Source organism: Sabulicella flocculans (genome assembly GCF_045449635.1).
Taxonomy (GTDB): domain Bacteria; phylum Pseudomonadota; class Alphaproteobacteria; order Acetobacterales; family Acetobacteraceae; genus Roseococcus.
The window spans coordinates 53,390-108,397 of the sequence record NZ_JBJJBR010000007.1 but is presented as its reverse complement, the minus strand read 5'-3'; the positions used below and the strand labels follow the sequence as shown (position 1 = coordinate 108,397).

The window sequence follows — 55,008 nt, the reverse complement described above, 5'->3', positions numbered from 1 at the left end:
ATCCACGACGCCGGCCGGGGTATTCAGCAGCCAGGGATCGCGGTCCCAGACCTCGGCGGTGGTGGCGTGGCGGCGATCGGCGCGGGCCAGGCGCTCGACGGCCGCGACCGTCGATGCCTGCGACAGCTTCGTCCTGACCTTGTTGCTGTTCGCGCGGTTGGCCGCGGCGCGACAGACGCGGCGGGCCAGATCGAAAGCGCGCAGGGTGCCCTCGCGCTCCCACCGGCAGCCTGTCCAGTTGAGCCAGGCACCCCAGACCGCGACGTGCCGCCAGTCCTCGCCGTGCTGCTCGCTGAACTCGGCCGCGAGCGCGTCCTCGGTGAATCCGATCGGCAGCGCGCCATCATCGCCGGTGCCGTCGCCACCAACCTCGTCATGGTCGGGGTCGGCGGCGCCCGCACCGGCATGGCTGGCTTCTGCCCTGCGCCACAGCCGCTCGGCCTCGTGACGCAGCCGGTCCTCGGGCCAGGGCGGGCTGATCCGCGCGGTGTTGTAGTCGCAGATCTCCTGCCAGGCCTGGGCCGCGGTGACGAAGCCGTCCTGGCAGCGGCGGATCCAGTAGCCGATGATGCGGGACAGCGCCTCGAAGCGGGTGACCCCGTCGGCGCCGCCTTCCCGAATCTGCCGGCCGAACAGTTCCGTGACATCGCCGCGGGCTGAGCCCGCGCCGTTGAAGTCGAGGGGATCGCCGCCCGTGTCCATGGCTACTGCGGCGCCGATGCCGGCCAGCGGCGGCATGGCCAGCACCGCCTCGGCCAGTTCGGTCAGGTCGCGGTCCCGACCGGTGCTCTCGCGGATGGCGACCAGCCGCTGGTGGCCGCCCTTCGCGTGCACCGAGCCAGCGACGCGGATCGGCTGGTGCGCCGACCGGAAGGCCGGGTCGCCCCCAACCTTCACCGCGATCGCGTGCCGGAGGCGGCAGATGGTTGCGAGGTCCTCGCCGGTGGCGGGCTCAGTCAGCCGCCAGTAGAGGTGGAGCTTCTCCTGGCCCTCCGGCGTGATGCCACCCGAGGCGACCTCGAGGGTGGGCGAGCCAAGGTGCTGGAGGAGGTACGCCCGCTTGGCTGCGATATCGCCGCCGTCGAGATCGACCAGCACCACCTGCATCTGCGCGATGTGCTCAGCGCTGGCCTGGCCGGGCTCGGTGACCGTGCCGGGGATGACGTAGAGCGCCATGCCCGTCTCGGCAGCCCACTGCGCCTGGACGGCGAGCTTCGCCGGCAGTTCGGCATCGGCGGGCAGGAAGGGGGTGTGCGGTGCGCGGTCGGGCCCACCCTTCTCGGCGAGGGCGCGGACCGCGACCCAGCCCTCGCACCAGCCGAAGACCATGTCGGCATAGGCCGCGACCATAGCGGCATCGGGGGCGACCGGCATGGGCGGGATCACCTCGGCGGCGCTCATGACCAGCACCGCGTGCGCCAGGGGCAGCGGGTGCACTCGATGTGCTCGGGCTCGGCCGCGACGCGGGGCAGCCACTCGCCGGCGTCGCAGGCCTGCAGGACGCGCACCGCCTTATCGCTGGTGGCCTGGGCGAGCGCGCCGTCGAAGGGCACGAGCTCGTGGTGGAGCTCGGCGGTGTCCTTGTTCACCGCGGTGAACAGGGCAGGCACCTCGGTCAGGCCCATGTAGGCCTGGTAGAGCGCGATCTGCGCCGCGTAGATTGGCTTCGCCGCGGCCACGCCGCGCCGGACCATCTCCTTCCAGTTCCGGGCGTTGGCCGACTTGCACTCCCACAGCGCCGGCACGGCGACGACGGCCTGCGCCGGCGTGGGCGCCGCGACGACCACGCCGTCGATGTGGCCCTGCACGCGCCCGCCCGCGACCGAGAAGCCGAACTGCTCGCCGGCACGGTTGCGGGTGCGCACGTCGAAACCGGCGCGCCGGAGCCAACCGATCGCCAGATCCTCGAAGACGTGCCCCACCGCGAAGATGCGGAGCGTCTGACCCGAGAAGCTGGTGTCGGGGTCGCGCGGGACGTCGAGGAACTCGTACTGCAGGCGCCGCGCGCAGGGATCGCCCAGCCGCGAGCCGCCAAGATACTCGCGGCGCGCTCGCGTGCCGTTCTCCGCCACCAGCGCTGCATCGATCAGGTCGTTGATCGCCTCTGCCGCGGTCGGCGGCTTCGGGCGGTGATTGAAGTCGAGGCTGGCGTCCGTCATCAGAACGGGACCTCCGGCGTCGAGGGGGAGGCAGAGGCCCGCATGGCGTCCTGGAAGGCGCCGACGGCCACCTCCGCGAGCGTCAACACCTGCTGCTCCGACAACGCATTGAGCGGAGTGGTCCAGCCGATCTCCGCCATCACCTCGGCCATCGCGCGCATCGCGGCGCGCATGGCGGCCCGTTCCTGTTCAGTGAGATCAACCATGGCGGTGGATCGCCGCGCCAAGCGCACCCACCAGCCCTGGCAGGTGATGGAGCAGAAGGAGACCGAGGGCCGCGGCGGCTTCGCCGAGGTCGGGTCGAACCAGCCAAAGCCGCGCGCGGGCCGCCTGCACACGGCGCAGAGCGAGCGAGGCGCGGGCGCGAGGGACATCGTCGTGCTCCCGGCTCATGCCGCCCTCCCCAGGCCGCCGGGGAACACCGCGGCCAGGATCTGCGGCCGGTGCCAGAGGAAGTTCAGCCGGCAGTTCGCCGCGTATTTCGACAGGCCGAAGTCCAGCGCCGGATCGGCGTCCCCGGCCTTCACCAGCAGCTCGCGCTGGCGCGGGCTGGCGGGGTGGTTCAGCCAGAGGCGGCTCTTGGTGGCGGCGGCCCCGGTCTCAGCCTGGCGCAGGAAGTCGTCGGCCCCGGCCAGGACCTGGGCGCGCTCGCCGACGCCGAGATGCCGGAGGCGCCCCTGGCGCAGCTTGCCGACCGCGTGCCAGTGCTCCCCGTCGAAGAACACGCCGGCCCAGGCGTCGAAGCCGGAGGCGATCATCGCGTGGCCGTCGCCGTGCATGTCCCACCAGCGGAAGGGCGAGCGGTCCAGCAGGTCGATCTCGGTCAGCCCGAAGCACTGCAGGGGGCGCTTTTCGCGGAGCATTCGCTCCCAAACATGGCCGCAGAAGGGGCAGGCGATGGTTCCGAGCGGAACTTCCGCCTCGCAGTCCGGGCAGGTCTTGTACGGCGCCTGGCCCGGCCCCTCGTCCTTCTCCTCGGCGAGCATACCATCGTGCTCGATCGAGCCATGCCGGTGCGCGGCACCGGCGAAGTCGAGGACGACGCAGTCGGTCTTCACCACGCCGGGGAAGCGCTCCGGATCGACCTTCCGCAGCCCGCGACCGATCGCCTGAATGAAGGTGCCGCGGTGGAGCATCGGGCGGAGCACGACGATGCAGGCGACCGGCTGGCTGTCGAAGCCCTCGGTCAGCACCATGCAGTTGGTGATGACCTGCACCTCCCCGCGGTCGAAGCGGGCGAGCAGCGCGGCGCGCTCTTTCGCCGGCATCTCGCCGGTGACCGTCTCGGCGGTGATCCCCGCAGCACGGAAGGCCGCGGCGACCGCCTCGGCATGGGCGACGGTGGCGCAGAAGGCGATGGTGCGGCGGTCGCCGGCACGCTCGTGCCAGTGCTCGACCACCGCCTCGTTGACCACTGCCCGGTTCAGCACCTTGGCGGCGGCGTCCATGTCGAAGTCGCCGGCCGTCGCGCCGACCTGATCCAGGTCGTCGGAGACGCCAACGTCGATGGTGAAGGTGCGCGGCGGCACCAGGATGCCCTGGGCGATCAGCGCGGAGATCGGCAGGTGGTAGGCGATGTTCGAGAAGGTTTTGCGAAGGCTGCGCCCGTCGCCGCGCTCCGGCGTGGCCGAGAGGCCGAGCAGCTTGAGCTTCGGGTTGGCGGCGCGGGCGTCGGCGATGATGGCCTGGTAGCTGTCCGCGGCCGCGCGGTGGGCCTCGTCGATGACGAGGTGCGAGACCTGCCCCATGCGGGCGCGCCGCGCGGAGCGCGCCAGCGTCTGCACGCTCCCGAAGACGATCTGGCCGGACCAGTCGTCGCGTTCGGCCTTCACCACCGAGGCGGGGAGGCCGGCGACCCGGCCGATCGTGGCCCGGTTCTGCTCGATCAACTCGTCCGTGTGCTGCAGCACCAGGAAGCGGGAGCCGGGCTTTGCTGCCGCCTCCTCACCGATGAAGAAGCCGGCGACGGCGGTCTTGCCGGCGCCGACCGGCAGCGCGACCAGCGTGTTGCCGTGCGCCGCCGTCTTGGCGCGGGCGGCGTCCACCGCCGCCCGCTGGTAGTCGCGCGGGATCATGGTGGGCCTCCCGCTCAGCGCGCCCAGAAGGGCGCGTTGCCCGCCGCCGCGGGCGGCTGGGCAGGCTGGGCGGCGGCCCAGGGGGGCGCGGTGCCGCCGATCGCCGGCGTCGTCGGGCCGGGCAGCATGGGCTGCGTCGCCGCCGGTGCCGCACCCATCAGGCGGGCGTAGTCCGCGTGCTCCGGGCCGATCGCCGCGGCGATGACGTTGCGCCCCTCGTCACGCGGGTCGGTCTTGTCCTTCTCGACGCCGACACGGGCGAGGAACTCCATCCCGTTCAGGTCGCCGTAGCCGCGGATAGTGCGCGCGGCACGGGCGCGATCGGAGGCATCCTTAGAGGCGATGCCGCGGGCGCTCTCCAGGATGCCGCGGATTAGCGAGCGGCCGCGGTTCCCGTAGGCGTCGTCCGCCCCCTGCGCACCCTTCCCGCGCAGGCCGATGCGCGTGCAGATCCGGCGCTTGGTGTGCGGTCCCTCCAGGATCACCGCCTCGGTGTTGAGGTACTGCGCGTCGCTGGTGCGGCTCTGCGTGACCCAGCCCTCCGGGCCAACGCCACCGGGCCGGATGGTGAGGCGGACCTTCACCAGCGTGCCGGCGGGGATCACCTCGAAGGCGTTCTGCTGCGCCTCGGCGCCGTTGAAGTCGTGCGTGAAGCTGCCGGACATGGCTCAGCCCTCCTGCGGCGTCGAGTTGGTGGGGATCGCGGGCTCCGCCGCGGGCAGGGTGATCTGGAACTGCGCCGTCGGCGGCGTCGTCAGCGGCCGGCGGATCTTCTCCATCAGCCGGCCGAGATGCGGCTCCTCCAGGGTGGCGAGGCGACCGCTGCGATCCTTCGCCGGGTAGCCGAAGGCGTTCAGCGTGGTGCAGACGAAGGCGCGGATCGGCGCCTCCTTCTCGCGCGGAAGCTCGGCGAGGGTGATGACCTCATCGACGATGCCGGGCAGCTCGAGGCCGGTCTTGCTGCCCTCGACCTGCAGCGAGAAGTACGGGCGGTTGAAGTCGTCGAGCTGCTTGTTGAGCAGGCCGACCAGCCAGACATTCTTGTTCGGCGTGTGCTGCAGGTGGGTCAGCCAGCCGATCATCTCCTGGCCCAGCAGCCCGTAGGCGCCGCGCAGGTCGGGCTTGCCGCTGCGATCCGACACCGCCTGCGGCTGGCCCTTGCACCACTGCAGGCAGAGGCGCGAGGCGACGGTGATGCTGTCGACGAAGATGGTATCATACTTCGCCAGCTGCTCCGGGCTGCCGAAGGCGGCGCAGACGCGCTCATAGTGGGTCGTGTCGTAGGGCTGGTCGGGCCGCATGGCCGCGTTCGGGCCGCCGATCCAGCACGCCAGGTCGCGCGCCATCTCCCAGCTGCGCACGCGGACTTCATCGCCGGGCCAGCCCTGCACGGCGAGCTCCCCGGCCTCGAGGTTCACGAACAGCGTCCGGGCCGCATCCAACGTCCAGAGCTGCGACGTCTTGCCGATGCCCGAGATGCCAGTGAGCACGCCCTTGATGCCCCGCTGTTCGGCCATCCGCTCGTCGGCGGTGATGATGCGGAAGCCACCCGGCTGCGTCTGGTTGAAGGGCGTGCTCACTGGCCGCCCTCCTGGACCCGCATGGCGCTCTCGATCGCGAGGTGCGCACCCAGACCACCGGCGCGGCGGGTGCGATCATGCAGCTGGCGCAGCGCGTCGAGCCGCCTGAAGAGCGCGGTGCTCTCGGTGCTCAGCGACTGGATGGCGAAGGCGATGTCGTCGATCGTGGACTGGCCGATCGGCTTGCTGATCGCGTGGCCGTACTCGCCGACGGCATCGGTCTTGATGCAGTCCGGCAGCGACGCCATCCCGTAGGACTGACGCAGCTGGTCGAGCGGCGGTGGCTTGGGCTTGAACATGGAAGCGTGACTCCTTCGTCGTCGCGCTCCGGTTCCGTCGGTGAAGGTGCTGCCGGGCCCCGACGCGGCGGAGCTGACCGTCCTGGTATTTCCGCCTTGCGGCGGTGTTGCATTCCCAGGAGGACCCGGCAGCAAGGCCGGGTGCGATCAGGCGGCAGGGCGATGCTCGCCGGTGCTGCCGCTGATGGTGCGGATCTGCGCCGCCTCGAACGCCTCGATGTCCTCGAGGCGATAGGCGACGCGGCCGCCGATCTTCAGGAAGCGCGGCCCCTGGCCGAGCCAGCGCCAGCGCTCCAGCGTGCGCGGGCTGACATTCCAGCGGCGGGCCAGATCGGCCTGGTGCAGGTGCCTGACGGACATGGCGACTTCCCTCGAAGAACTGCGGGGAAGGTCGCGTCACGGCAGGGAGAAGAACGAGCCGGCAGTCGGGAGAAGAACAGGGAGAAAACGGCCTATAGGTCGAAGCCCCACAGGCCATTCACCGTGGTGATGTGGCGCTTGAGCACGGCCCATCTCTTGGCGCCGAACAGACGAGCGGGGCTGCCGAGGTCGGTGAGCTCGCGGATCGGCAGCCTCTCGCCGCGATAGTAGGCATCCACCAGCTTGCGGATGGCGGCGATGTGGGCGTCCGACGTGAAGGCGATCGGGGGTTGGGTGCCGATGCGCAGCTGCCGGCCATCGGACGACAGGACGAGAGGCCGGCCGTCCTGCTCAGCTGGCACGCCGCGCAGCCGGGCATCGAGGATATCGGGGCTGATGGCGAGGTTGTCCGGTGCGGCCAATACGTCGCGCAGCGCCACCACCGCGGCACCGGGAATCTCGATTTCAGCCACGCGGGAAGGCCGCGCGCTGGTGAGGATCACGCGCAGCCGATTGTGCGGCCGAGCGCGCGCGGCGCCGACAACCTGCTGCACCACCGCAGGGTTGACGAGGCGCCGGGCAAACCAGAGCGGCACGCGCGCGGGGCGCCGACCGAGGCGCACCTCGCCGATCTCCCAAAGCACCCCATCGATGAGGGGAAAGGCCGCCTGGTTGCTCGGGCGATCCAGTCGCGCGGCCAAGGCATCGAGCATGGCCGCGGCATCGACCCGATACCGAACCTGCCGCTCCGGGGGAACGGGCGCCAAGCCGACCGCGGGACTGAAGTAGGCGAATCCCCCATGCGCCTCGGACCAGATCAGTGAAACAGGCGTATCGTCGTGATCGGCCTGGGATGCGCTGACGTCCTCATGACCATGCGGCACGAGCAGGCCGGCCGCCGCCAGCACCGCCGCCGGCCGGGGCGAAAGCTCGGCGGCAGCGCCGGACAGGACCGGCTCCCTGAGCTCCAGCACCTGGAGCAGCAGGTCCACCGCCTCGGCGTCGAGCTGCGGCGGGCGATCAGACATCCCGCAGGAGGCCCCAGCGGCGGAGGTATTTCTCCCCGATGATGCGCTCCCGCTCGGTGCGGTCCTTGAGATCGCAGCCTTTGGGCATGGTGATGGTCACCGGCAGGGTGCGGCCGCCACGGGTCCCGGGCGCCGCGCGGAACTTGATGGTCAGCCGCACGGCGGTGATCGCGTAGCCTTCGATCCCCTGCTCCTGGCCGTTCAGGCGGTCCGCCGCCAGCTGCCAGATCGTGCTCTCGGCGCCGCGCATGCATTCGAGGGTGATGCGCTCGCGCTGCGTTTCGAGGGGCATCAGCCTCATCATCGTGATGCGCACCGAGTCGATGCCGTCGGCCATGTCGGTCGGGAAGTCGAACGTCTGCCGCAGCCGATCGAGGCGGAACTGGCGGATGGGGAGCCGCTCGCCCTGGAAGGCCGTGCCCAGGAGGTGCTCCGCAAACAGGCGGACCAGCGCCTCACGCGTTTCCCGCGCTGCCGCCACCACCTCGATCGCACCTGTCGCCGGCTCATAGGTCAGGGCCGCCTCGACCACCGGCCTGTGGGGGCGGCGGGAGAGCCGGCCATTGACGAACTCCAGCACGTCGCCCGCCCGGCCCTCGCGATAGACCGCGGCCTGCACGAGCGCTGCATCGGGCCCGTCCAGCATCGGCCGGGAGCGGTCGCAGATCTCGACCTCGACATTGGCACTGCCGAAGCGCTCCGCGACGGCCTGCCTGAAGCGGCCGATCGCAGCGGTGTCGCGCGCGACGGGGAGCGCACGCTGGCTCAGGAAGCCGTCCCACATCCGACCGAACCGCTTGTCGTCGGCGAAGCGCACCTCCTCGGCGTGACGGAAGGTGGTGGAGTCGTTCAGGAACACCCAGAGCGCGCGGGCATGCCCGTTTTCCATGGCGTCGAGGCGCGCATGATCGTCACAGACCGCGTAGAGGGCTGCCTGCCCGGGCTCGTCGGCCATGGCGCCGACCCGCTCGGCATCGTTCACGACGCGCAGGCGATCGGCATCGGCCATGTCGTCGACGGCACGCAGCAGGGGCGCGATGACGTCGTTGGCGGGTCCGTCCCAGGCGATATCCTGGGGCAACTCGGCGCCGATGGCGGTGAAGTAAGTGCGGAGGGACGCCGGCGGCGTCCTCCGGATGAAGTCGGGAACGGTGGGCACGGGGGAGGGCTTTCGATCAGGTCAGCACCGGACGATCCGGCGCTCCGCTAATCGGCGTATCAAAAGCGCATGATCGCAAGCAAGCGAAAAGATACGCTGATGCGCGTAGAAGCCCTGTCTCAGCCGAAGAGAGACGGCGGACCCGCCTGATTCGTGAGGAACCCGAGCTTCAGCAGGCGGACGCGCGCAGCATCCGCTGAGACCTGGAAGCCCTCCATGACCGCCTGCTGCATTTCCCGCGAATCGGGCGAATCGACGGGGATGGCCGTATGGAGCCCCCGGCTGGAGCAGAAGGCGGACAGGTGCCGCCGCAGGGCGGAGGCGGGCATCAGGAAGGCGCCGCTGGCATAGCCAGCCTGCCACTCCATCCAGTCCACCTCCTTGGCGCCCAACATGTTGTCCCGCTTGCACACCATCTTGGCTTCGGAGGGTCGGCGGGAGAACAAGGCGCCGGGTGCGAAGAGCTCGGCGAAGAGAAGCCGGTGAAAGTGGGCGTGGCCGAGCTCGTGCGAGAGCGTCGTCCGCAGGCGGTTTTCGCGCCGCTCGTCCGCCGCGATTCGCTCCGAGATGTAGATCTTGGGTGCGATGTCGGGGAAGAACTCGGTCATCCCCTCCACGTCGGCTCCTTCGGCAGAGAGGTCGGCGTACTGGTCCACGTCGGAGCAGAAGCTCTCGACAAGGATGGTGAGATCATTGGTGGTCAGGGGATACTCGACCTTGCCGTACTTCTCGCGGAGGAAGCGCCCGACGATCGCCTCGCATTCACGGTCGAGCTCCTGCTGGGTGTAGTGCGGACGCTTGGGGAAGCGACCAGAGCGATCCGGGACCCAGGCAACCATCAAGGCGGCTCCGCTATTTCGTCAGGGTTCTGCGGAAGGCCCGGAATGCCTCGGAAACCTTCGCAGGATCGCGCGCCTTGCGGCGCATCTCGTCGGGGATCTTGCCTGCCAGCACGAAGAGGTATCCCTCCTCGATCCCGAGCACCTTCTCGAACTGTCGGATCAGATGGTCAGAGGTCGGGCTGCGGCGGTCGTGCTCTATGTCGTTCAGGTACTGGGGAGAGATCGCGCCCGAATCGTCATCCTTCATGATGGCGGCGGCGAGGTCCTTCTGGCTGAGCCCCTTCGCCTTTCTGGCCGCCACGATCGCCTGCCCGAGGGAGGCCGTTCGCGTAGTCATGGCTCTTGCATTCTGAGTTGTCCGTTCCCATGCGGCTTCGCGGATTGCCGTAGTCATGCGCCCCCCTGGGGGTCAAGGGCAATTTCGCAGTGCGGCTGTTCGGCGGAGCGGATCAGGTTTCCCGATTCGTGCACGCCGGGCAGGTCTCGCAGCTCCCTGGCGCCGGCATCCGCCACCGGCACGCTCTGCGCATCGCTTCCTTTGTTTTCGCGTGCGTTCGCCAAGCGATTGATTGCACTTCGATTTGCAGCGGTCTGGTCCGATGTTCGGTTCGAACCATGCTCTCGCCCCCACCGAACCCCCAACTGCCGCCCCACCTCCGCGAGGTCTGCGACCTGCTTGCCCGCGGCCTGCTGCGGCTGCGCAGCCGCGCTGGCGAGGAAGCCGCGCCTGATTCCGCGGACCGCGGAGAGCGGTTGCTACACTTCCCGGCCGCCCAGCGCCTGCATGCGAACCGGACCACCCGGAGAGACGCATGACGCGCACCACGAAGCCCAAGCCCACCCCCCGGCCGGCGTTCACCGCCCCCGCCATCCCGCCCGCCGACGTGCTCGGCCGACTCGCCGCCCTGAAGACCGCCGCCACGCCTGCGCTGAAGCAGCAGTGGCGGGAACTCTTCGGCGCCGAGCCGCCGCCCTACAATCGGCGCTTCCTGGAAAGCCGGCTCGCCTACAGGATTCAAGAGCTTGCCTATGGCGGCCTGAAGCCGGAGACGCTGGCCCGCCTCGAGGCGCTCGGCGAGCAGCTCGACGGCGGGAAGGTCACCGTCCGCCGCATGCGCGGCGACGACAAGCCGATCGCCGGCACGCAGCTGATCCGGGAATACCAGGGCGTCGAGCACGTGGTGACCGTCACGCGCGCCGGCTACGAGTACCAAGGCCAGCCCTACCAGTCCCTCTCCGCCATCGCCCGCGCCATCACGGGCACCCGCTGGAACGGGCGCGTGTTCTTCGGGCTGCGCCCGAGCCGGAGCGCAGTATGAAGCGTGACGCGAAGCCGGCCGGTGCGATGCCGGCGACCGTGCGGAAGCTCCGCTGCGCGGTCTATACTCGGAAGTCGAGCGAGGAAGGGCTCGACATGGAGTTCAACTCCCTCGACGCGCAGCGCGAGGCCTGTGAGGCGTTCATCGCGTCGCAGCGCGCCGAGGGATGGGTCCTCGTCCGGGAGCGCTACGACGACGGCGGCATCTCTGGCGGGACGTTGGAACGCCCCGCCTTGAAGCGCCTCGTCGCTGACATCCAGGAGGGGCTGGTGGATGTGGTGGTGGTCTACAAGATCGACCGCCTGAGCCGCTCCCTGGTCGATTTCACCAAGCTGGTCGAGGTGTTCGATGCGAACAACGTCACCTTTGTTTCTGTGACGCAGAGCTTCAATACCACCACCAGCATGGGGCGGCTGACACTGAACATCCTGCTCAGCTTCGCCCAGTTCGAGCGAGAGGTCATCGGCGAGCGGATCCGCGACAAGGTCGCGGCCTCGCGCAAGCGCGGCATGTGGATGGGTGGGTACGTGCCGCTCGGCTACGACGTGCGCGAGCGGAAGCTGGTGGTGAACGAGGCCGAGGCCGCGCTGGTGCGGAGGATCTTTCAGGGCTTCGTCGAGACGGAGTCCTGCACCAAGCTGGTGCAGGCCCTGCGAGCCGAGGGCGCCACCACGAAGCGGGGCCGCCCGCTGACGAAGAGTGACGTCTACCGCATCCTCAGCAACCGCGTGTACCTCGGCGAGGCGGTTCACAAGGGAACGGCCTATCCCGGCGAGCACGACGCCATCGTCACCCAGCAGCAGTGGGACGCGGTGCACGCCATCCTGCAGGTCAGCCCGCGCGTGCGGGTTAATCGGACGCGGAACACGACGGCGCCGCTGCTGCGCGGGCTGATCTTTGACAGCGACGGCCGCGCCATGTCGCCGAGCCACAGCCGCGGGCGGGGCGGGCAGATGTACCGCTACTATGTCAGCCAGGCGGTGCTGAAGGGCGGCGGGACCGAGCGGCCGGCGATCCCGCGGCTGCCAGCCGGGGAGATCGAGTCGGCGGTGGTCGCACAGGTCCGCGCACTGCTGCGGCAGCCGGAGATGGTGGTCGGCACCTGGCGGGCGGCCCGCGCGACGGCACCGGAGGTCACTGAGCAGGAGGTGCTGCTGGCGTTGGAGCGCATAGAGCCGCTCTGGGACGAGCTCTTCCCGGCCGAGCGGGCGCGCATCGTGCGGCTGCTGGTGGATCGGGTCGACGTCCGGGCGGAGGGCGCCGCGGTGCGGCTGCGGCTCGACGGGCTCGGCAGTCTGGTGCGGGACCTCGCTGCCCGGGGAGCCGAGGCCGGGAGGGCGGCAGTATGAGCGACACCGCGCAGACCCTCATCGTGGTCATCCCGCTTCGGGTGAAGCCCCGGGGAGGGCGGAAGGCGATGGTCACACCCGGCGTACTGGCGCTGGAGCGCCGGCAGGACCTCACGCTCATCAAGGCTGTGGCGCGAGCCTTCCGGTGGCGGCGAATGCTGGAGACCGGGCGCTTCGCCACTATCAACGAGCTGGCCGCGGCAGAGAAGATCAACTCGTCCTATGTCTCGCGCGTGCTGCGGCTGACGCTGCTGGCGCCGGACATGGTCGAGGCGATCCTGGACGGGCGGCAGCCGGAGGGGATGACGCTGCCGCGGTTGCTGGTGCCTTTTCCGGCAACCTGGGGTGAACAAAGCGCATCCCGTGGCTAGCCGCCCATAGGCCGCGTGCAGCGATGGAATTTCTTCGTTGGAATGAGTATCATGACGCAGACCATCGTGGTCCCGCGCGCCGATCCGCACGCGGGTTGCCCCTGGTCGCTATTAAGGTCGCCAGCGCAAGCAAAGGCGCCGCTTTGTGTTGGCAAGGGGGAATAGTGGCTTATGCTTGGACTGACGCTGCGGCCTGAATTCCGGGGAAAGCTACTCCAGGGCACACAGATTGATCTGACAAATACCAAGAAGACGGGCGCAACTCAGCTTCCCGCCGCTGATTTCCTTTCGATCACCTACCCCACGTCCGATCTTGTCGGCATGCTGCGCGCAGCGGGCCCGGGCCTCAGCCGCCCAATCGCGCTAATGGGTGAGCGTGGCCTCGGTAAGTCCCACCTCCTTGGAGCGCTCTACCACACCCTGACCGATGGCCCAGCAGCGGCAGCATGGCTGACGCATTGGGCCGGGGTACTCAATGATCCATCGTTAGCCACGATTCCGCTGCGCTCTGGCCTGGAGGTAGTGACCGCGAGCCTTCACCAGCAGCGCTTTCCGTTCCTATGGGATGTCCTCTTCGACCAGCATCCCGAGGGCAAGGTGTACAGGGGGATCTGGGAGCACGGCTCAGCCCACAAGACGCCAGTTCCTTCGATGGAGCTGCTGCTCAAGATGTTTGAGCAGAGGCCGACCGCCCTGATCCTGGATGAGTTCCAGACCTGGTTCGACGGCCTCGTCGATGCGCCGAACAAGCCCCACAAGACCTGGGCCTTCAACTTCATCCAAATTCTCTCAGAGATCGGGGACCAACGCCCGGATCTCTTCCTCCTGGTCGTCTCCATCCGCAACGGTACGACCGACGCATTCAAGCAGGTGCAGCGCATCAATCCCGTACTCCAGAACTTCAGCGGCGCGCACGCGAAGCGAGATCGGCGTCATCTGTTGCTGCATCGGCTGTTCGAGAACCGGCTACAGGTCGCCGACGCCGACATCGAAGCACTCACCGCGGTCCACGTGGCCGAATGCTTAAGGCTTGGGGAGGTGCCGGCCGCACAGCACGCCAGCGTCCGCCAGGATTTCACTGAAGCATGGCCGTTCTCGCCACAGCTGCTTCAGCTCCTGGAGGACCAAATCCTGGTCGCGACCTCTGCTCAGGAAAACCGCGACCTCATCAAGATTCTCGCCGGACTCTACAAGAGCCGAGGCAACGCATCACCGGTCCTGACTGCCGCGGACTTCTACATTGATGACGAGGATAGCGGGATCGGACCGCTCCTGGACTCGGTCAACAATCCGGAGCACCGCGCCCTGCGCGACAAGGCGCGTCGAAACCGGGAGGCGGTAGCCGAGGCGGTCGACAATGCGGCGAAGGATGTGCCCCACCTCGAGGACGTCATTGCGTCGCTCTGGCTACGCTCGATCGCTGTTGAGAAGACGGTTGGGGCTACGCGAGCGCAGCTTCAGATGGACTGCACGCGCAGTGTGGCCCTCGATGCAAATGCTTTTCCGGCTGAACTCGACACCATCCTCGACAATAGCTTCAACCTACACGAGGTGGCTGATCGACTGATCTTCCGCGAAGAGGAAAACGCTGAGGCAAAGCTCAAGGCGGCGGCTCGCAACGCGAAGCTGTTCGCGAGCGGTGCCGACATCGCGCATCTCGCGCTGGAGATTCGCTATGTGATCTACGGCGATCCCGGCGTGACTCTGCCGTTCCGAGTCATCCCCCTGCCGAAGGCTTGGCTGACGGACCCTTGGTCCGGCCTGGCAGAAGAAGACCAGCCGGCGATGTGGAGCAACCGCATCCCGATTCTTGTCTTGCCGGAGACACCTGATCGCCTCAGCGAGCGCCTCGCGCAGTGGCTCAAGGATCACCTGCCGCAGAGGCGGAACACTCCGCGCTTCCTGCTGCCGCGGACGCAGACTGCAGACGGCAAGCCGGCACAGCCCGTCTTCGACGATCCGACACTGCTGTTCTATGCACGAGCCGTCGTCAAAGCGACGGAATGGCAGGGCGCCGAGTATGCGAAGCTCAAGACGAAGTACCAGAAGCTCCTCCGTGACGCGCTGAAGGACCGATACGACCGCTTTGCCATCCTCGCAGCCTGGGACAACCAGACGCCCGCAAAGTCTCGCTTCACCGAGGAGAAGCTCAAGGTTCGCGGCAGCGAGATCCCGAATGCGATGGACACCACCATCGCCAACGATCTCTTCGAGCCAGAAGCCTTTGCGGATTACGCGGTGGAAGCCGCCAAGAGCGCGGCGTCGGTCAGGAAGGTGCTCGACGAGCTCCGCGAGCCGCGCCCCGCGCCCGCCGACACCATTCCATGGCTCGGCGACGTCGCGATGAAGGAGAAGCTGATCTCCGTTTGCGCGCAGGGCAAGATCACCATCGACGTCCAGGGCCGCGAGCGACTGGAACGTCGCCCGGGCGAGGACATCAAAGACGCCTTCACGCGCCTCCGCGGCAAGCTTCCTGATGGAAAGCAGCTTGAGGAGGTGATCCTCAGTTTGCCTGGCGTCGGTGTAGCCGCGCACGGGCCCGCCCCACAGACAGGTGCCACGAACGCAGGCGCGCCCACACCCGGTGCGCCTATCCCACCGGGAGTGACGCCCGGCGTCACAGGCGCCTCTTTAGGCTCGTCGCCATCATCCTCTGGCGGCTTTCCGGGCGCCCCACCGACCACGCCGCCGGCGGGCGGAAGCGCGGGCACGCCCGGTTTCGGCGAGGGGCCTGCTGGTGGCCTCTTCGGCGGCGGAGCCGGCATCTTTGGCGGGAGCGGAAACGCACCGCCCAAGCGGACGCGCCTCCAGTCTCCCAAGCCGAATTCAGGATTGAACCTCGCCGGTCAGCTGGAAATGTGGGAGATCGGCGCAGCGACACCGCTTCAATCCGTGACGATCACGATTGATTCGGCCACCGGGGCGCAGATCAAGAAGCTGCTGGAGAAGCTGCCTGACGGGCTGATTTACGGGTTGTCGCTCGATCGCGAGGATCCGCCCACGTGATGGCATCCTTGCCCCTACCGTTGCTGCGCCAGCTCCAGGAAGCCGATCCGGCGGCAGCATGGGCCGCACTCGCGCAGCATGCGCTCGACGTGTGCGACAGTGTCGGGCAGGGCAAGGCGTCTGATACGGCGGCCCGCCTCCGGGACGAAGCCTTGCAGGCGGTTGATGCATGGCTGGCGGGTGCCGGTTGGGATCTGTGGGCTGCTTTCGGTGATGCCATGCCCCGAACCGCCGACCGTCTGGTCGATTGGTGGAACGCAGTCCCGCATGGCGCTGGTGCTGCGGTCCTTATCCTGGATGGCCTATCGCTCCGGGAACTGCCACTGCTAACCCAGGGTGCACTGGGGCATGGCTTCGCTGTCGTGAGGGCTGAAGCCACGGCCGCTGAGCTGCCCGGCGACACGAACTCCTTCGCCCAAGCGCTCGGTGTCCCGGCTCGCAACACCCTTGCCAACAACCACCCTCCTGCTGGCTTTCGTCTGCTCGGAGCCACGACAGAGGTTGCCGACCTCCCTTGGGCCGACTGCGCCGCCCTGGTGAAGGCGGAGCCCCGATGGCTGTTTTGGCACGAATGGCCCGACGCGCGCTTTCACGCCGGGAGCAGCTTCCAGGCGTTGGCGCGCAACGTCGCCGACACATTCTCCGACGCCGCCTTCTGGGGCTTCTTGCGGCGCCTCGCCACAGGGCGGCGACTGCTGGTCACGTCCGACCACGGCTATGCCCACATCGGTGGCTTCCACGATACCTACGAAGATCAGAAGGCGTGGCTTCGAGGCGTCTTCGCTGGCGGGCGTACTGCAGCAGATGGCGAGACGGGCGGGTGGTCCCCGCCACTGGCGCTGTCGCTCCAGGGCCGCCAGGAGCGTGTGCGTCTGCCGCTGGGCCGCCGGAAATGGTCGGTGCCGGGCGGCAATGCCAATCTCGGCCATGGCGGGCTAACGCTGCTCGAAGCGCTCTCCCCTTTCATCGAACTCCGACTCCAGGATTCCCCGAATGCCCCGTGATGGCGCCACCGTATCGGCCAAGGACAAGCTCGCTCAGGACATCGCCAAGGCAGTCGGTGCCGGCCGCCCGATGGCCGTGGAGACGGTGGACTTCTCGGATCCCAATCGCCCGAAGACCTGCATCGAGGTCGACTTTCCGATCCTGGCGATCAATCAGATTGCGCAGATCGAAGGCAACGCCGGCAAGCCGATTTACCAGATGTCGAAGTGGTGGGCGCGTCGCCGATCGTCCGTGTTCCGCGCCATGCTGCTGGCCAGCGCTATGAAGGCGCCGGACGACCCGGCCCAGGCCGCGAAGGCAGTGTGGGAGGCCTACTACGCCAACCACCAGAAGAAAGGCGCTTTAAAGCACCTGAAGGTCGCTGACATCTTCATGGGCGGTGGCACCACACTGGTGGAGGGTTCGCGCCTGGGCATGCAGATGTCTGGTGTGGACCTGAATCCGGTGGCCTGGTTCGTCGTGAAGCAGGAATTCGCCAAGCCCGACCTCGACGCGGTGAAGCGGCTGCTGGCCGACGTCGAGGCCGAGGTGAAGCCGCAGATCATGCCCTTTTATGCTTGCGAGGGCCCCGCTGGGGAAAAGGGCGTCTGGACTCGTCTCTCTGACAAGATCGCTATGGGAGATGATTTCGACCCACTCGCGCTGAAGCCAGAAGAACGCAAGGGCTATGCGTATAGCGGCCCAGAGATGGTCTACACCTTCTGGATCAAGCACGGACACTGCCAGGTAACTGGTTGTGGCCACCGCACCCCGATCGTCAACACGAATATAGTCGCGGTGAAGTCAATATCGATCCGGTTCTGGGCACACCGATGCGTGGCGTGCCAATCCACATTTGACATAGAGGAAAAGCCGGCGCGCATGGCGCCAGACGTTCCGCTCGTCGTGGCCGACAGTGAGGGCCCCTACGCCGTATTGGACGCTCGGAAAGGCGTGGTCTGCCCGCACTGCCGGCACACAGATCTGCCGCGGCTAGGCAAGGCGTCTCGCAAGAAGGTCGACTTGTCCTTGCTAATCCATCCGTCTTGGCTGACAGGATGCGCCAGCGTCGATGACGACGGCTTCCCTCTCGGCGGCACACCGCAGGACGACGCTGAAAGCAACGTGCGATGGAACGTCAAGCGCGGGGCGGCGCTGGAATTGCTCGAGGTGCGTGGTCGCGTTCCCGCAGAAATCATCTGTCCGACGACCGGGGAGACACTGAAGACCGGCGCCGCAACTGGCACCGTGCCGAAGAAGGCCCACTTCGAATGTGCTCGGTGCGGTACGGTGCAGGACGTTCTCGATAGCACATCCAGAACGGGCAAGGGCGCGCCATACGTTCCCGCACTCATTCAGGGAATGTCCTATACCCGCGACGCGAGTGGCGCGGCTTATGGGGGACGGTTCTTTTCCCCCCTTAACAACCAAGCTGCAATCACGGCGGCCGAGCGCGAATGGCAAGAGAGGAAAAACACCGATCTGGCGAAATACTGGCCGCGACAGGAGCTGCCTTACGGACTTGAGGCAGATTTCTGGTCAGTTCGTCGTCACGGCTATACGCATTGGTATACGATGTTTAATCCGAGACAGCTCCTCTGTCTGTCCATTCTTGCCAAGGGAATCGATGAACAGCGCGGACGATATTCAGACGAATGCGTCGACATTGTTATCGCGGCATTTCAACAATATATCCGCAACCAGTGCATGATGACGATATGGAATTTGCAGCGAGACTCTTTGGAGCCGCAATTTGCAAAGAACAATTTTCGGCCGAAGATTATGCCTGTCGAAAATTCGTTCTTTTGTGCTGAAGGTCGCGGCAACTGGACTTCTTGTATCGAAGGTATATTTGAAACCCTCGAGTGGTCATCTGATCCTTGGGAAATTTTGGTAAATGAAAACTCGACGCGCGATGCTGGAGCAGCAAAGAGCACGAAGATCTATCCGCGCGATCCTCTGCTCCCAGTCGAGAGCTTGATTTGTGGATCGGCGACGAACCTTACCGATATCGAAGATGGAAGCCTCGATCTCTGTGTAACGGATCCGCCCTTTGGAAACCTGATGCAGTATGCGGAGTGGGCTGACTTTTTTTACAGCTGGATGCGGCCTCTCTTGCGAGAGCAGCACGCGTGCTTCAGGCCCGAGGCTACCCCGAAGACCCTTGAGGTAGTCTCCAACAAGGCACGGCAGGGTGATGAAGCGGACGCCTTCTACCGGCGCCTCCTGACACAATCGTGGCACGAGGTACATCGCAAGCTCAAAGCTGGAGGTTTGCTCGCATTCACGTTTCACCATGATCAGGACGAACCCTGGATCGACGTGCTTGCAAGCCTTTTTGATGCGGGCTTCGTGCTGGAGGCTACCTACCCGATCCGGGGCGATGAGACGAAGGGCGACGGCGAATACGGGTCGCAGCGCGTCGAGTACGACATCATTCACGTATGCCGAAAGCGCACCGAGGATCCAAAGCCAGTTTCTTGGGCGCGCATGAGGCGTGAGGTGCTGGAAGACGTGAAGCAGCTTCAGGGCGTGCTGGAGGCGCATGCGAAGGAGGGTCTGCCCGCGGCAGATCTTGCGGTCATCAAGCGAGGCAAGGCGCTCGAGTACTTCTCCCGCCACTACGGTCAGGTCTTTAAGGCTGAGGGCGAAACCATCTCGGTCAAGGAAGCCATCATCGGCATCAACCAGATCCTCGACGAGGGATCGACGGCCGCAGAGATTCCGCCTGTCGACGCAGAACCATACACGCGGCAGTTCCTTCGCATCTTTGCCGACGGCGCCGAGCAGAAGCGCGACCAAATGCAGAAGTTCCTCCGAGGGACAGGGAGCAGCCCGGATGAATTTGAGGAGCGCGGCTGGTGCTCGGAGAAGGCCAAGGTCTACCATCTGACCTCGCCGCTTGAGATCGCGCAGTCGTGGCACAAGCGCCAAAAGCGAAAGCTCGACAGCGACTACGACCAGGCCATGGTGCTGATCGGGGCCTGTCATCCCGGCAGCGGCCTCGACGCCAATGACACGCTTCGCAACCCGAACTTCAAGCCGCATCCGGCTCTGCGGCCGCTGCTGGAATGGTTCGAGCGGCGGGGCCACACCACCGTCATTCGCGACGCGGCAAAGGTTGCCAAGATGCGGTTCGATGCGTGGCAGAAGGCCCAGCCTGCCAAGCCGACGAGCGCACAGATGTCGCTGTTCGGGGACAGCTAGCTGATGCCGCTCGCCGATGCCTGGGCACGCCGCGGCCTCACGCTGCTCTGGGGGGCTGACGCATTCCGCGAGTTAGCCAGCCCTGACCAGGTGATGCCGCTGCGTGCGCTCTTCGGCGAGCGGCTCAACTGGCCCGTCGACCTCGTCAGCAATGGAGGGCGCGCGCTGGTCGCGACAGGTCTCGAAGCGTCCTTGGACTGCTTGGCACCGGCGGATGCAGAAACCTGGATCGCTACGGACCTTCGCGACCTCGTCCGCGAGTTTCAGGACGCATACCAAGGTGAGCGCGCCCTGGTGCTGTGGCTGCCCAGCGGCGCGCAGCGTGTCACCTACGATGCGCCAAACGACGCGTGGCTGTGGGCGACAGCGGATAACGGTCGCCTGCCGCTCGGCCGCTTGCTCTTCTCGGGTGCTGAGCGCGATGTCGAGCGAGTCTCGCCAGCCGGCTGGCGAGGGCCAGCGGAGGGGCCGGGACTAATCGGCTTGCGCCAGGCGCGGCTATCCTGATGAGCGAAGCGCTGGAGCTGACACCCGGCGTGCGGGTGTCGCATGCGGAGCTGGGCGAAGGGGTGGTGCTGGAGGCGTCGCGGGACGGCTACGTCCGCGCCTTCTTCGGCGCCGGCGAGCGTCGGGTGCCGCTGGCAGCGTTGCGTCCTGCGCTCTCCCGGGCCGATCGCATCCTGGCCAATGTCGCCGGCACGCCGGAGCGATTGCGTGCCATCCGCCTGACCTTGCAGGCGCACATGCTGCCTCTGATGGAGGACGCGGCCGCGCTGACCTCGGCGCGGATCGACCTGCTCCCGCATCAGGTCGTGCTGACCCATCGCGTGGCCACCGCGAGCCCCCGCCGCTTTCTGATTGCCGACGAGGTCGGCCTGGGCAAGACCGTCGAGACGGCGCTGATCCTGCGCGAGCTGGCGAGCCGTGGGGAGCTCGAGCGCGCCCTGATGGTGGTTCCCGCGGGCCTGGTGAACAACTGGCACCGCGAGCTGAATGAGGTGTTCGGTCTCGACTTTGAGGTCTTCGGTAGCGAAGGCGATGTGACCGACCGCAAAACCAACGCGTTCGCCAAGCACCACCGTCTGATCGCAAGCATCGACACGCTGAAACGGCCCGCGCGCGTAAAGCGTCTGCTGGAGGCCCCGCGCTGGGATCTCGTGGTTTTCGATGAAGCGCATCACCTGACGGCGGTCCAGGAAGGGAAGCGTGTCCGCCGGACGGAAAACTACAAGCTGGCAGAGGCGCTGAAGGACCACGCACGAGACCTGCTGCTGCTCTCTGCCACGCCGCATCAGGGGCACCATTTCCCCTTCTGGATGCTGATCCAGCTGTTGAACCCGACCCTGTTCCGCAGCGTGGACGAGATGGTGACGCAGCGGCACCGGCTTTCGACGGTAGTGTTCCGGCGGACCAAGGCCGATGCATGCCGACCGGATGGCTCGCCGCTCTTTGCGCGGCGCTGGGTGCACACCGAGTCCTTCGTGATGTCCGACGCGGAGCGAAAATTCTACGAGGCCTTGCAGCGCTACCTTCAGGACGGCTTTGACCTGGCCAAGCGCCAGGGCGGCAAGGGCCGAGCGCTTGGCTTCCTGATGGCGATCTTCCAGAAGATCGCGGCGTCGAGCTTCGCTGCTGTGCGCCGCACCCTGCGTCGCCGGATGCTCGCGCTGACCATCCATGAAGCCGTGCTGCGCGACCGTGCCCTGGATATCGATGGACGCGACTTGCTTTACGGCGAAGCGCGGGCTCTCATTCACGAGGAATACGGGCTGCCGCAGGATCCCGTCGGCCGCGGGCAGGTGGACCAGGTGCTGGCGGATTTGAAACTTCGGTTGGTGCGCCGCCTGGACAACGAGGAGGAGGCGCTCGCGGAGGCCTCTGATCCTTATGGGAACGAGGCTGCGGCTCAATCGTCGGAAGACCTCGCCAGCCTTGCTGTCTCGGTCCACTTGCCGGAGGAGCGGCTGCGCATCGCAGAGATGTTGGCGACGTTCCCAGCGGCGCGCGAAACGAAGATTGCGAAGCTGTTGGCCGGCCTCGGCGTGCTGTGGCGACAAAATCCGCAGGAAAAGGTGGTTATCTTCGCCACCTACCTCGGCACCGTTGAGCAGATCGCGCGCGACATTGAGGCAGAGTATCCAGGCCAAGGTGTCGCCGTCCTACGCGGCGGCGACCACGGCGCGAAGCTGGCGGCGGAACGCCGGTTTCGGCAGAAGGACGGTCCGCGGGTCCTGGTCTGCACCGCGGCGGGACGGGAGGGCATCAACCTCCAGTTCGCACGCGTGCTGTTCAACTTCGATCTGCCCTGGAATCCGATGGACGTGGAGCAGCGCATTGGTCGCATCCACCGCTACGGCCAGCGCGACACAGCGCAGGTCTACAACCTCATCCTATCCGACACGATCGAGGGACGCATATTCCTGATGCTCGATCAGAAGCTGACAGAGATCGCGCGCGCGCTCGGCAAGGTGGATGAGGCCGGTAATGTCGCGGAGGATTTGCGGGCGCAAGTGCTGGGCCAGCTGTCGGAACGACTGAACTACGACAGGCTGTACCAGGCGGCGCTGTCTGATCCAGAGTTGCGGCGGACCAAGGTCGAGCTCGACGCTGCGCTGGCGAATGCCAGCGAGGCGAGGCAGGTGGTGTTCGAGTTGTTCCAGGACCTCGATGGCTTCAGCCTGGAGGATTACCGACCATTTTCTGATCTCGCCAGCAGCGTGGGCCGCATTCATGACTTCCTGGCTGCAGCTCTGGCGGAGCAGGGCTGGGCACTCAGGAAGGCCGGGGATGGGCTTTTCGAGGTTGTCGATCAGACTGGGACGACGGTAGCGCAGTTCACGGATGACCGCGAACGGGCAATGGCGACGGATGGCTTGGGGCTCCTAGGGTTGGACCATCCGCTGGTCGCCAGTCAGCTGACGAAGTGGCGGAGCACGCCGCCCGAACGCTTGGGCTCCAGCGTGCGCCAGGCTGGTGGCGAGGGTGCCGTTCTGTGCTGGTGGTTGTTCGAAGCGTCAACAGCGCAGGGGGACCGGAAAACGCAGGTGCTGGCCCTTGCGATGGGGCTCAGCGGTGGCCGGTCGGCGGCCATGGAGCGGTTGCCGGAGCGGATGTTGGATCGACCGCCAACTGATGGCTTCCTCAACCTGGCTGAGCGTCGGCGCTTCCTGGCGGAGTTCGCAGAGCCAGCATTGCACCGCGAGCTTCAGCATCGCGGCTTGCTTGCAGCGGGGGGCTCGTTCTCGGCGGATCTCCTGGGCTGGCTAGAGGTAGGTGCTGACGACCTGCTGCGCTCAAACTTCTGAATGCGTGCTATTCGGCGATCGCACTGTATCCACACATATTGATAATTATTTTTTCATGGTCCGAACTTAACGAAACAAAACTTTGTGGCGGATAGTACGGAAAGATACGATTAATTTCCGAAGACTTCGCCTCGCGTGGTGCATAATCAATATGAGAAACGAAATACGCGCCAATTTGATTGTCGTTTCCTATGTATTGCAGGATCTTTTCGGCGGTAAGATTTATCGAGAGCTCTAAGTTCAACGCCTCTGATTTCGAAATAGTCTTAACATCTTCTATTTTTGCGCGGGCACATATCGCTCCGATCGGCGAGTTTACATGAAAATATATGCGCTGAGGGCGCGAGTTTAATGGAATTCTCTTTCGCAATATGGTTGTAAACGCACTCTTCTTTATCTTTTCCTGCCAAGAAGAGTGGAAGGACACCACCACTGCTTCGGTGGTTCGTTCCTTGGCATACTCGTCGTTGCGGCGCTGCAACTGGCCTAAACCTTCAACGTATTGCATGAGCGACTTCACGGTTTGGGCGCGGTTGCTAAACATCCGTTCGCACCCCGACCAAGAACATCGGTTAAGCTCGTGTAGCGAGTTTCGCGTTGACCTCCAAGCTGTTCGGAGGTCCGCAGCCTGATCCCTTCTGATACGGTTGTGCCCATCATGGTCCAGCCGGCGATGGTGCACCTGGCTGCCATTGCCTGCGTGGCTTCAGGAGGACGCGGCCTGCGCAGGGCCTCGTTGAAGCACGGTGAGTATGAGCGTTGATCGGCGCCTACGTACCGAAGTGTTTGCTCTCGCAGCATGGAATTCGGGCAAGTGAGGTTCGAACCGTGGCAAGCGCCCGCCGCGGCAAAGCCGGCTTTCGACCTGGGTTATTGTGTTCCGTACCAAAGCGCCCGAGTCAGGAGGTCCGGAGAGAACTGGCCTCCGGAGAGCGATTTTCGGGCGTGACCGGCTCAGGCCAGTCAACAGGTCGGCCCCAAGAACCCCAGGAAACCTGCCACTCAGCGCGGTCGCCGACCAGGCAGAGAACGGGACGCCTCAGGGGACTGGCGGACAGGGTGGGATTCGAACCCACGGTACCGTTGCCGGTACTCCGGTTTTCGAGACCGGCGCGTTCGACCACTCCGCCACCTGTCCTGGCCTGCGGCGCCGTATAGGGCGCCCGGCGCGGCATGGCAACGGGACGGGTTGACTTCCCGGGGGCCATGCCCCTATTCAGCCGCTCCCGGGCGGTGCCGAGCGTGCCGCCCGCGGCCGTCTTTGGGCCTCCGCCCTGGGCAGCCGATTCCTTGGTTTTCCGGGCGGCCATTCCGCCCAAAGGGCGCGAGTGATGACCTTCGCAGTGATCCGCACGGGCGGGAAGCAGTACAGGGTGACGCCGAATTCGGTCCTCACCGTCGAGAAGCTGGAGGCCGAGGCCGGCGCCACCGTCACCTTCCACGAGGTGCTGGCGCTGGGCGGCGATGCCGGGCTGCAGATCGGCGCGCCCACCGTTCCCGGCGCCTCCGTCACCGCCACGGTGATCGAGCAGACCCGCGGCGACAAGGTGCTGATCCTGAAGAAGCGCCGCCGCAAGAACAGCCGCCGCAAGCAGGGCCACCGCCAGCACCAGACCGTGCTGCGCATCGGCGCCATCGCGGCCTGAAGGAGCAGCACAGATGGCACACAAGAAGGCTGGTGGCTCGTCCCGCAACGGGCGCGACTCCCCCGGGCAGCGGCTCGGCGTCAAGAAGTTCGGCGGCGAGCACGTGCTGGCCGGCAACATCCTGATCCGCCAGCGCGGCACCAAGGTGAAGCCGGGCCGCAACGTCGGGCTGGGCCGCGACCACACCATCTTCTCCCTGGTCGAGGGCCACGTGAAGTTCGAGCGCAAGGCCGAGGGCCGCGTGCACGTCTCCGTCGAGCCGATCAAGCTCGCCGCGGAGTAACCCCGCGCATCCGCGTGGCAGGCTGACGGGGGCCCTCGCGGCCCCCGTTCTGCGTTGGGAAGGTCCCGCATGAAGTTCCTCGACGAGGCCAAGGTCTTCGTGAAGTCGGGCGATGGCGGCAACGGCGTCGTCGCCTTCCGGCGCGAGAAATACATCGAGTTCGGCGGCCCCGATGGCGGCAATGGCGGCCGCGGCGGCGACGTCTACGCCGAGGCCGTCGAGGGGCTGAACACCCTGATCGACTACCGCTACGCCCAGCACTTCAAGGCCCGCAAGGGCGGCAACGGCGCCGGCAGCGACCGCACCGGCGCCAAGTCCGACGACGTGGTGCTGAAGGTGCCCGTCGGCACGCAGATCCTGGAGGAGGACCGCGAGACGCTGATCGCGGACCTCGACGCGGCCGGCAAGCGGGTGCTGCTGTGCAAGGGCGGCGATGGCGGCTTCGGCAACGCCATGTTCAAGTCCTCCACCAACCGCGCCCCGCGCCGGGCCGACCCGGGCTGGCCGGGCGAGGAGAAGTGGATCTGGCTGCGGCTGAAGCTGATCGCCGATGCCGGGCTGGTGGGCCTGCCCAACGCGGGCAAGAGCACCTTCCTGGCCGCTGCCTCCGCCGCGCGGCCCAAGATCGCCGACTACCCCTTCACCACGCTGCACCCGCAGCTGGGCGTGGTGCGGCTGAACGCGACCGAGGAGTTCGTGCTGGCCGACATCCCCGGCCTGATCGAGGGCGCCAGCGAGGGCGCCGGGCTGGGCACCCGCTTCCTGGGCCATGTGGAGCGCTGCCGGGTGCTGCTGCACCTGGTGGACGGCACCCAGGCCGACCCCGGCGCGGCCTATCGCCTGATCCGCCACGAACTCGCCGAGTACGGCGGCGGCCTGACCGACAAGCCCGAGGTGGTGGCGCTGAACAAGCTGGACGCGATGACGCCGCAGGCCGTCGCCTCCCGCCGCAAGGCGCTGGAGCGCGCCTGCGGGCGGCCGGTGATGCTGCTCAGCGGCGCCACCGGCCAGGGCGTGCCGGAGGTGCTGCGGGCGGTGGCGGACCTCGCGCGCCGGGGCTAGCCTTGCCCCGGACAACCCGGGGAGACGACGCCGATGGACCTGCGCGACACCTTGAGGGGGCGGCTGCGCCTGCCGCTGATCGGCTCGCCCCTCTTCATCATCTCGGTGCCGGACCTCGTGGTGGCGCAGTGCACCGCGGGCGTCATCGGCGCCATGCCCTCATTGAACGCGCGGCCGCTGGAGCAGCTGGACGAATGGCTGCACGAGATCCGCGAGCGCCTGGCCGCGCATGACCGCGCCCACCCCGACCGCCCGGCCGCGCCCTTCGCCATCAACCTGATCGTGCACAAGTCGAACGACCGGCTGGAGCAGGACCTGGAGCTGGTGGTGAAGCACCGGGTGCCGGTCATCATCACCAGCCTGGGCGCCCGGCCGGAGGTGAACCAGGCCGTCCATTCCTATGGCGGGCACGTGCTGCACGACGTCATCAACCAGGTCTTCGCCCGCAAGGCGGTGGAGAAGGGCGCCGACGGGCTGGTGCTGGTGGCCGCCGGCGCCGGCGGGCATGCCGGCGCGCAATCCCCCTTCGCCCTGGTGCAGGAGACGCGGGCCTGGTTCGACGGGCCGGTCGCCTTGTCCGGCTCGATCGCGCACGGCGCCTCCATCCTGGCCGCCGAGGCGATGGGCGCGGACTTCGCCTACATGGGCACCGCCTTCATCGCCACGGAGGAAGCCCGCGCGGTGGAGGACTACAAGCGCATGATCGTGCAGAGCGGCGCGGCGGACATCGTCTACACCAACCTCATCACCGGGGTGCACGGCAACTACCTGGCGCCGTCCATCCGCAACGCCGGGCTGGACCCGGAGAATCTGGAGCGCAGCGACCCGAGCGCGATGAACTTCGGCTCCGACCGCAAGAAGAAGTGGAAGGACATCTGGGGCGCCGGGCAGAGCGTGGGCGGCATCCGCGAGGTGCAGCCGGCGGCGCGGCTAGTGGACCGGCTGGCCGGGGAATACTGGGCGGCCCGCCAGCGCATCGGCGGCGCGAACCCGATGCTCAACCCGGCCTGGCAAGGGATGGCTGCGGCGGCCGAATAGCCGCCGCGGCCGGGCACAGGCCTCGCTGGCCCAGGGCCAGCTTCGCGCGGCGGCCGAATAGCCGCCGCAGCCGGGCACAGGCCTCGCTGGCCCAGGGCCAGCTTCGCGCGGCGGCCGGACAGCCGCCGCGACGCGATGGCACGCCGGCGCTACCCGTGCGCCAGGATGGCCAGCAGCAGCAGCGCCACGATGTTGGTGATCTTGATCATCGGGTTCACCGCCGGCCCCGAGGTGTCCTTGTAGGGGTCGCCCACCGTGTCGCCCGTCACGGCGGCCTTGTGGGCGTCGCTGCCCTTGCCGCCGTAATGGCCTTCCTCGATGTACTTCTTGGCGTTGTCCCAGGCGCCGCCGCCGGTGGTCATGGAAACCGCGACGAAGAAGCCGGTGACGATGACGCCCAGCAGCAGCGCGCCGAGTGCTGCGAAGGCCGCCGCCTTGCCGGCGATGGCGTTGACCACGAAGAAGCACACCACCGGCGCCAGCACCGGCAGCAGCGAGGGGATGATCATCTCGCGGATGGCCGCGCGGGTCAGCATGTCCACCGCGCGGCCGTAGTCGGGCTTGTCGGTGCCGGCCATGATGCCCGGCTTCTCGCGGAACTGTCGGCGGACTTCCTCCACCACGCTCTGCGCCGCGCGGCCCACCGCGGTCATGCTCATGCCCGCGAACAGGTAGGGCAGCATGCCGCCGAACAGCAGCCCCACCACGACGTAGGGGTTGGCCAGGGAGAAATCCACCGCCGCCATGCCGGTGAAGTAGGGGTAGCTGGCGCTGTTGGCGGTGAAGTACTGCAGGTCCTGCGTGTAGGCGGCGAACAGCACCACCGCGCCCAGCGCCGCCGAGCCGATGGCGTAGCCCTTGGTCACCGCCTTGGTGGTGTTGCCCACCGCGTCCAGGGCGTCGGTGGTCACGCGCGTCTCGGGCGGCAGGCCGGCCATCTCGGCGATGCCGCCGGCGTTGTCGGTGACGGGGCCGAAGGCATCCAACGCCACGATCATGCCGGCCAGGGCCAGCATGGTGGTGGTGGCGATGGCCACGCCATACAGGCCCGCCAGCGAGTAGGTGACGATGATGCCCGCGATGATGATCAGCGCCGGGATGGCGGTGGCCTCCATGGACACGGCGAGGCCGCGGATCACGTTGGTGCCGTGCCCGGTCTGCGACGCCTCGGCGATGGACTTCACCGGGCGGAAGCCGGTGCCGGTGTAGTATTCGGTGATCCAGACGATGGCCGCCGTCACCGCCAGCCCCGCCGCCCCGCACAGGAACAGGGAGAAGGCGGTGAAGCTGGCGCCGCCGGCCACCAGCGTGCCGGTGCCCATCACCAGGTAGGACAGCGGCAGCAGCGCCAGCAGCGACAGCACGCCGGTGACCACCAGCCCGCGGTACATCGCGCCCATGATGGAGTTGCTGGCCGGCAGCTTCACGAAATACGTGCCGACGATGGAGGTGATGACGCAGACCGCGCCGATGGCCAGCGGGAACAGCATCGCCGCCGCGCGCGTGGCGTCGGGGAAGGTGATGGCGGCCAGCACCATGGTGGCCACGGCGGTGACGGCGTAGGTCTCGAACAGGTCGGCGGCCATGCCGGCGCAGTCGCCCACGTTGTCGCCCACGTTGTCGGCGATGGTGGCGGGGTTGCGGGGGTCGTCCTCGGGGATGCCGGCTTCCACCTTGCCCACCATGTCGCCGCCCACGTCGGCGCCCTTGGTGAAGATGCCGCCGCCCAGCCGGGCGAAGATGGAGATCAGCGAGGCGCCGAAGCCCAGCGCCACCAGGCTGTCGATCACGGTGCGCGAGTTGATGGCGAAGCCGCCGATCACCACCAGCACGAAGAAGTAGACCGCCACCCCCAGCAGCGCCAGGCCCGCCACCAGCATCCCGGTGATGGCGCCCGACTTGAAGGCGAGGTCCAGCCCCGCCGCGAGGCCCTGCGTGCTGGCCTCGGCGGTGCGGACATTGGCGCGCACCGACACGTTCATGCCGATGAAGCCCGCCACGCCCGAGAGCACCGCGCCCAGCAGGAAGCCCACGGCCACCGCCGCGCCCAGCAGCGCGAACACCAGCACGAACAGCACGGCGCCCACGATGGCGATGGTGGTGTACTGCCGCCGCAGGTAGGCCGAGGCGCCTTCCTGGATGGCCTGGGCGATTTCCTGCATCCGGGCGTTCCCGGCCGGCTTCGCCATGATCTCCTTCGTCGTCACCCAGCCATAGGCGAGCGAGGCCGCCCCCAGCAGGATGACCAGCAGCAAGGTCCCTGTGATCAAAACCCTGTCCCCTTCCGTTTCCCCCGCGGCTCTGCGGCGGCCGCGCCCGGCAAGGTTAGGCAGGGGAATCTCCGGCATGGAAGGGAAATCCCGCCCCCCTCCCCCGCCGCGCGGATTCGTGGTTGAAGCCCGGCGCAAGCTTCGGGAGACCAGCATGAACCTCGCCGCCATCCCCACGGGCAAGAATCCGCCCGAGGACGTGAACGTGATCGTGGAGGTCGCCATCGGCGGCGAGCCCATCAAGTACGAGATGGACAAGGACGCGGGCGTGCTGTTCGTGGACCGCTTCCTGTACACGCCGATGCGCTACCCGGGGAACTACGGCTTCGTGCCGCACACGCTGAGCGACGACGGCGACCCGATCGACGTGCTGATCGCCAACACCCGGCCCATCATCCCCGGCGCCGTCATCAACTGCCGCCCGGTGGGCGTGCTGCTGATGGAGGATGACGGCGGCCACGACGAGAAGATCATCGCCGTCCCCTCCTCCAAGCTCACCAAGCGCTACGAGGGGGTGCACGACGCCGAGGACCTGCCCCAGATCACCCTGGACCAGATCCGCCACTTCTTCGAGCACTACAAGGACCTGGAGCCGGGCAAGTGGGTGAAGGTGAAGGGCTGGGGCGACGCCGCCATGGCCCGCCGCCTCATCAACGAGGCGGTGGCGCGCTACAAGGACAAGGGCTGAGCTTCCCCGCGCGCCCGTAGCTCAATGGTCAGAGCGGGCCGCTCATAACGGCTTGGTTGCGGGTTCGAGTCCTGCCGGGCGCATGGGGGGAAGGTCCAGCCGGTACGCGCGGGCGGCGGTGCCGTGGAACAGCCCCGCCTTTTCCTCCGGGCTGCATCCGGCGGCCAGGCGCTTGAAGGCGTTCCACAGCACGCCGTAGCCGACCATGCCCTTGTCCACCGGGAAGTTGCTCTCGAACATGCAGCGCCCGGGGCCGAACAGGGCGATGCCCGTCTCCACCCAGGGGCGCCAGGCCGCCGCCAGCTCGGCCGAGCCGGGCGGGCGGGGGCGCAGGTCGAAGTCCCAGCCGCCGACCTCCATCGCCAGCCCGCCCAGCTTCAGCAGCACGTTGGGGCAGCGCGCCAGCTCGGCCATCGCCGGGTGCCAGGCGGCGAACACGCCGGGGTCCCGGCCGGCGTGCAGCGGGCCGCCCAGGTGGTCCAGCACCAGCGTCAGCTCCGGCACCTGCCGCGCCACCTCCAGCACCAGCCCCAGCTGGGTGTGGTAGCACCACACATCCAGGCTCAGGCCGAGCGCGGCCAGCCGCCGGGCGCCGGCGATGAAGGCGGGGGTGCCCAGCGGGCCGGGCGGCGGGGCGGTCAGGTTGGCGCGCACGGTGGGGTCCGGGTGCCAGGCGGTGCGGTTGCGCACCCCGCGGAAGCGCCCGGGCGCCAGGGCCAGGTGGGCCTCCAGCAGCGGCGTGACGCGCTCGCCCAGGGTCAGGTCCACCAGGCCGACGATGCCGGCGCAGAAGCCGCCGCGCGCCTGGGCGGCCACCCAGGCGGTCTCGCCCAGCGGCCTTTCTTCCTCCGGCCCCGCGGCGCGGTAGGCCGAGGCGCACTGGATGAACACGGTGCCGCGGATGTCATGGCCCTGCCCGGCGTCCGCCGCAAGCTCCGCCACCAGGTAGCGCTCGTCGGCGCGGTCCCACAGGTGGTGATGGGGGTCCAGGATGGGCAGCGCGGGCTCCAGCGCCGCCTCGGCGGTCAGCGCCAGCCAGCCGGGCCGCACCGCGACCTGGCCGGAAGCGGTGAGGCGCGCCGTCACATGCCCAGCGCGCGGCGGTAGAGGTCCAGCAGGGTCTCCTGCTCCTCCACCTCGGCGGGCTCCTGCTTGCGCAGGCGGATGATCTGCCGGACCACCTTCACCTCGAAACCGGCGGACTTCGCCTCGGCGTAGATGTCCTTGATGTCGTCGGCGAGCGACTTGCGCTCCTCCTCCAGCCGCTCGATGCGCTCGATGATGGAGCGCAGGCGGTCGGCGGCGATCCCGCCGACTTCCTTGGTGTCGTCAGTCTGTTCTGCCATGCGCGGCGCTTTACCTCGCTCAGCCGTGCTTGGCCATGGCCTGGGCGAAGGCGGCCTTCTGGCCCTCGCTCGCCTCGGTCTGGTGGGCCGCCTGCCAGGCCTTGTAGTCCATCCCGTAGACGATCTCCCGCGCCTGCGGCACCTCCAGCGCGGTTCCGGCGTCGGCGGCGGCCTCCTGGTACCAGCGCGACAGGCAGTTCCGGCAGAAGCCGGCGAGGTTCATCATGTCGATGTTCTGCACGTCGCTGCGCGCGCGCAGGTGCGCCACCAGCTTGCGGAACGCCGCGGCCTCGATGCGCTCGCGCGTGGCCGCGTCCAGCGCGGCGGCGGCGCCCAGCGCCAGCTCGGCCTCGGGCTGCGGGGTGGGCATGGCGGTTTCTCCTCCGTGTGGGGCCCTGCACATGCCCCCGCGCGGGCGGCCTTGCAATCCCGCGCGAATCGCAGTTGTCCCGGGCGGCGGCAAACCCGATCATGCCTGGGAAGGAGAGGCCACGCCATGCGCGACGGCTTGTTGGACCATGGCCCGCCCGCGCCGGGGCTGCCCGCGGTGCGGTTCGACGTGGCCGCGCTTCCCGAGGCGCAGCGCTTCGACGCCTGGCGGGAGCGCCAGGGCGGGCTGAGCGAGCTGGAGGTGCCGCCGGCGTCGCGCCGGCGGTTCCAGGCGCGCACGGCGCTGTGGTCGCTGGGGCCGCTGGTCGTCTCGGCCACCGCGTGCAGCGGCGCGGGCTTCCGGCGCAGCCCGGCGCATGTGCGGCGCGACGGGCTGGACCACTGGATGATCCGCCTGCTCACCCGCGGCCGCTCCCTGTCGCGCTACCCGGCGGAGGAGCTGCACGCCCTGCCGATGCAGCCCTTCCTGACCACGCTGGCCACGCCGTGGGAGGCGCGCTGGGACGACGGCGAGTGGATCAGCCTGTTCATCCCGCGCGACGCCTTCCCCGTGCTGTCGCAGGGCCTGGCCGCGCTGGGCGACGGCCCGCTGCGCGGCGCCGGGGCGGGGCTGCTGGCCGACTGGCTGCTGCTGCTGCGCGGGCGGCTGGAGACCGGCGCGGCGGAGGAGGCGCCGCACCTGGCGGAGGCGGCGGTGGCGATGATCTCGGCCTGCCTGCTGGTGGGCGCCGCGCCCGACGGGGCCCAGCCCACGCAGGGCCGGATGGAGCAGGCGCGCCTGCTGATGCGCCGCCACCACGGCGAGGCCACCTTCACCCCGGCCCGGCTGGCGGCGATGATGGGGATGTCGCGCACCGCGCTGTACAAGCTGTTCGAGCCGCAGGGCGGCGTGACGCGCGCCTTGCAGCGCCTGCGCCTGTCCCTCGCGCATGCCACGCTGTGCGACCCCGCCCATGCCGGCACCGGCATCGGCGCCCTGGCGGAGCGCCACGGCTTCTTCGACCACACCGCCTTCACCCGCGCCTTCCGCGCCGAGTACGGCTACACCCCGCGCGAGGCGCGGATGGCGGCCGGCGCGGGGCTGCGCCTGGTCCGCCCGGCGACCGGGGCGCCGGCCGGCGCCACCCTGGCCGCGGCGCTGGCCGGGCGGCGCTGAGCGCGCCTCAGTCGGCGAACTGGCCGGCCGCGAGGATGAGGGGGCGCAGGCGCTCGATCTCGCTTTGCAGGAAGCGGGCGTGGAAGGCGGCGTCCACCTCCTCGGCCCGCGGCAGCGTGGTCAGCGTCTCGGCGTAGCGGGCGCGCAGGCGCTCCTCGCCCAGGGCGGCGCGCACCGCGGCGCTGAGGCGCGCCACCACCTCCGGCGGGGTGCCGCCGGTGGCGTAGAGCCCGTGCCAGGCGGACATGGTGAGGTCCACGTTGCCCTCGCGCGTGGTGGGCAGGTCCAGCCCGGTCACGCGCTCGGGCAGCGTCACCGCGAAGCCCTTGATGCGGCCGTCGCGGATGAAGGGCGCGGCCACCGTCGCCTGCTCGCAGGACAGGTCCAGGCGGCCGGCCATCATCTCGGTCATCGCGGGCGCGGAGCCGCGGAAGACGATCTGCGTGGCGCCCTTGCCGGCGGCGTGCTGCAGCAGCATGGCGCAGAGCTGGTTGGAGCCGCCCAGCCCGGAATGGCCGAGGTTCAGCGCCTCGCCGCGCTCGCGCAGCACGCGGATGTAGCCGGCGGTGTCGTTGGCCGGGAAGTCGGGCCGGGCCACCAGCACCATGCCGGTGTGCGACACCAGCCCCAGCGGCGCCAGGCCCTGGGTGATGGAGAAGGGCAGCTGCCGGTACAGCGTGGCGGCCGAGGCGAGGCCGATGTGGTGGATCAGCAGCGTGTGCCCGTCGGCGCGGGCCTGGGCCACGCGGGCGGCGGCGATGGTGCCGCCGGCGCCGGTCACGTTCTCCGCCGCCACCGGCTGGCCCAGCTCGCGCTGCATCCCCTCGGCCAGCAGGCGGGCGATCATGTCGGTCGGCCCGCCGGCGGCGAAGGGGATGAGCAGCGAGATCGGGCGGCTGGGGAAGCCGCCCTGCGCCAGGGCGGGCGTCGCCAGCAAGGGCAGCGCGAGGGCCGCGCGGCGGGTGATGCTCATGGACGTTTCCTCGTTATGGATTACGTGTTGTCCGCACGGATAGCTTCGACCACGGCCGCGGTCACGTCCTTTGTGGTGGCGGTGCCGCCGAGGTCGGGCGTCAGCACGCCCCTGGCCGTCGCCGCCTCGATGCCGCGCATCAGCCGGGCGCTGGCTGCCGCCTCGCCCAGGTGGTCCAGCATCATGCAGGCGGTCCAGAAGGTGGCGATGGGGTTGGCCACGCCCTTGCCCGTGATGTCGAAGGCCGAGCCGTGGATGGGCTCGAACATGGAGGGCGCGCGGCGCTCGGGGTCCAGGTTGGCGGTGGGCGCGACGCCCAGGCTGCCGGTCAGCGCGCCGGCCAGGTCGCTCAGGATGTCGGCGTGCAGGTTGGTGGCGACGACCGTGTCAATCGAAGCCGGCTTGCGGACGAAGCGGGCGGCCATGGCGTCCACCAGCTCCTTCTCCATCGTCACCGCGGGGAAGTCCTTCGCCACCGCCGCGGCCACCTCGTCCCAGAACACCATGCCGTGGCGCTGGGCGTTGCTCTTGGTGACGACCGTCAGCAGCTTGCGCGGGCGGGATTCGGCGATGCGGAAGGCGGTGCGCATGATGCGCTCCACGCCCACGCGGGTGAAGATGCTGGTTTCCGTCGCCACCTCGATGCCGTGGCCCTGGTGGGCGCGGCCGCCATGGCCGGCATACTCGCCCTCCGAGTTCTCGCGCACGATCACCCAGTCGATCTGCCCGGCCTCGACGCCGCGCAGCGGGGATTGCAGGCCGGGCAGCACGCGGGTGGGGCGGATGTTGGCGTACTGGTCGAAGCCCTGGCAGATGCGCAGCCGCAGGCCCCACAGCGTCAGCGCGTCCGGCAGCTCCGGGTCGCCCACCGCGCCGAAGTAGATGGCGTCGAAGCCGCGCAGGGTCTCCAGCCCGTCCTCGGGCATCATGCGGCCGGTGGCGCGGTAGAAGTCGCTGCCCCAGGGCAGGTCGGTCACATCCAGCGTGAAGTCGCCCTGGCGTTCCTGCACGGCGCGCAGGACCTCCAGCCCGGCGGGAATGACCTCGTTGCCGATGCCGTCGCCCGGGATGGCGGCGATGCGATGGGTGCGCATGATGGGGTTCCTTGCGAAGGGCGCGGCCCGGTATGGTGCCGCGCGATGGAGGACCTGCCGAGCAGCCGCGCCGAGGCGGTGCACCGCGCCTTGCGGGCGCAGGTGGTGGCCGGCGCGCTGCTGCCGGGCGCGGTGGTGACGGAAACCGAGCTGGCCGGGCGGCTGGGCGTCTCGCGCACGCCGGTGCGCGAGGCGCTGCTGCGGCTGCAGGAGGAAGGCTGGGTGGAGATCCGCGCCCGGCGCGGCATCCGCATCCGGCCCGCCGCGCCGGAGGACATGCGCGACATCTACGCCGCCCTGGTGGCGCTGGAGGGGGCGGCCGCCATGGCCGCCGCCCGCCAGCCCAACCGCGCCGCCTGGGCCGAGCGCATGGAGGCCGAGACGGAGGCGATGCGCGCCGCCCTGGCGGGCGGGGACCTGCCCGGCTGGGCGATGGCGGATGGGCGCTTCCACGCGCTGCTGCTGGCGGCGGCGGGCAACGCGCACCTGGCGCGGCTGGCCGCCGCCCTGGCCGACCACGCCGACCGCGCGCGGGCGCTGACCCTGCCGCTGCGGCCCCGCCCGGACTCCTCCGTGGCCGAGCACGGCGCCATCACCGCCGCCCTGCGCGCCGGCATGGCCGAGACGGCGCGCGAGGCGGTGACGCGCCATCGCGAGCGCGCGGCGGCGGAGATCGTGGCGGCGCTGCGGCGCCTGCCGGTGGCGAGGGCGTGACGGGGCACGGCTCCGCTTGTTGCATACCATCTTGCATGCAAGCAAGGGGAAACGGCTTGACCGTTCGGGGCGCCTGTCGTTGGGTGGCGCGGTGAACCCGCCCGACCTCCTCCTCCGCCTGTTCGGCGCCGCCGTGCGCGCGGCCGACCCGCGTGCCGTGCTGGCCCGGCACCTGCCGGAGCGGCCGAGGGGGCGGGTGCTGGTGCTGGGGGTGGGCAAGGCCGCCGCCCCGATGGCCGCGGCGGTGGAAGCCGCCTGGCCGGACGCCGAGGGGCTGGTGATCGCCCCGCACGGCGCCGGGCTGCCGCTGGCGCGCATCCGCCTGCGCTTCGGCGCCCACCCGGTGCCCGATGCCGCGGGGGCGGCGGCGGCGGCGGAGATGCTGGCGCTGTGCCATGGGCTGACGGCCGACGACCTGGTGCTGTTCCTGGTCAGCGGCGGCGGTTCCTCGCTCGCCACGCTGCCCGCGCCTGGGCTGTCGCTGGAGGACCTGATCGCCACCAACCGGGCGCTGCTGGCCTCGGGGGCGGGCATCCACGCGATGAACTGCATCCGCAAGCACCTCTCCGCCTTCAGCGGCGGGCGGCTGGCGGCGGCCTGCGCCCCGGCGCGGGTGGTGACGCTGGCGATCAGCGACGTGCCGGGCGACGACCCGGAGGTGATCGCGTCCGGCCCCACCGTGGCCGACCCCACCACCTTCGCCGAGGCGCGCGCCCTGGTGGCGCATCACCGCATGGCGTTGCCGCCCGCCGTGACGGCGCACCTGGAGCGCGCCGAGCAGGAAAGCCCCAAGCGCCTGGACAATGCCGAGTTCCGTTTGATCGCCACGCCGCTGATGGCACTCGAAGCCATGGCCGCCGAGGCCCGCGCGCAGGGCGTCACGCCGCTGATCCTGGGCGATGCGCTGGAGGGCGAGGCCCGCCATGTCGGCACCGCCCTGGCCGGCATCGCGCGCTGCGCCGCGCTGCACGGCCACCCCCTGCCCCGCCCCTGCGTGCTGCTCTCGGGCGGCGAGACCACCGTGACCATCGCCCCCGGCACCGATGGGCGTGGCGGGCGCAGCACTGAGACGCTGCTGGGCATGGCGCTGGCCTTGCAGGGCGTGCCGGGCGCCTGGGCACTGTGCGCCGACACCGACGGCATCGACGGCAAGTCGGACGCCGCCGGCGCCTGGTGGGGGCCGGGCATGGACCTGTCGCAAGGCCGCAACGCCCTGGCAACGCACCGTTCCTATGACGTGTTCGAGGCCGCCGGGACGCTGATCCGCACCGGGCCGACGCTGACCAACGTGAACGACGTGCGGGCCATCCTGCTCGCCGGGGAGTGAGACATGCGCATCCCGCTGCGGCGCCACCGCCGCACCAAGATCATCGCCACCCTCGGCCCGGCGAGTTCCACCATCGAGGTGATCGAGAAGCTGTTCAGGGCGGGGGCGGACGTGTTCCGCCTCAACTTCTCGCACGGCTCGCACGAGGACCACGCGGCGCGCATCGGCATGATCCGCGAGGTGGAGCGCCGCACCGGCCGGCCCATCGGCATCCTGGCCGACGTGCAGGGGCCGAAGCTGCGCGTGGGCAAGTTCGGCGGCGGGCGGGTGTCGCTGCAGCAGGGCGCGCGCTTCCGCCTGGACCTCAACCCCACGCCGGGCGACGTGCAGCGCGTGCAGCTGCCGCACCCGGAGATCATCAACGCCGCGCGCATCGGCACCACGCTGCTGCTGGATGACGGCAAGCTGAAGCTGCGCGTGCTGCGTGCCGTCGCCGACGACCACCTGGAGGCGGAGGTGCTGGTCGGCGGCCCGCTGTCCGACCGCAAGGGCGTGAACGTGCCCGACGTGCCGCTGCCCATCCCGGCGCTGACGCGCAAGGACCGCGAGGACCTGGACTTCGTGCTGCCGCTGGGCATCGAGTACGTGGGCCTGAGCTTCGTGCAGCGGCCGGAGGACGTGGCGGAAGCCAAGGCCATCGCCGATGGCCGCGCCTGGATCATGGTGAAGATGGAGAAGCCCCAGGCGGTGGAGAACCTGGACGGCATCCTCGACCTCGCGGATTGCGTGATGGTGGCGCGCGGCGACCTGGGCGTGGAGCTGCCGCCGGAGGAGGTGCCGCTGGTGCAGAAGCGCATCGTCCGCGCCGCCCGCCAGCGCGGCCTGCCGGTGGTGGTGGCCACCCAGATGCTGGAAAGCATGATCACCGCCCCCGCCCCCACCCGCGCCGAGGCGAGCGACGTGGCCACCGCGGTGTTCGACGGCGCCGACGCGGTGATGCTTTCCGCCGAGACGGCCGCCGGGCAGTACCCCTTCGAGGCGGTGAACATCATGGACCGCATCGTCGCCCGGGTGGAGCAGGACGAGGGCTGGCGCCAGCTGACCGACGCCAAGCGGCCGGAGCCGGAGCGCAGCTCGGCCGGGGCCATCGCCGCCGCGGCGCGGCAGGTGGCGCACACCATCGGCGCGCGCGTCATCGCCACCTTCACCACCACCGCCTCCACCACGCTGCGCGTGGCGCGCGAGCGGCCGGACTGCCCCATCCTGGGCCTGACCACGCTGGAAAGCAGCGCCCGGCGGCTGGCGGTGGCCTGGGGGGTGCATCCGCTGACGGTTCCGGATATCCACTCGATGACGGAGATGGTCGCGCGCGCCTCCCGCGCCGCGCTGGGCGAGGGCTTCGCCCAGCCGGGGGAGGAGATCGTGGTCACGGCCGGCGTTCCCTTCGGCACGCCGGGCGCGACGAATGCGCTGCGCGTGGCGGTGGTGAAGGAAGGCAGAGGATGAGGCGGTTGATCTACGGGGCGCTGCTGGCGCTCACCCTGGGCGGGCCGGCGGCGGCGCAGCGCTCGGGCACCTACGACGTCAGCGGCGCCAACCCGGACGGCACGGAATACACCGGCAGCATGCTGCTGACGCAGGTGGGCCTGGCGTCCTTCCGCGTGGTCTGGACCATCGGGCAGGACGTCATCGAGGGCGTGGCGATGGTGAGCGGGCTGACCCTGGCCACCGCCTTCTCGCTGGGCGGGCAGACCGGCATGGGCATCTACGAGATCCGGCGCGACGGCACGCTGGAAGGGCAGTGGACCACCGCCGGCGCCTTCGCCATCGGGCGGGAGACGGCGCGCCCCCGCTGACAGCGCCGCGCCATGGTGCCATGGTTCCGCGGCCAGACACCGCGGAACCCACGCCATGAAGCCCGAGACCATCGCCCTGCACGGCGGCAGCCACCGCGCCGACCCCACGACCGGGTCGGTCGCGGTGCCGATCCACCAGACCACCTCCTTCCAGTTCCAGGACACCGGCCACGCGGCGCGGCTGTTCGGCCTGCAGGAGCTGGGCAACATCTACACCCGCATCATGAACCCCACCTGCGACGCGCTGGAAACGCGCCTCGCCGCACTGGAGGGCGGGGTGGCGGCGCTGGCGGTCGGCTCGGGCCAGGCGGCGACGACCTTCTGCGTGATGAACCTCTGCGCGGCGGGCGACAACATCGTCAGCTCCACCGACCTGTATGGCGGCACCTGGAACCTGTTCGCCAACACGCTCAAGCAGTTCGGCATCAAGGTCCGTTTCGTGGACCCGGTGGACCCGGAGAACTTCGCCAAGGCCAGCGACGAGCGCACCCGCTGCTGGTACGCCGAGACGCTGCCCAACCCCAAGCTCCAGGTCTTCCCCATCGCCGAGGTCGCCACGCTGGGCCGGCGCCTGGGCATCCCGCTCATCATGGACAACACCGCCGCGCCGGTGATCTGCAAGCCGTTCCAGCACGGGGCGGCGGTGGTCATGCACTCCACGACCAAGTGGATCGGCGGGCATGGCACCTCCATCGGCGGCATCGTCATCGATGGCGGCAATTTCGACTGGGCGGCGGGCGGCGCGCGCTTCCCCACGCTGAACACGCCCGACCCCTCCTATCACGGCGCGGTCTGGACGGAGGCGGCGAAGCCGCTGGGCCCCATCGCCTACATCCTGCGGATGCGGACCTGCCTGCTGCGCGACCTCGGCGCGCCCCTGTCGCCCTTCAACGCCTTCATGGCGATCCAGGGGCTGGAGACGCTGCCGCTGCGGATGGAGCGCCATTGCGCCAACGCCCTGCGCGTCGCCGCCTGGCTGGCGCAGCACCCCAAGGTGGCGAGCGTCACCCACCCCTCGCTGGCGCAGGGCGAGGCGGCGCGGCGCGCGGCGGAGCACCTGAAGGGCGGCATGGGCAGCCTCCTCGGCTTCGAGCTGAAGGAAGGCGCGGAGGCCGGGCGCGCCTTCATCGAGCGCCTGAAGCTGTTCTACCACGTCGCCAACATCGGCGATGCGCGCAGCCTCGCCATCCATCCGGCGACGACGACGCATTCGCAGCTCAACGAGGAGGAGCAGCGGATGAGCGGCGTCACGCCGGGCTACGTGCGCCTGTCCATCGGCATCGAGCACGTGGACGACATCATCGCCGACCTCGAGCAAGCGATCGGTTGAGATGCAGCTTCCGGGTTCCTTCCCCCTCACCCGCCTGCGCCGCAACCGCATGGATGGCTGGAGCCGCGCGCTTTCGGCCGAGACGCGGCTGGCGGTGCAGGACCTCATCTGGCCCATCTTCCTGACGGCCGGCGAGGGGCAGCGCGACGAGGTGCCCTCCATGCCCGGCGTGTTCCGCGTCAGCGTGGACCGGGTGGTGGCGCATGTGGCGGAGGCGGTGGAGCTCGGCATCCCCGCCGTCGCGCTGTTCCCCTACACGCCCATGGAGGCGCGCGACGAGGAAGGCACCGGCGCGCTGGACCCGGAGAACCTCCTGTGCCGCGCCGCCCGCGCCTTGAAGGCCGCCTATCCGGCGCTGGGCCTGATCGGCGACGTGGCGCTGGACACCCACACCACCCACGGCCATGACGGCGTGATCCGCGCGGGCGAGGTGGACAACGAGGCGACCGTCTCCGTGCTCACCCGCATGGCCGTGCTGCAGGCCGAGGCCGGCGTGGACTGCATCGCGCCGTCCGACATGATGGATGGCCGGGTGGGCGCCATCCGCCGGGCGCTGGATGCGCGCGGCCTGGTGCACACGCGCATCATGTCCTACGCGGCGAAATACGCCTCGGGCTTCTACGCGCCGTTCCGGGACGCGGTGGGCAGCACGGTGGGCGCCAACCGCCTCGGCCCCGCCGACAAGAAGACCTACCAGATGGACCCCGCCAACAGCGACGAAGCGCTGCGCGAGGTGGCGCTGGACATCGCCGAGGGCGCGGACATGGTGATGGTGAAGCCCGGCCTGCCCTACCTGGACGTGCTGCACCGCGTGCGGCGCGAATTCGGCCTGCCCACCTTCGTGTACCAGGTCAGCGGCGAATACAGCATGGTGATGGCCGCTGTGCGCAACGGCTGGCTGGACCATGACCGCGCGATGATGGAGGCGCTGATGGCCTTCAAGCGCGCCGGCGCCAACGGCATCCTCACCTATTTCGCGGTCAGCGCCGCGCGGCTGCTGCGCGCGGGCTGACCCGCACCGCCGCGGGCTTCGATCAGGCGCGGCCGGCGCCTGGGCCTGCGCCCGCCGCGATGCACCCGTCGGCGCGGGGCTAACGCCGCGCGACGCGGGCGTTGCGGTTCGCCATCACCGGCGGCGCCGGCACCGGGTCGCGGATGGCCGCGAAGCCCGCGCGCAGCTCCGCCCCCATCTCGCGCTGGGCCAGGCGCGCTTCGGGCAGCGCCGCGCCGCAGCCCAGGAAACCGTGGGTGACGCCGGGGAACACGATGCGGCGCACCGGCACCTCGGCGGCGACCAGCGCGGTTTCCAGCGCCGCGCCCTCGTCCAGCAAGGGGTCGATCTGCGCGTTGACGATCAGGGTGCGCGGCAGGCCGGCCAGGGTGGCGCGGCGGGCCGGGTCCATGCGCGCGTCCTGCAGGTCGCGCGGGCCGCGCGACACCAGGCGCAGGGCGCGGCGCGCCGCCTCGGCGTCCAGCGGGCGGGCCTTGGCGTAGCGCGCCATGCTGGCGGTGTCGCCGCCGGCGCCGATCATCGGCGTGCCCAGCGCCAGCGCCACCGGGCGCGGCAGGTGCTGGTCGCGCGCGGCCAGCGCGGTGGCCAGCGCCAGGTTCGCGCCCGAGCCCTCGCCGGCCATCGCCATGCGGCGCGGGTCGAAGCCCAGCGTGGCGGATTGCCGCACCGCCCAGCGCCACGCCGAGAGCGCGTCCTCGTGGGCGATGGGGAAGCGGTGCTCCGGCGCCAGCCGGCCCTGGACGGAGAGCAGCATGGCGCCGGCCTCCGTCGCCAGCGCCTTGGCCAGCGGCTCGCTGGCGTCGAGCGACCCGCCGATCCAGGCGCCGTTGCCGAAGAACACCACCAGCGGCGGCCGCTCGCCCAGCCCCTCGGGCAGGTAGAGGCGCGCGGGCAGCGTCTCGCCGAAGGGGGTGGGCACCTCCAGCGCCTCGTGCCGGGCCATGGGATGGCGCTCGCCGGGGTGCTGCGCCTCGGCGATCTGCGCCAGGGTGGACTGCCCGCGGAAGCGCGGCGGGTCGGCTTGCCCGGCTTCCGGCCCGTTGCGGCGCAGGAAGCCTTGCAGCAGGGCGCGCATCTCCGGCGTTGCCTCGCCAGTGGGGTCGGCCTCCGCCCCGCCGCAGGCGGCGAGGGCGAAGGGCGTGGCGAGGAAGAGACGGCGGGGAAGCATGGCACGGCCTTGCGGTTTGTGAGGCCGGTGCAACGTTCCGCGGGAAGCGGCGGTTGCGGATCAGGACTCCGCGAGAAAGCCTTGCAACGCCTGGATTTGCGCGTCGTTCATCAGGCTCGGCGCGTGGCCCGCGCCGGCGATCTCCAGCAGCCGCGCGCCCGGCTTCGCTGCCATGGCGCGCGCGTCGGATCCCGTCAGCAGGTCGCTGCTCTCGCCGCGGATGATGAGCGTCGGCGCGGTGCCCAGCGCCCAGACCATCGAGAGGTCGGCATCGGCCGGCGGCGCGGCGTTGAAGGGCGCGGCGATGGCGGGGTCGTAGTGCAGCGCCAGCCCGCCCGGCACCTCGCGCACCGAATGCCGCGCCAAGTGCGCGAAGTCGGTGCCCGGGCCGAAGGGCGCGTGCACGCGCGCCAAATACGCCTCCACCGCCGCGAGGTCGGCGAACACCGTCGGCGCGGCGGCGAGATAGGCGCCGATGCGCGCCAGCGCCTCGGCCGGGATGCGCGCGCCCACGTCGTTCAGCACCAGCTTGCGGATCGGGTTGCCCGGCCCGGCCGCGACCAGCATGCCGCAAATGCCGCCCAGCGAGGTGCCGACCCAGTCCACGGGTCCGTCCAGCCGCGCCAGCAGGTGGGCCAGCGCCACCACGTAGGAGGGCGGCTGGTACAGCGCCGGGTCGGGCAGCCAGTCGGAGGCGCCGCGCCCCGGCAGGTCCGGGCAGATGACGCGCCGCCCCTGCGCCGCCAGCGCATGGGCCAGCGCGTCGAAGTCGCGCCCGTTGCGCGTCAGGCCGTGCACGCACAGCACCGGCGCGCCGTCCTCCGGCCCCCATTCCACCCAGGCGAGGCGGTGGAACCGCCCGGCCAGCAGAAAGGAACAGGCGCCGCGCCGCATCACTCGGCGGCCTGCTTCGCCGGGTTGCCCTGGGCGGCGGCGACCTCTGCGTCGCTCAGCCCCAGCAGGCCCTTGAGCACCTGCTCGTTGTGCTGGCCCAGCACCGGCGGCGGCACCGGGTAGTCGGCCGGCGTGGCGGAAAGCTTCACCGGGTTGGCGATCACCTCCACCGTGGCGCCGCTGGCATGCGGCAGCGTCATCAGCATGCCGCGCGCCTGCACGTGCGGGTCGGCGAAGACCTCCTTCAGCGTGTTGATCGGGCCGCAGCCGATCTTCTTCGCCTCCAGCGCCTCGACCCATTCGGCGGTGGTGCGGCCCTGCATCACCGGCGTCAGCGTCTGCGTCACCAGGTCGCGGTTCTGCACGCGGCTGGCGTTGGTCTGGAAGCGGGCATCCTCCAGCAGGTGCTCGCAGCCGAAGGACTTGCAGAAGCGCTCGAAGGTCGGGTCGTTGCCGACGGCGAGGATGATGTAGCCATCCTTCGTCGGGAACTCCTGGTACGGGCTGATGTTGGGGTGCTGGTTGCCCAGGCGCGGCGGGTTCTCCTTCGTGGCCAGGAAGTTCATCCCCTGGTTCGCCAGCCAGGCCACGTGGGTGTCCAGCATGCCGATGTCCACCTGCTGGCCCTCGCCGGTGCTGTTGCGGTGGTTCACCGCGGCCAGGATGCCGATGCAGCCGTACAGGCCGGCGAACAGGTCCGCCACCGGCACGCCCACCTTCTGCGGGGAGCCGCCGGGCTCGCCGGTCAGGCTCATCACGCCGCCCATCGCCTGGATCAGCGCGTCGTAGCCCGGGCGCGGGGCGTAGGGGCCGGTCTGCCCGAAGCCGGTGATGGAGCAGTAGATCAGGCGCGGGTGCTTCGCCTTCAGCTGCTCCCAGCCCAGGCCGTACTTCGCCAGGGCGCCGACCTTGAAGTTCTCCACCAGGATGTCGCAATGCTCCAGCAGGCGGTGCACCACCGCCTGGCCCTCAGGCGTGGCGATGTCGAGCGTGACGCTGAGCTTGTTGCGGTTGACGCCGAGGAAGTAGGCGCTCTCCTGCGTGCCGGGCCAGAAGGGCGGGGCGAAGCCGCGGGTGTCGTCGCCGGCCTGCGGGCGCTCCACCTTGATAACCTCCGCGCCCAGGTCGCCCAGCATCTGCGTGCAGGTCGGCCCGGCGAGCACGCGGGTGAGGTCGAGGACCTTGAGGCCCTTGAGCGGGCCGGAGCGTTCGGTCATGGCGCAGCTTCCCTTGTCGGTGCCCCTCGCATTACCGCCGCACCCCGCGCGCGGCAATCGGCGGCCTTGCCATCGGAGGTTGCGTCTGCGATGCGCGCGGGATGGAGAGCCCGTTTCCGAAGAGCCAGCACCAGCGGCCCGCGCCGCGGGCCGAGCGCGCGAATGCGCGCCGCCGGCAGTCCGGCGAAGCCAAGCGCGCGAATGCGCGCGCCCGGCGTCTGAGGGCGCAAGAACCGCTCATGCGGACACAGTCCGCATGAGCCTCGCCCGCGTGACCACCTTCGCCTTCCAGGGCATCGAGGCCGTGCCGGTGGAGGTGCAGGTGCAGCTCACCTCCGGCCTGCCGGCCTTCATCCTGGTCGGCATGGCGGACAAGGCGGTGGGCGAGAGCCGCGAGCGGGTGCGCGGCGCGCTGGCCTCCATGGGGCTGGCGCTGCCGGCGAAGCGCGTGCTGGTGAACCTCGCCCCCGCCGACCTGGCGAAGGAAGGCTCGCATTACGACCTGCCGATCGCGCTGGCGCTGCTGACGGCGATGGAGGTGATCCCGGCCGAGGAGATGGCGCAATTCGCCGCGCTGGGGGAGCTGTCGCTGGACGCCGTGCTGCACCCGGTGGCCGGCGTCCTGCCCGCCGCACTCGCCGCCGCCGAGCGCGGCCTGGGCCTGGTCTGCCCCGAGGCCCAGGGCGCCGAGGCCGCCTGGGCGGCGCGCGGCCGCGTGCTGGCGCCCGCCGACCTGCCGGCGCTGCTGAACCACCTCAAGGGCACGCAGATCCTGGGCGAACCCGCGCCGCCCTCGCTGGCCACCGCGCCGCCGCCGGGGCCGGACCTCGCCGAGGTGAAGGGCCAGGAAAGCGCCAAGCGCGCGCTGGAGATCGCGGCGGCCGGCGGGCACAACCTCTTGCTGGTCGGCCCGCCCGGCGCCGGCAAGTCCATGCTGGCCGCCCGCCTGCCCGGCCTGCTGCCAGAGCTGAGCGCGCGCGAGGCGCTGGAGCTATCCATGGTCCATTCCGTCGCCGGGCTGCTGCGCGACGGCCGGCTGCTGACCTGCCCGCCCTTCCGCGACCCGCATCACAGCGCCTCGCAGGCCGCGCTGGTGGGCGGCGGCGCGAAGGGGCGGCCGGGCGAGATCAGCCTGGCGCATCACGGCGTGCTGTTCATGGACGAATGGCCGGAATTCCCGCGCCCGGCGCTGGAGGCGCTGCGCCAGCCGCTGGAATCCGGCCGCGCCGTGATCGCGCGCGTGCAGGCCCACGTCACCTTCCCCGCGCGCTTCCAGCTGGTGGCGGCGATGAACCCGTGCCGCTGCGGCCAGCTCGGCACGCCGGGCCGCGAATGCGCCCGCGCCCCGCGCTGCGGCGAGGACTACCTGGACAAGATCAGCGGCCCCCTGCTGGACCGCATGGACCTGGTGGTGGAGGTGCAGCCGGTGCCGCCCGCCGAGCTGGCCCGCGCCCCGCGCGGCGAAGCCAGCGCCGCCGTCGCCGCCCGCGTGCGCGCCGCCCGCGGGCGCCAGCGCGCCCGCTACGGCGAGGCCGGGCCGCGCCACAACGCCGCCGCCGAGGGCGAGGCGCTGGACTCCACCCTCGCCATGCAAGGCGATGCCCTGGCGCTGCTGGAACAGGCCGCCGAGCGGCTGGGCCTGTCCGCCCGCGGCTTCACCCGCACGCGGCGGGTGGCGCGCACGATCGCCGACCTCGCGGGCAGCGCGGCGGTGACCCGCGCGCACGTGGCGGAGGCGCTGTCCTACCGGCGCCGCGCAAGGCGGGCGTGACCTGGGCTTCCCATCCGGGTTAAGGCTGGGATGATGCGCTTCCTCCTCCTTCTGCTGCTGCTCCTCTCGCCCCTCGGGGGGCGGGCGCAGGATGCCCCGCGCCTGGCGGTGGCGGCCGGCCACCCGCTGGCGGCCGAGGCCGGCATGGCCATGCTGCGCGCCGGCGGCGGCGCGGTGGACGCCGCGGTGGCGGTGCAGGCGGTGCTGACGCTGGTGGAGCCGCAATCCTCTGGCATCGGCGGCGGGCTGTTCCTGCTGCACTGGAACGCCCCTGCCCGTGCGCTGTCCGCCTGGGACGGGCGGGAGACGGCGCCCGCCGCCGCACGGACCGACATGTTCCTGCGCGATGGCCAGCCCATGCCCTTCATGGACGCCGTGGTGGGCGGGCGCGCCGTGGGGGTGCCGGGCGCGCTGCGGGCGCTGGAGGCGGCGCACCGCGCGCAGGGGAAGCTGCCCTGGGCGCGGCTGTTCGAGCCGGCGGTCCGGCTGGCGGAGGAAGGCTTCCCGGTCGGCGCCCGGCTGTCGCGCGAGATCGCGGGCGCCGCCGCGACCCTGGCCCGCGACCCGGCGGCGCGGGCGCTGTTCCTGAACCCCGACGGCACCGCCCTGGCCGAGGGGGCGACGCTGCGCAACCCGGCCCTGGCCGCCACCCTGCGCGCGGTGGCCGAGGGCGGGGCGGACGCGCTGCACCGCGGCCCCATCGCCGCCGACATCGTGCGCGCGGTGCGCAGCCACCCCACGAACCCGGGGCTGATGACCGCCGACGACCTGGCCGGCTACGAGGCGCGCGCCGCCGCGCCGATCTGCCTGCCCTATCGCGCCTTCCAGGTCTGCGCCGTGCCGCCGCCCTCGGGCGGGGCGGTGGTGCTGCAGATCCTGCAGCTGCTGCGCCACTTCGAGATGGGCGCGCTGGACCCCGCCGGGGCGGACGCCGCCATGCTGCTGGGCGAGGCCGGGCGGCTGGCCTTCGCCGACCGCAACCTGTTCATGGCCGACCCCGCCTTCGCCCCGGTGCCGGTCGCCGGGCTGCTGGACCCGGCCTACGTGACGCAGCGCGCGCAGCTGCTGTCGCTGGACCAGGCGGTGGCGCAGCCGCGCGCCGGCAACCCGCGGCGCGACGGCCCGCCCCTGGCCAGCCAGCCGCCGCAGCCGGAGGGTGGCACCAGCCACGTCTCCATCCTGGATGCCGAGGGCAACGCGGTATCCATGACCACCACGGTGGAAAGCGTGTTCGGCGCGCGCATCGTCGTGCGCGGCTTCGTGCTGAACAACCAGCTGACCGACTTCTCCTTCCGGCCGGAGGTGGAGGGGCGGCCGGTGGCGAACCGGGTGGAGGGCGGCAAGCGCCCGCGCTCCTCCATGTCGCCGCTGCTGGTGTTCCGCGACGGGCGGCTGGAAGCGGCGCTGGGCTCGCCCGGCGGGGCGCGCATCATCGGCTACGTGGCGCAGGCGGCGGTTGCGCTGCTGGACTGGAACATGGACGCCCAGGCCGCGGCCGCGCTGCCGCATGCCGGCCCGCTGAACGCGCAGGTGGAGCTGGAGCAGGGCACCGCCGCCGCCGGGCTGCTGCCGGCGCTGGTGGCCCGCGGCGTGCCGGCCGAGGCGCGGGAGATGAACTCGGGGCTGAACATCATCCGCCTGCAGCGCGGGCGGGTGACCGCGGGCACCGACCCGCGGCGGGATGGGGCGGCGCTGGTGGAATAGCGGGCATCGGGGCGAGAGGATTCGAACCTCCGGCCTCCTGCTCCCAAAGCAGGCGCACTACCAGGCTGTGCTACGCCCCGTCGCGGGCCTCATTAGGCGCGCGGCCAGCGAGGCACAACAGGCGCCTTGGGGTGCCCGGGCAGAATCCGGGCGCATGGCAGCGTCCAGGCGGCGCGGCCAGGCGCGCGGGAACGCGCCCGGCGCACGGATGACGCGTGCAAGGCGCGGCGCCCGGCGCCGCGCCTTGCCGGCTCAGTAGCGGTAGGCCTCGGCCTTGAAGGGGCCCTGCGGCGTCACGCCGATGTAGCTGGCCTGCTCGGGGCGCAGCGTCGTCAGCTTGGCGCCCACCTTCTCCAGGTGCAGGCGGGCCACCTTCTCGTCCAGGTGCTTGGGCAGGACGTAGACCTTGTTCTCGTACTTGGCGCCGTCCGTCCACAGCTCGATCTGCGCCAGCGTCTGGTTGGTGAAGGACGCCGACATCACGAAGCTCGGGTGGCCGGTGGCGTTGCCCAGGTTCACCAGGCGGCCCTCGCTCAGCAGGATGATGCGCTTGCCGTCGGGGAACTCGATCTCGTCCACCTGCGGCTTCACGTTGTCCCACTTGTGGTTGCGCAGCGCCGCGACCTGGATCTCGCTGTCGAAGTGGCCGATGTTGCAGACGATGGCGCGGTGCTTCATCGCGCGCATGTGGTCGGCGGTGATCACGTCCACGTTGCCGGTGGCGGTGACGAAGATGTCGGCGCGCGGGGCGGCGTCCTCCATCGTCACCACCTCGTAGCCCTCCATCGCGGCCTGCAGCGCGCAGATGGGGTCAACCTCGCTCACCATCACGCGGCAGCCGGCGTTGCGGAGCGAGGCGGCGCTGCCCTTGCCCACGTCGCCGAAGCCCGCGACCATGGCGATCTTGCCGGCCATCATCACGTCGGTGCCGCGGCGGATGGCGTCCACCAGGCTCTCGCGGCAGCCATACAGGTTGTCGAACTTCGACTTGGTGACGCTGTCGTTCACGTTGATGGCGGGGAACAGCAGCTTGCCCTCCTTCGCCATGGAATACAGGCGGTGCACGCCGGTCGTCGTCTCCTCCGACACGCCCTTGATGCTGGCGGCCAGCTTGGCGAACCAGCCCGGCTTCTCGCTCAGGCACTTCTTGATGAGGGCGAAGAAGACCGTCTCCTCCTCGTTCGAAGCCTTGTCGAGGAAGGCCACGTCGCCCTGCTCGGCGCGCAGGCCGTAATGGACCAGCAGCGTCATGTCGCCGCCATCGTCCAGCAGCATGTTGGGCGTGCCGCCATCGCCCCATTCCAGCGTCTTGCGGACGTAGTCCCAGTATTCCTCCAGCGTCTCGCCCTTCTTGGCGAAGACCGGCACGCCGGCGGCGGCGATGGCGGCCGCGGCGTGGTCCTGCGTGGAGAAGATGTTGCACGACGACCAGCGCACGTCGGCGCCCAGCGCCACCAGCGTCTCGATCAGCACGGCGGTCTGGATGGTCATGTGCAGGCAGCCGGCGACGCGCGCGCCCTTCAGCGGCTGCGCCTTGCCGTACTCGGCGCGGGTCGCCATCAGGCCGGGCATCTCGTCCTCGGCCATGTTGATCTCCTTGCGGCCCCAATCGGCCAGGGAGAGATCCTTCACGACGTATTCGGCGGCCACCGGCATCAGTCCATCCTCGCGGGTCGGGTGTTCGGCGCGCGCCTTACCAGAGCCGCCGACCGATGCCTAGAGGCATAAACATGTCTTTATGTGGCCTGCCCCTTCCAGGCCTGAAGCTTGCGGTAGATGGTCGAGGGGTTGACCTCCAGCAGCCGCGCGGCGGCGGCCACGTCCTGCCCTGTCACCTCCAGGGCGTGCAGGATGGCGCGCTTCTCCAGCGCCGCCAGCGGCTCCACCGCAGGGGCGGCCACCGGCGCCGTGCCGGCCGGCCGGGCCTCCGGCGCGGCGCCGCGCATCAGGGCGGCGGGCAGCATCGCGGCCTCCAGCACCTCGCCGTCATGCAGCACCACGGCGTTGCGCAGGGCGTTCTGCAATTGCCGCACGTTGCCGGGCCATGGGTTGGCCTGGATCGCCGCCTCGGCCTCCGGCGACAGGCGGCGGAACGCCTTGCCCTCCTCCTTCGCGAAGGCGGCGAGGAAGTGGCGCGCCAGCAGCACGCCATCCGCCCCGCGCCCGCGCAGCGGCGGCAGCTCCACCGGCACCACGTAGAGGCGCCAGAACAGGTCCTCGCGGAAGCGGCCCTCGGCGACCTCGGCCTCGATGTCGCGGTTGGTGGCGGCGACGAAGCGCACGTCCAGCCGGCGCCCCTCCCCGCCGCCCACCGGCTGGGCCACGCCGGTCTGGATGAAGCGCAGCAGCTTCACCTGGGCGTCCATCGGCATCTCGCCGATCTCGTCCAGGAACAGGGTGCCGCGATGGGCGCGCTGGGCGGCGCCGTCGCGGCTCTCGCCGGCGCCGGTGAAGGCGCCCTTCACCACGCCGAAGATCTCCGCCTCCAGCAGGTCCTTGGGGATGGCGCCGCAGTTCAGCGCCACGAAGGGCCCCTTGGCGCGCGGGCTGGCGCCGTGCAGCGCCTCCGCCGCCAGCTCCTTGCCGGTGCCGCTCTCGCCCGTGACGAAGACGCTGGCCTTGCTGGCCGCCACCGCCTGGACCGTGCGGTACACCGCCTGCATCGCCGCGCTGGCGCCGATGAAGGGGCCGAAGCGCGAGGGGTTCAGCGCCTCCTTCGCCGCGCGCAGCTCCACGCGCAGGCGGCGCTTCTCCAGCTCGCTCTCGATGGTGGCGTGCAGTCGCTCGCGCTTCCAGGGCTTGACGATGAAGTCGCCGGCGCCGCGCTTCATCGCCTCCACCGCCGTCGCCACGCTGCCCTGGGCGGTGAGCACCACCATGGCCGGCCCGTCCAGGCGCTCCATCACCGCGAAGCCGGCCATGTCGGGCAGGCCCAGGTCCACCAGCGCCACCTCCGGCTGCCAGCCCTGCGCGATGGCCAGCGCCTCGCTGCCCGTGGCGGCGTGGCGCACCTCGTAGCCCAGGGCGCGCAGCTGCGCGAGGGCCAGCTCCGCCTGCGAGGGGGTGTCCTCGATGAGCAGGATGCGCGCGGCGCTCAACCGATCTCGCGCGTCAGCACCGCCAGCCCGGCGCGGCCCCGGGCCAGCAGGCGCGGGATGACGGCGGCCGGCCCCTCGGGCTGGGCGGGGTCCATGGCGATGCGCGCCTCGGCTTCCAGCCCGGTCAGCCCCACCGCCCCGGCGGCGCCGGCCAGGGCGTGCGCCGCGTGCAGGTAGGCGTCGCGCCGGCCGGCCTGGGCGGCGGCTACCAGCTCGCCCAGCAGGCGCGCCAGGTCGGCCTCGAAGGTGCGCAGGATGTGGCGCAGCGCGTCCTCCGGCAAATCCTCGCGCAGGGCGGCGATCACGCCGGGGTCGAAGCCGTCCATGCCGGCCATGTTGACGCAGCCGGCGCGCGGGCGCTACCTCTGCCGCCACCCCTCGCGATTTGTCCGGCCAGCTTGCGGCGAGGTCCCGGTTCCGGCGGGGCAGGATGCGTCCTGCAAAACAAGCGCGCTAAACGGCCCACCGTTCCACGGTGCCGGACGCCTGTTCGCGTTTGAGGTCCTGCCATGTCCCGCAAGTTCCGCCCCGCCACGCAGCTCGTCCGCGGCGGCCTGTCGCGCTCCCACCATGGCGAGACGGCGGAGGCGCTCTTCCTCACCTCCGGCTTCGTCTACGACGACGCCGAGCAGGCGGAGGCCACCTTCAAGAACGAGGTCCAGCACTACCAGTATTCCCGCTTCGGCAACCCGACGGTGGCGATGCTGGAGGAGCGCCTGGCCCTGCTGGAAGGCGCCGAGGCCTGCAAGGCCACCGCCACCGGCATGGCCGCGGTGCACGCCGCGCTGCTGAGCCACCTGAAGGCCGGGGACCGGCTGGTGGCGTCGCGCGCGCTGTTCGGTTCCTGCCACTGGATCGTCTCCACCCTGCTGCCGCGCTACGGCATCGAGAGCGTCTTCGTGGACGGCGCGGACCTGGAGCAGTGGAAGGGCGCGCTGAGCCAGCCCACTGCGATGGTGCTGCTGGAAAGCCCCTCCAACCCGATGCTGGAGATGGTGGACATCGCCGCCGTGGCGAAGCTGGCGCATGCGGCCGGCGCGCTGGTGGTGGTGGACAACGTCTTCGCCACGCCCTTGCTCCAGCGCCCGCTGGAGCTGGGCGCCGACGTGGTGGTGTATTCCTGCACCAAGCACATGGACGGCCAGGGCCGCGTGCTGGGCGGCGCCGTGCTGGGCCGCGCGCAATGGGTGAACGAGGTGCTGCTGCCCTTCATCCGCAACACCGGCCCCTCGCTGAGCCCCTTCAACGCCTGGGTGGTGCTCAAGGGGCTGGAGACGCTGAAGCTGCGGGTGGACCAGATGTGCCGCAACGCCGCCGCCGTGGCCGACTTCCTGGCCGAGCGCGAGGAGGTCTCGCGCGTGCTGTATCCCTTCCGCCCCGACCACCCGCAGCAGAAGCTGGCGATGGCGCAGATGAGCGCGGGCGGCACCCTGGTGACCTTCGACATCCGCGGCGGGAAGGACGCCTGCTTCCGCTTCATGAACGCGCTGGAGCTGGTGGACGTGTCCAACAACCTGGGCGATTCCAAGTCGCTCGCCACCCACCCGGCCACCACCACCCACATGCGCGTCGGTGCCGAGGAGCGGGCGCGGCTGGGCATCGGCGAGGGCACGGTGCGCCTGTCGGTGGGGCTGGAGGACGTGGCCGACCTGATCGAGGACCTGGCGATCGCGCTGGACGCGGCGGCCGTGGCGCAGCCGCGCGCGGCGGAGTAGCCTTGGGGGCATGAGCCCCGAAACCTTGCTGGCCTTCGCCGTCGCCTCCGCCATCGCCGTCGCCATCCCGGGGCCGGTGGTGGTCTTCGTGGTCACCCGCGCCGCCGCCGGCGGCTGGCGCGCGGTGCTGCCCACGGCTGCGGGCGTGGCGCTGGGGGATAGCATCGCGTTGCTGGTGTCGCTACTGGGGCTGGGTGCCGTGCTGGCGGCCTCGGCCGACCTCTTCACCGCGGTGAAGTGGCTGGGCGCGGCCTACCTGGTCTGGCTGGGCATCAAGCTCTGGCGCGCGCCGGTGGAGGCGCCGCCGCCCCTGCCCGCCCGCCGCGCCTTCCGCGACGCCTTCCTGGTGACGGTGCTGAACCCCAAGAGCATCGGCTTCTTCGTGGCCTTCCTGCCGCAATTCGTGGACCCCGCCCGGCCCCTGCCGCCGCAGGGCGCCATCCTGCTGGCCACCTTCGTCGGGCTGGGCACGCTGAACGTGCTGGCCTATGGCGCCTTCGCCACCCGGCTGGGCGCGGCGATCCGCGCGCCGGGCGTGCGGCGCTGGATGCATCGGGCCGGCGGCGGCGCCATGGTGGGCGCGGGCATCGCCACCGCGCTGGCCCGGCGATGAGCGACGCCTACGTCGCCACCACGCGCGGCGTGCGCGTGACGGTGCAGACCGTGTTCCTGGAGGACCAGTCGGAGCCGGAGAAGGGCGCGTGGCTGTGGGCCTACCGGGTCGAGATCGCCAACCTGTCGGAGGTGACGGTGCAGCTGCTGCGCCGCACCTGGCTGATCACCGACGGGCGCGGCCAGACCCAGCGCGTGCACGGCGAGGGCGTGGTGGGCGAGCAGCCGGTGCTGGAACCGGGCGAGGCCTTCACCTATACCTCCGGCACGCCGCTGGGCACGCCCTCGGGCTTCATGCGCGGCCTCTACCACATGGTGGTGCCGGCGACGGGCGAGGAATTCGCCGCCGTCATCCCGCCCTTCTCGCTGGACAGCCCGGACGCGCCGCGCGCGGTGAATTGATGCCCGGGCGGTGCTGGGCCATGCTGCGCCCAACCAGAGACCGGAGGACGCCGCCATGACCCCCACCCGCCGCGCCGCGCTGGCGCTGCCTGCGCTGATGCTGCCCGCCGCCGCCCGCGCCCAGGCCGAGTGGCGGCCCAGCCAGCAGATGCGCATCATCGTCCCCGCCGCGCCGGGCGGCACCACGGACATCATGGCGCGCATCCTGGCCGCGCACCTGCAAAGCCGCTGGGGCGTGAACGCGGTGGCGGAGAACCGCTCGGGCGGCGGCGGCACCATCGGCACGATGGAGGTGGTGCGCGCGCCGGCCGACGGCCACACGCTGCTGAGCGGCAACATCGGCCCGCAGGCCATCGGCTATTCGCTGTTCCGCGGGCTGCAGTACCGGCCGGAAAGCCTGCTGCCGGTGGGCAACATGATCCGCGGGCCGAACGTGCTGGTGGTGCATCCCTCGGTGCCCGCGCGCACCGTGCCCGAGTTCGTGGCGCACCTGCGGGCCAATCCGGGGCGGCTCTCCTACGGCTCGCCGGGGGTGGGGCAGTCGCCGCACCTGTCGGGCGTGTGGTTCCACCAGCTGACGGGCACCGAGGGCATCCACGTGCCGTTCCGCGGCGCCGGCCCGGCGGCGATCGAGCTGGTGGCCGGCAACATCCAGTACATGTTCGACAACCTGACCACGGGCATCGAGCAGGTGCGCGCCGGCCGCGTGCGCGCCCTGGGCGTGACCAGCGCCGAGCGCAACCCGCAGCTGCCCGACATCCCCGCCATCCGCGAGACGATGCCCGAGCTGGCGCCCTACGAGGTCAACACCTGGTTCGGCATGTTCGCGCCGGCCAACACCCCGGCCCCGGCGGTGCGCGCCGTCAACGCCCAGATCAACGCCCTGCTGGAGATGCCGGAAACCCAGGCGCGCTTTGCCCAGATGGGCGGCGTGGCCATGCCCGGCACCCCGGACGACTTCGCCGCCTTCGTGCGGGCGGAGATCGCCAAGTGGCAGGCGGTGATCCGGCGCGAGGGGCTGCAGATGGACGTGTCGTGACCGCTGCGCGGTGATTCCCGGCTGGGTGCTGGCCACCTGCACCGCCGCCCTGTTCCAGACCTGGCGCACCGCCTTGCAGCAGCGGCTGCGCGGGCAGCTTTCGCTGAACGCCGCCGCCGTGGTGCGCTACCTCTACGGCGTGCCGGTGGGGCTGCTGCTGCTGGGCGGCTACTGGCTGGCCTTCGGCGGCTGGTTCGGCGCGCCGACGCCGTGGTTCCTG

General features: G+C 70.2%; 52 protein-coding genes and 3 tRNA genes (2 of these 55 only partly in view). 28 read left to right on the top strand and 27 right to left on the bottom strand.

Annotation, left to right across the window (positions count from 1 at the left end; all coding sequences use genetic code 11):
* From ACI6QG_RS09655 to ACI6QG_RS09600, 12 genes are all read right to left on the bottom strand, one after another.
* Nucleotides 1–1,401, bottom strand: partial view of a phage/plasmid primase, P4 family gene (locus ACI6QG_RS09655; RefSeq protein ID WP_207791934.1) — the 5' portion only. 987 nt of this gene lie to the left of the window's left edge; 1,401 of the gene's 2,388 nt are visible here — the first part of the coding sequence; its start codon is at nt 1,399–1,401; the stop codon falls past the left edge of the window.
* Nucleotides 1,398–2,159, bottom strand: coding sequence for a hypothetical protein (locus ACI6QG_RS09650; protein ID WP_149537220.1), 762 nt, complete (start codon nt 2,157–2,159; stop codon nt 1,398–1,400). Before ACI6QG_RS09650 ends, ACI6QG_RS09655 begins: the two co-directional genes overlap by 4 nt.
* Complete coding sequence (locus ACI6QG_RS09645) at nt 2,159–2,533, bottom strand: DUF6511 domain-containing protein (RefSeq protein WP_207791935.1); 375 nt, start codon at nt 2,531–2,533, stop codon at nt 2,159–2,161. Before ACI6QG_RS09645 ends, ACI6QG_RS09650 begins: the two co-directional genes overlap by 1 nt.
* 15 nt (nt 2,534–2,548) lie before the next feature.
* Nucleotides 2,549–4,234: a DEAD/DEAH box helicase gene (locus tag ACI6QG_RS09640; RefSeq protein WP_149537221.1), complete on the bottom strand. Its 1,686-nt coding sequence runs from the start codon at nt 4,232–4,234 to the stop codon at nt 2,549–2,551.
* Nucleotides 4,235–4,248: 14 nt separating this feature from the next.
* On the bottom strand, nt 4,249–4,899 hold the full coding sequence (locus ACI6QG_RS09635) for a hypothetical protein (RefSeq protein ID WP_407024365.1): 651 nt from the start codon (nt 4,897–4,899) through the stop codon (nt 4,249–4,251).
* A 3-nt stretch (nt 4,900–4,902) separates the two neighbouring features.
* On the bottom strand, nt 4,903–5,814 hold the full coding sequence (locus ACI6QG_RS09630) for an ATP-binding protein (protein WP_235907651.1): 912 nt from the start codon (nt 5,812–5,814) through the stop codon (nt 4,903–4,905).
* A complete protein-coding gene (locus ACI6QG_RS09625; protein WP_149537223.1) occupies nt 5,811–6,113 on the bottom strand; it encodes a hypothetical protein in 303 nt (100 codons plus the stop codon). Before ACI6QG_RS09625 ends, ACI6QG_RS09630 begins: the two co-directional genes overlap by 4 nt.
* A gap of 147 nt (nt 6,114–6,260) precedes the next feature.
* Nucleotides 6,261–6,473, bottom strand: a complete 213-nt coding sequence (locus ACI6QG_RS09620) for a helix-turn-helix transcriptional regulator (RefSeq protein ID WP_149537224.1) — start codon at nt 6,471–6,473, stop codon at nt 6,261–6,263.
* Between the two features lie 92 nt (nt 6,474–6,565).
* On the bottom strand, nt 6,566–7,501 hold the full coding sequence (locus ACI6QG_RS09615; RefSeq protein ID WP_149537225.1) for a hypothetical protein: 936 nt from the start codon (nt 7,499–7,501) through the stop codon (nt 6,566–6,568).
* Nucleotides 7,494–8,660, bottom strand: coding sequence for a hypothetical protein (locus ACI6QG_RS09610; protein WP_149537226.1), 1,167 nt, complete (start codon nt 8,658–8,660; stop codon nt 7,494–7,496). The genes ACI6QG_RS09615 and ACI6QG_RS09610 overlap by 8 nt, the downstream gene beginning before the upstream one ends.
* Nucleotides 8,661–8,779: 119 nt before the next feature.
* On the bottom strand, nt 8,780–9,499 hold the full coding sequence (locus ACI6QG_RS09605) for an ImmA/IrrE family metallo-endopeptidase (RefSeq protein ID WP_149537227.1): 720 nt from the start codon (nt 9,497–9,499) through the stop codon (nt 8,780–8,782).
* A 13-nt stretch (nt 9,500–9,512) separates the two neighbouring features.
* Nucleotides 9,513–9,839 (bottom strand): helix-turn-helix domain-containing protein, encoded by a 327-nt coding sequence (locus ACI6QG_RS09600; RefSeq protein WP_149537228.1) that lies wholly within the window; start codon nt 9,837–9,839, stop codon nt 9,513–9,515.
* 475 nt (nt 9,840–10,314) lie between these two features.
* On the opposite strand from ACI6QG_RS09600, the gene ACI6QG_RS09595 reads away from it, so the two are divergent.
* The 8 genes from ACI6QG_RS09595 to ACI6QG_RS09560 all read left to right on the top strand — a co-directional run bounded on the left by ACI6QG_RS09595 (nt 10,315) and on the right by ACI6QG_RS09560 (nt 23,043).
* A complete protein-coding gene (locus tag ACI6QG_RS09595) occupies nt 10,315–10,821 on the top strand; it encodes a DUF2924 domain-containing protein (protein WP_407024364.1) in 507 nt (168 codons plus the stop codon).
* Nucleotides 10,818–12,170, top strand: a complete 1,353-nt coding sequence (locus tag ACI6QG_RS09590) for a recombinase family protein (RefSeq protein ID WP_149537230.1) — start codon at nt 10,818–10,820, stop codon at nt 12,168–12,170. The genes ACI6QG_RS09595 and ACI6QG_RS09590 overlap by 4 nt, the downstream gene beginning before the upstream one ends.
* On the top strand, nt 12,167–12,541 hold the full coding sequence (locus tag ACI6QG_RS09585) for a hypothetical protein (RefSeq protein WP_149537231.1): 375 nt from the start codon (nt 12,167–12,169) through the stop codon (nt 12,539–12,541). The genes ACI6QG_RS09590 and ACI6QG_RS09585 overlap by 4 nt, the downstream gene beginning before the upstream one ends.
* A 171-nt stretch (nt 12,542–12,712) precedes the next feature.
* Complete coding sequence (locus tag ACI6QG_RS09580; RefSeq protein WP_149537232.1) at nt 12,713–15,547, top strand: DUF499 domain-containing protein; 2,835 nt, start codon at nt 12,713–12,715, stop codon at nt 15,545–15,547.
* 20 nt (nt 15,548–15,567) lie between these two features.
* Nucleotides 15,568–16,551 carry a hypothetical protein gene (locus tag ACI6QG_RS09575; RefSeq protein ID WP_407024363.1) on the top strand — a complete coding sequence of 328 codons (984 nt, stop codon included), beginning with the start codon at nt 15,568–15,570 and terminating at the stop codon, nt 16,549–16,551.
* Nucleotides 16,541–19,738, top strand: coding sequence for a DUF1156 domain-containing protein (locus ACI6QG_RS09570; protein WP_149537234.1), 3,198 nt, complete (start codon nt 16,541–16,543; stop codon nt 19,736–19,738). The genes ACI6QG_RS09575 and ACI6QG_RS09570 overlap by 11 nt, the downstream gene beginning before the upstream one ends.
* Nucleotides 19,739–19,741: 3 nt before the next feature.
* Complete coding sequence (locus ACI6QG_RS09565; RefSeq protein ID WP_149537235.1) at nt 19,742–20,245, top strand: hypothetical protein; 504 nt, start codon at nt 19,742–19,744, stop codon at nt 20,243–20,245.
* Nucleotides 20,245–23,043: an SNF2-related protein gene (locus tag ACI6QG_RS09560; RefSeq protein ID WP_149537236.1), complete on the top strand. Its 2,799-nt coding sequence runs from the start codon at nt 20,245–20,247 to the stop codon at nt 23,041–23,043. Before ACI6QG_RS09565 ends, ACI6QG_RS09560 begins: the two co-directional genes overlap by 1 nt.
* A 7-nt stretch (nt 23,044–23,050) precedes the next feature.
* Here the strand turns inward: ACI6QG_RS09560 and ACI6QG_RS09555 are convergent, their stop codons facing one another.
* Entirely contained in the window at nt 23,051–23,587 is a 537-nt protein-coding gene (locus ACI6QG_RS09555; RefSeq protein WP_149537237.1) for a hypothetical protein, read from the bottom strand.
* 504 nt (nt 23,588–24,091) lie between these two features.
* Nucleotides 24,092–24,181 (bottom strand) — tRNA-Ser (locus ACI6QG_RS09550).
* A 193-nt stretch (nt 24,182–24,374) separates the two neighbouring features.
* Between ACI6QG_RS09550 and rplU the strand changes: the two genes are divergently transcribed.
* The 4 genes from rplU (at nt 24,375) to ACI6QG_RS09530 (ending at nt 27,072) form a co-directional block, all read left to right on the top strand.
* A complete protein-coding gene (rplU, locus tag ACI6QG_RS09545) occupies nt 24,375–24,689 on the top strand; it encodes a 50S ribosomal protein L21 (RefSeq protein WP_407024362.1) in 315 nt (104 codons plus the stop codon).
* Between the two features lie 13 nt (nt 24,690–24,702).
* A complete protein-coding gene (rpmA, locus tag ACI6QG_RS09540) occupies nt 24,703–24,972 on the top strand; it encodes a 50S ribosomal protein L27 (RefSeq protein ID WP_407024361.1) in 270 nt (89 codons plus the stop codon).
* 69 nt (nt 24,973–25,041) lie between these two features.
* Nucleotides 25,042–26,034 (top strand): GTPase ObgE, encoded by a 993-nt coding sequence (obgE, locus tag ACI6QG_RS09535; protein WP_407024360.1) that lies wholly within the window; start codon nt 25,042–25,044, stop codon nt 26,032–26,034.
* 33 nt (nt 26,035–26,067) lie between these two features.
* Nucleotides 26,068–27,072, top strand: a complete 1,005-nt coding sequence (locus tag ACI6QG_RS09530) for an NAD(P)H-dependent flavin oxidoreductase (protein ID WP_407024359.1) — start codon at nt 26,068–26,070, stop codon at nt 27,070–27,072.
* Between the two features lie 149 nt (nt 27,073–27,221).
* Here ACI6QG_RS09530 and ACI6QG_RS09525 read toward each other — a convergent pair whose 3' ends face one another.
* Entirely contained in the window at nt 27,222–29,327 is a 2,106-nt protein-coding gene (locus ACI6QG_RS09525; RefSeq protein ID WP_491630727.1) for a sodium-translocating pyrophosphatase, read from the bottom strand.
* 169 nt (nt 29,328–29,496) lie between these two features.
* On the opposite strand from ACI6QG_RS09525, the gene ppa reads away from it, so the two are divergent.
* Nucleotides 29,497–30,030, top strand: a complete 534-nt coding sequence (ppa, locus tag ACI6QG_RS09520) for an inorganic diphosphatase (protein WP_407024358.1) — start codon at nt 29,497–29,499, stop codon at nt 30,028–30,030.
* A 10-nt stretch (nt 30,031–30,040) separates the two neighbouring features.
* Nucleotides 30,041–30,113: transfer RNA gene (locus ACI6QG_RS09515), tRNA-Ile, on the top strand.
* On the opposite strand, the gene ACI6QG_RS09510 is transcribed toward ACI6QG_RS09515, so the two are convergent.
* From ACI6QG_RS09510 to ACI6QG_RS09500, 3 genes are read right to left on the bottom strand one after another with little or no spacing between them, the layout of a single operon-like run.
* On the bottom strand, nt 30,073–31,080 hold the full coding sequence (locus ACI6QG_RS09510; protein ID WP_407024373.1) for an amidohydrolase family protein: 1,008 nt from the start codon (nt 31,078–31,080) through the stop codon (nt 30,073–30,075). The genes ACI6QG_RS09515 and ACI6QG_RS09510 overlap by 41 nt on opposite strands.
* Before the next feature lie 32 nt (nt 31,081–31,112).
* A complete protein-coding gene (locus tag ACI6QG_RS09505; protein ID WP_407024357.1) occupies nt 31,113–31,376 on the bottom strand; it encodes a DUF2312 domain-containing protein in 264 nt (87 codons plus the stop codon).
* A gap of 19 nt (nt 31,377–31,395) precedes the next feature.
* A complete protein-coding gene (locus tag ACI6QG_RS09500) occupies nt 31,396–31,746 on the bottom strand; it encodes a DUF1244 domain-containing protein (protein ID WP_407024356.1) in 351 nt (116 codons plus the stop codon).
* A gap of 126 nt (nt 31,747–31,872) precedes the next feature.
* Between ACI6QG_RS09500 and ACI6QG_RS09495 the strand changes: the two genes are divergently transcribed.
* Nucleotides 31,873–32,922: a helix-turn-helix transcriptional regulator gene (locus tag ACI6QG_RS09495; RefSeq protein ID WP_407024355.1), complete on the top strand. Its 1,050-nt coding sequence runs from the start codon at nt 31,873–31,875 to the stop codon at nt 32,920–32,922.
* A 7-nt stretch (nt 32,923–32,929) separates the two neighbouring features.
* Here ACI6QG_RS09495 and ACI6QG_RS09490 read toward each other — a convergent pair whose 3' ends face one another.
* Both ACI6QG_RS09490 and ACI6QG_RS09485 read right to left on the bottom strand, forming a co-directional pair.
* Nucleotides 32,930–33,895 (bottom strand): tripartite tricarboxylate transporter substrate-binding protein, encoded by a 966-nt coding sequence (locus tag ACI6QG_RS09490; protein ID WP_407024354.1) that lies wholly within the window; start codon nt 33,893–33,895, stop codon nt 32,930–32,932.
* Between the two features lie 20 nt (nt 33,896–33,915).
* Nucleotides 33,916–34,989: a tartrate dehydrogenase gene (locus ACI6QG_RS09485; RefSeq protein WP_407024353.1), complete on the bottom strand. Its 1,074-nt coding sequence runs from the start codon at nt 34,987–34,989 to the stop codon at nt 33,916–33,918.
* Nucleotides 34,990–35,034: 45 nt separating this feature from the next.
* Between ACI6QG_RS09485 and ACI6QG_RS09480 the strand changes: the two genes are divergently transcribed.
* The 6 genes from ACI6QG_RS09480 to hemB all read left to right on the top strand — a co-directional run bounded on the left by ACI6QG_RS09480 (nt 35,035) and on the right by hemB (nt 41,168).
* Entirely contained in the window at nt 35,035–35,703 is a 669-nt protein-coding gene (locus ACI6QG_RS09480) for a GntR family transcriptional regulator (protein ID WP_407024352.1), read from the top strand.
* Between the two features lie 91 nt (nt 35,704–35,794).
* Nucleotides 35,795–37,030 (top strand): glycerate kinase type-2 family protein, encoded by a 1,236-nt coding sequence (locus tag ACI6QG_RS09475; RefSeq protein WP_407024351.1) that lies wholly within the window; start codon nt 35,795–35,797, stop codon nt 37,028–37,030.
* Between the two features lie 3 nt (nt 37,031–37,033).
* Nucleotides 37,034–38,476 (top strand): pyruvate kinase, encoded by a 1,443-nt coding sequence (gene pyk, locus ACI6QG_RS09470; RefSeq protein ID WP_407024350.1) that lies wholly within the window; start codon nt 37,034–37,036, stop codon nt 38,474–38,476.
* The gene (locus tag ACI6QG_RS09465) at nt 38,473–38,826 is read left to right on the top strand and encodes a hypothetical protein (protein ID WP_407024349.1); all 354 of its coding nucleotides are present in this window, start codon (nt 38,473–38,475) and stop codon (nt 38,824–38,826) included. Before pyk ends, ACI6QG_RS09465 begins: the two co-directional genes overlap by 4 nt.
* Nucleotides 38,827–38,881: 55 nt before the next feature.
* A complete protein-coding gene (locus ACI6QG_RS09460) occupies nt 38,882–40,156 on the top strand; it encodes an O-acetylhomoserine aminocarboxypropyltransferase/cysteine synthase family protein (protein WP_407024348.1) in 1,275 nt (424 codons plus the stop codon).
* Between the two features lies 1 nt (nt 40,157).
* A complete protein-coding gene (gene hemB / locus ACI6QG_RS09455; RefSeq protein WP_407024347.1) occupies nt 40,158–41,168 on the top strand; it encodes a porphobilinogen synthase in 1,011 nt (336 codons plus the stop codon).
* Nucleotides 41,169–41,247: 79 nt separating this feature from the next.
* Here the strand turns inward: hemB and ACI6QG_RS09450 are convergent, their stop codons facing one another.
* The 3 genes from ACI6QG_RS09450 to ACI6QG_RS09440 are packed head-to-tail and all read right to left on the bottom strand — an operon-like array spanning nt 41,248 to nt 44,447.
* Entirely contained in the window at nt 41,248–42,336 is a 1,089-nt protein-coding gene (locus ACI6QG_RS09450; RefSeq protein WP_407024346.1) for an alpha/beta hydrolase, read from the bottom strand.
* A 60-nt stretch (nt 42,337–42,396) separates the two neighbouring features.
* Nucleotides 42,397–43,230 (bottom strand): alpha/beta fold hydrolase, encoded by an 834-nt coding sequence (locus tag ACI6QG_RS09445; protein WP_407024372.1) that lies wholly within the window; start codon nt 43,228–43,230, stop codon nt 42,397–42,399.
* Nucleotides 43,230–44,447 carry a CaiB/BaiF CoA transferase family protein gene (locus tag ACI6QG_RS09440; protein ID WP_407024345.1) on the bottom strand — a complete coding sequence of 406 codons (1,218 nt, stop codon included), beginning with the start codon at nt 44,445–44,447 and terminating at the stop codon, nt 43,230–43,232. The genes ACI6QG_RS09445 and ACI6QG_RS09440 overlap by 1 nt, the downstream gene beginning before the upstream one ends.
* A 256-nt stretch (nt 44,448–44,703) precedes the next feature.
* Here ACI6QG_RS09440 and ACI6QG_RS09435 point away from each other — a divergent pair, with 256 nt between their 5' ends.
* A complete protein-coding gene (locus ACI6QG_RS09435) occupies nt 44,704–46,218 on the top strand; it encodes a YifB family Mg chelatase-like AAA ATPase (protein WP_407024344.1) in 1,515 nt (504 codons plus the stop codon).
* 30 nt (nt 46,219–46,248) lie between these two features.
* Complete coding sequence (gene ggt / locus ACI6QG_RS09430; protein ID WP_407024343.1) at nt 46,249–47,922, top strand: gamma-glutamyltransferase; 1,674 nt, start codon at nt 46,249–46,251, stop codon at nt 47,920–47,922.
* A 6-nt stretch (nt 47,923–47,928) separates the two neighbouring features.
* On the opposite strand, the gene ACI6QG_RS09425 is transcribed toward ggt, so the two are convergent.
* From ACI6QG_RS09425 to ACI6QG_RS09410, 4 genes are all read right to left on the bottom strand, one after another.
* Nucleotides 47,929–48,002 (bottom strand) — tRNA-Pro (locus ACI6QG_RS09425).
* Nucleotides 48,003–48,174: 172 nt separating this feature from the next.
* Nucleotides 48,175–49,578, bottom strand: coding sequence for an adenosylhomocysteinase (gene ahcY, locus ACI6QG_RS09420; RefSeq protein WP_407024342.1), 1,404 nt, complete (start codon nt 49,576–49,578; stop codon nt 48,175–48,177).
* An 80-nt stretch (nt 49,579–49,658) separates the two neighbouring features.
* Nucleotides 49,659–51,020 carry a sigma-54-dependent transcriptional regulator gene (locus tag ACI6QG_RS09415; RefSeq protein ID WP_407024341.1) on the bottom strand — a complete coding sequence of 454 codons (1,362 nt, stop codon included), beginning with the start codon at nt 51,018–51,020 and terminating at the stop codon, nt 49,659–49,661.
* A complete protein-coding gene (locus ACI6QG_RS09410) occupies nt 51,017–51,346 on the bottom strand; it encodes an Hpt domain-containing protein (protein ID WP_407024340.1) in 330 nt (109 codons plus the stop codon). Before ACI6QG_RS09410 ends, ACI6QG_RS09415 begins: the two co-directional genes overlap by 4 nt.
* 183 nt (nt 51,347–51,529) lie before the next feature.
* Here ACI6QG_RS09410 and metZ point away from each other — a divergent pair, with 183 nt between their 5' ends.
* The 5 genes in view from metZ to ACI6QG_RS09385 are tightly spaced (at most 55 nt apart) and all read left to right on the top strand, a layout consistent with a single transcriptional unit that may run on beyond the window.
* A complete protein-coding gene (metZ, locus tag ACI6QG_RS09405; protein WP_407024339.1) occupies nt 51,530–52,735 on the top strand; it encodes an O-succinylhomoserine sulfhydrylase in 1,206 nt (401 codons plus the stop codon).
* 10 nt (nt 52,736–52,745) lie between these two features.
* Nucleotides 52,746–53,348 carry a LysE family translocator gene (locus ACI6QG_RS09400; protein ID WP_407024338.1) on the top strand — a complete coding sequence of 201 codons (603 nt, stop codon included), beginning with the start codon at nt 52,746–52,748 and terminating at the stop codon, nt 53,346–53,348.
* Nucleotides 53,345–53,749: a Co2+/Mg2+ efflux protein ApaG gene (apaG, locus tag ACI6QG_RS09395; protein WP_407024337.1), complete on the top strand. Its 405-nt coding sequence runs from the start codon at nt 53,345–53,347 to the stop codon at nt 53,747–53,749. The genes ACI6QG_RS09400 and apaG overlap by 4 nt, the downstream gene beginning before the upstream one ends.
* A 55-nt stretch (nt 53,750–53,804) precedes the next feature.
* A complete protein-coding gene (locus ACI6QG_RS09390) occupies nt 53,805–54,788 on the top strand; it encodes a Bug family tripartite tricarboxylate transporter substrate binding protein (protein ID WP_407024336.1) in 984 nt (327 codons plus the stop codon).
* 10 nt (nt 54,789–54,798) lie between these two features.
* Nucleotides 54,799–55,008 carry the 5' end (the start) of an EamA family transporter gene (locus tag ACI6QG_RS09385; protein WP_407024335.1) on the top strand. It continues 705 nt past the right edge of the window, so the window shows 210 of its 915 coding nt (coding positions 1–210); it begins with the start codon at nt 54,799–54,801; its stop codon lies beyond the right edge, outside the window.

Excerpts from the sequence above, each read along its gene's own strand:
- ACI6QG_RS09650 (WP_149537220.1), bottom strand. The coding sequence starts at position 2,159 with ATGACGGACGCCAGCCTCGACTTCAATCACCGCCCGAAGCCGCCGACC.
- ACI6QG_RS09645 (WP_207791935.1), bottom strand. The coding sequence starts at position 2,533 with ATGTCCCTCGCGCCCGCGCCTCGCTCGCTCTGCGCCGTGTGCAGGCGG.
- ACI6QG_RS09640 (WP_149537221.1), bottom strand. The coding sequence starts at position 4,234 with ATGATCCCGCGCGACTACCAGCGGGCGGCGGTGGACGCCGCCCGCGCC.
- ACI6QG_RS09635 (WP_407024365.1), bottom strand. The coding sequence starts at position 4,899 with ATGTCCGGCAGCTTCACGCACGACTTCAACGGCGCCGAGGCGCAGCAG.
- ACI6QG_RS09625 (WP_149537223.1), bottom strand. The coding sequence starts at position 6,113 with ATGTTCAAGCCCAAGCCACCGCCGCTCGACCAGCTGCGTCAGTCCTAC.
- ACI6QG_RS09620 (WP_149537224.1), bottom strand. The coding sequence starts at position 6,473 with ATGTCCGTCAGGCACCTGCACCAGGCCGATCTGGCCCGCCGCTGGAAT.
- ACI6QG_RS09615 (WP_149537225.1), bottom strand. The coding sequence starts at position 7,501 with ATGTCTGATCGCCCGCCGCAGCTCGACGCCGAGGCGGTGGACCTGCTG.
- ACI6QG_RS09605 (WP_149537227.1), bottom strand. The coding sequence starts at position 9,499 with ATGGTTGCCTGGGTCCCGGATCGCTCTGGTCGCTTCCCCAAGCGTCCG.
- ACI6QG_RS09600 (WP_149537228.1), bottom strand. The coding sequence starts at position 9,839 with ATGACTACGCGAACGGCCTCCCTCGGGCAGGCGATCGTGGCGGCCAGA.
- ACI6QG_RS09595 (WP_407024364.1), top strand. The coding sequence starts at position 10,315 with ATGACGCGCACCACGAAGCCCAAGCCCACCCCCCGGCCGGCGTTCACC.
- ACI6QG_RS09590 (WP_149537230.1), top strand. The coding sequence starts at position 10,818 with ATGAAGCGTGACGCGAAGCCGGCCGGTGCGATGCCGGCGACCGTGCGG.
- ACI6QG_RS09585 (WP_149537231.1), top strand. The coding sequence starts at position 12,167 with ATGAGCGACACCGCGCAGACCCTCATCGTGGTCATCCCGCTTCGGGTG.
- ACI6QG_RS09580 (WP_149537232.1), top strand. The coding sequence starts at position 12,713 with ATGCTTGGACTGACGCTGCGGCCTGAATTCCGGGGAAAGCTACTCCAG.
- ACI6QG_RS09570 (WP_149537234.1), top strand. The coding sequence starts at position 16,541 with ATGCCCCGTGATGGCGCCACCGTATCGGCCAAGGACAAGCTCGCTCAG.
- ACI6QG_RS09565 (WP_149537235.1), top strand. The coding sequence starts at position 19,742 with ATGCCGCTCGCCGATGCCTGGGCACGCCGCGGCCTCACGCTGCTCTGG.
- ACI6QG_RS09560 (WP_149537236.1), top strand. The coding sequence starts at position 20,245 with ATGAGCGAAGCGCTGGAGCTGACACCCGGCGTGCGGGTGTCGCATGCG.
- ACI6QG_RS09555 (WP_149537237.1), bottom strand. The coding sequence starts at position 23,587 with ATGTTTAGCAACCGCGCCCAAACCGTGAAGTCGCTCATGCAATACGTT.
- rplU (WP_407024362.1), top strand. The coding sequence starts at position 24,375 with ATGACCTTCGCAGTGATCCGCACGGGCGGGAAGCAGTACAGGGTGACG.
- rpmA (WP_407024361.1), top strand. The coding sequence starts at position 24,703 with ATGGCACACAAGAAGGCTGGTGGCTCGTCCCGCAACGGGCGCGACTCC.
- obgE (WP_407024360.1), top strand. The coding sequence starts at position 25,042 with ATGAAGTTCCTCGACGAGGCCAAGGTCTTCGTGAAGTCGGGCGATGGC.
- ACI6QG_RS09530 (WP_407024359.1), top strand. The coding sequence starts at position 26,068 with ATGGACCTGCGCGACACCTTGAGGGGGCGGCTGCGCCTGCCGCTGATC.
- ppa (WP_407024358.1), top strand. The coding sequence starts at position 29,497 with ATGAACCTCGCCGCCATCCCCACGGGCAAGAATCCGCCCGAGGACGTG.
- ACI6QG_RS09505 (WP_407024357.1), bottom strand. The coding sequence starts at position 31,376 with ATGGCAGAACAGACTGACGACACCAAGGAAGTCGGCGGGATCGCCGCC.
- ACI6QG_RS09500 (WP_407024356.1), bottom strand. The coding sequence starts at position 31,746 with ATGCCCACCCCGCAGCCCGAGGCCGAGCTGGCGCTGGGCGCCGCCGCC.
- ACI6QG_RS09495 (WP_407024355.1), top strand. The coding sequence starts at position 31,873 with ATGCGCGACGGCTTGTTGGACCATGGCCCGCCCGCGCCGGGGCTGCCC.
- ACI6QG_RS09490 (WP_407024354.1), bottom strand. The coding sequence starts at position 33,895 with ATGAGCATCACCCGCCGCGCGGCCCTCGCGCTGCCCTTGCTGGCGACG.
- ACI6QG_RS09485 (WP_407024353.1), bottom strand. The coding sequence starts at position 34,989 with ATGCGCACCCATCGCATCGCCGCCATCCCGGGCGACGGCATCGGCAAC.
- ACI6QG_RS09480 (WP_407024352.1), top strand. The coding sequence starts at position 35,035 with ATGGAGGACCTGCCGAGCAGCCGCGCCGAGGCGGTGCACCGCGCCTTG.
- pyk (WP_407024350.1), top strand. The coding sequence starts at position 37,034 with ATGCGCATCCCGCTGCGGCGCCACCGCCGCACCAAGATCATCGCCACC.
- ACI6QG_RS09465 (WP_407024349.1), top strand. The coding sequence starts at position 38,473 with ATGAGGCGGTTGATCTACGGGGCGCTGCTGGCGCTCACCCTGGGCGGG.
- ACI6QG_RS09460 (WP_407024348.1), top strand. The coding sequence starts at position 38,882 with ATGAAGCCCGAGACCATCGCCCTGCACGGCGGCAGCCACCGCGCCGAC.
- hemB (WP_407024347.1), top strand. The coding sequence starts at position 40,158 with ATGCAGCTTCCGGGTTCCTTCCCCCTCACCCGCCTGCGCCGCAACCGC.
- ACI6QG_RS09450 (WP_407024346.1), bottom strand. The coding sequence starts at position 42,336 with ATGCTTCCCCGCCGTCTCTTCCTCGCCACGCCCTTCGCCCTCGCCGCC.
- ACI6QG_RS09445 (WP_407024372.1), bottom strand. The coding sequence starts at position 43,230 with ATGCGGCGCGGCGCCTGTTCCTTTCTGCTGGCCGGGCGGTTCCACCGC.
- ACI6QG_RS09440 (WP_407024345.1), bottom strand. The coding sequence starts at position 44,447 with ATGACCGAACGCTCCGGCCCGCTCAAGGGCCTCAAGGTCCTCGACCTC.
- ACI6QG_RS09435 (WP_407024344.1), top strand. The coding sequence starts at position 44,704 with ATGAGCCTCGCCCGCGTGACCACCTTCGCCTTCCAGGGCATCGAGGCC.
- ggt (WP_407024343.1), top strand. The coding sequence starts at position 46,249 with ATGATGCGCTTCCTCCTCCTTCTGCTGCTGCTCCTCTCGCCCCTCGGG.
- ahcY (WP_407024342.1), bottom strand. The coding sequence starts at position 49,578 with ATGCCGGTGGCCGCCGAATACGTCGTGAAGGATCTCTCCCTGGCCGAT.
- ACI6QG_RS09410 (WP_407024340.1), bottom strand. The coding sequence starts at position 51,346 with ATGGACGGCTTCGACCCCGGCGTGATCGCCGCCCTGCGCGAGGATTTG.
- metZ (WP_407024339.1), top strand. The coding sequence starts at position 51,530 with ATGTCCCGCAAGTTCCGCCCCGCCACGCAGCTCGTCCGCGGCGGCCTG.
- ACI6QG_RS09400 (WP_407024338.1), top strand. The coding sequence starts at position 52,746 with ATGAGCCCCGAAACCTTGCTGGCCTTCGCCGTCGCCTCCGCCATCGCC.
- apaG (WP_407024337.1), top strand. The coding sequence starts at position 53,345 with ATGAGCGACGCCTACGTCGCCACCACGCGCGGCGTGCGCGTGACGGTG.
- ACI6QG_RS09390 (WP_407024336.1), top strand. The coding sequence starts at position 53,805 with ATGACCCCCACCCGCCGCGCCGCGCTGGCGCTGCCTGCGCTGATGCTG.